This is a genomic window from Fusibacter paucivorans (assembly GCF_018390735.1).
Classification (GTDB): Bacteria; Bacillota; Clostridia; order Peptostreptococcales; family Acidaminobacteraceae; genus Fusibacter; species Fusibacter paucivorans.
The window spans coordinates 1-57,671 of sequence record NZ_JAHBCL010000012.1 but is presented as its reverse complement, the minus strand read 5'-3'; the positions used below and the strand labels follow the sequence as shown (position 1 = coordinate 57,671).

Here is a 57,671-nt window from a genome sequence, read left to right as displayed (position 1 = left end):
ACGGCGATGTCCCTGTGATTAATCAGGATGAACTCTATGTATACATGGTTGATGGACAAGTTCGCGGCACAGTAAGTATGGATGTGACATTGGGGAATTACGCAAAAATAAGTGATATATTCTTGTTAAAGCCGGCAAGAGGACAGAAAATAGGCAAACAAATTATTTTGGATGCTTGTCAAATAGCACAGCGAAAGGGTCTCGTGCCGCTGTTGTTTACTGAGCGCATGGGAGGCTACACGCGGATGTTGCTGGCCGATGAGGATTTTGAACACTTGGGAAGCTTAGATGAGATTGTCATCTATCGATAGACTATTTTGTCAATCGGCGTATTGGCAATGCTTTAAGGCAATAATTGATAAGCGGGAAGAGGATTGGATTCCAATGCATTCGGCACTGAAATCTAATCCTTTCTTTATTTAATCTTAATATTTTTTGGGTAGAATGAAAACATAGAAAGCAAGGAGGTCTATATGTGGACTAGGGTAGAGCTCAAAGATCGAGCTAAGAAATATTTACGAAGCAATTATCTGCATGCATTTTTAGTGAGTTTTGTCATTATGATTGTCGGCGGTGGGCTATCGCAAAAACCAGGCATGTTTAAGGTGAATTTCGATATGGGATCCTCCGAGATGATTTCGGTTGCATCACCGCTTATGGTGCTGGGCGTTGTCTTTGCCATTGGTTTGTTTATCGCTGCTGTTGCCTTTGGCATCTTTGTAGGCGCACCACTTGAAGTTGGCGGGAGAAAATATTTTTTAAAAGCAGCTGAAGGTGAACCAAGTAAACTTGAACACGTGACCAGCATCTTTCACTCAGGTGGATATAAAAATGTTGTCATCACAATGCTCTATAAAAATGTGATCGTTTTACTTTGGTTTTTAGCATTGATTATCCCTGGTATCATCAAATCATATGCTTACCGAATGGTACCGTATATTTTGGCTGAGAATCCACAGATGGATCGTCGGGATGCACTGAGACTCAGTGAAGAAATGACATATACGCATAAGTTCAACATCTTTGTTCTAGACATATCCTTCATTGGGTGGTTTATACTTGGGGGATTATTCTTCGGTATCGGCACATGGTTTGTCAATCCATATGTTGATGCGACGATGGGGCACCTCTATCAAGTGCTTAAACGTGAAATCATTGCTGAAAATTTAGCGTCTGAAGATGAATTTGATGATCCCGACGACATACAGTATGACCAAAATACGTATCGTACTTTTTCAGATAGAGATGAAACAAACGATGAAACTTTTAACGACCGTTACAGGTAACACGTTTATATAATAATGACCGTCGGCATGGCCGGCGGTTATTTTGCGTTCGCTGAAAGCTTTATGTATCTTTAAATCGATCAATCAAGGGAATCATCAAGAAGATACGGCGATATATATTTCTCAAAATTGAATAAGTTTTTATGATGGGGTTGCCTCATGATTTGCGCATAGTATATAGTATAAATTAGGGCTTTATAGCATCATAGCGGCATTCTTACAGTTGACAGCATTTTCTTGATAACGGCTGCTTCAGAGATGCGAAATAATGTTAAATGATGCAATTGCCTTAAATCTTAATAAAGGGGAAACGCATGCTGGAAATTTACATCGCTCGACATGGACAGACAGAATGGAATCGAGAAGGGCGACTTCAAGGATGGCTAAATTCTGCACTGACTGAACAGGGCATTGCAAGTGCTGAGACACTTGGTCGCGAAATCGATCATATTCAATTTGATGCCTATTACAGTTCGCCAAGCGAACGTGCCTATAAAACGCTGGAAATAGCCTTATCACCCATGAAACCTGAAATCGTTAAAGATGAACGAATCATGGAAATGGGGCTTGGCGAATGGCAGGGCAAGCTGATGACAGAGATTAGACGTGATTACGAAATGGCTTTTGACGATTATTTTCATAAACCTGAGCGGTTTTCGCTGTCTGGCGCAGAAAGTTATTATGATGTTAAAGACAGAGTTGATCACTTTATCAAGGAACTTGTTCAAGTACATTTTAATCATTTACGCCCTAAAAAAGTATTGGTGATTACACACGGCGTGACGCTCATGATGATGCGGCTGCTGTTTAATGGCGGTGAGATTAAAGATTTAGCCGCTTATGGTGTAGCCGACAATGCGAAACTGCATGTTTATCAATACGATGGCAGCCGCTTTCGCAGCATGATCGCTGAACGCGAAAATTTTGACGCGCGATAGTGGGTGAAAGGCATTCTGATGAAGTTTAAATAATGAAGTTTGTATTGCATTTAGAACATCACCAGCCGATAAAAACAAAGGAATCCATTATTTTAATTTGATTTGCAAGTAAATTCAAATTTTGGATATACAACCGTGCCTCCGCTTGTTAAAATGGTTAGAGAAATGAAAATGGAGGACATTATGAAGGCATTATCTGAAAAGAACGCGGGTATCGCCGCTTCATTGACTTTGGCCATATCGGCAAAAGCAAAACAATTGCAGGCACAAGGTATTGATGTCGTCAGCTTCGGCGCGGGCGAGCCGGATTTCAATACACCTGAAAATATTCGAAATGCAGCCATAGAACGAATCAATAAAGGCGGCAACGGCTATACACCAGCATCTGGATTATTAGAACTCAAAGAAGCCATTTGTCGAAAACTGGCGCGTGATAACGGTCTTGAATATACTTCAAAAAACATTGTCGTATCAAATGGTGCAAAACACTCGCTAAACAATGTGCTGATGGCGATCTGCAATCCAGGTGATGAAGTACTAATACCAGGGCCTTACTGGGTGAGTTATTATGAACTTGTCAAGCTTGCAGATGGTGAACCGGTGATTGTGGAGACAACTGCTGCAAATGATTTTACGGTAACGATAGAAACGTTAAATGCGGCATTGACGCCTAAGACGAAAGCGATCATGATTAATAGTCCTAATAATCCGACAGGTGCGGTTTACAGTGAAGCGCTTTTAAGACAAATTGGTGATTTTGCCGTTGAAAATGATCTTTATATTATCTCAGATGAAATCTATGAAAAGTTGATTTATGACGAAAAACATGTCAGTGTCGCTTCATTTAGTGAAGCCATCAAAGAGCGAACCATCGTCGTGAACGGTTTAAGTAAAGCTTATGCCATGACTGGATGGCGTATTGGTTATACGGCAAGCAATGAGGCGATTGCAAAGATCATGAGTAATATCCAATCGCATGCGACATCTAATCCGAACACAATTGCGCAGTATGCCGGCATTGAAGCACTTGACGGCAATCAGGATACGATTGAGACCATGCGAAGAGCCTTTGACGAACGCCGTCAGTATATGGTGAAAACAATTGCTGCAATGAAGGGCATTACCTGTGTAAATCCGAAGGGCGCTTTTTATGTGATGATGGATGTATCTTCATTTTATGGCAAAAAGGTTAATAACCTGCACATTGAAGATTCGTTATCATTTGCCGATGCGCTCTTGGAAACAGATCGTGTTGCCGTCATCCCCGGTATTGCATTCGGTGCGGATCAATATGTTCGCTTATCGTATGCGACAAGCATGGACAATATCGTTGAGGGACTTAAACGCATTGAAACCTTTATTGGCAAAATTGAGGCGTAATAGGCGATATAAAGCGATCGTGGTTTAAATCGACAAATATAGCCTGATTATGATAAAATGAAGAGCACAGCAAATTTAGCTGTGCTCTTACTGTGTCTATTGAGAAAGGTTGTCAGTTTTCGGTATAAAAATCATGCAAAGTGCTAGAGGCTGCTTTATGATTAATGATCGGTTTCAAAAAGTTGAACAGATATTTATTGTTGCGATTTTTACGACGTTTATGGGTCAGATTTATCTATCGCCATTTGGAACGGAGTTTAGGCTGACGCTAGCCGTAGTCGTACTTAATGTCCTCATGCTCACATTTCAGGAAATTGAGCCTATCATAACGATTAATCTCGTTGGGATCATGATGTTTGCTGTACGGAGCGGCTTGAATATCATTGGCGAACACGCGACGGTCGCCGAATCAATACAGCTTTATTACCCCATTTTATTTTTTTATATTTTCTACAGTTTTTTCTTTTCTGTATTGGATGTCAGAGGCAAATTAAAACATCCGGCACTTCTTTTTATCAGTATTTGGGTTTGTGACAGCATTCCCAATCTTATTGAAGTTTCAATCCGCCAAGAATGGGCGTATAGTCACTTTGAATCCGTTGTGCTGACGATTATCAGTATTGGTCTTTTTCGTACTGTTTTTACGACAGTTCTAATCTACATCTCCAATCGCTATTATGATCATGTCAAAAGGCGTCAGGAATACCAGCGTTTTCGAGAGCAGTTGATGCAGCGTGCCAACTTAAAAACGGAACTTTTCTTCTTAAGAAAATCAAAAAGTGACATAGAAAATGCCATGCAAAAGAGTTTCAGCATTTATGAAGGTCTTGAAGACGAACCGTTAAAAGAAGCCATTTTGGATGTCACAAAAGATATTCATGAAATCAAAAAGGACTATACGCGGGTGATTGCGGGGATAGAGCGCAGTATTGACGAAATATATGGTTCAGTGATGCCATTGTCAGAAATAGCGCGTATCGCCATTGAAGCCAATGAAAAGCTTGCAGAAGTAAACGGCAAACGTATTCAGTTTATAGAACACGTTGATTTAAAAGGTTCGACACATGATTATTATGTCTTGCTGTCCATTCTCAATAATTTGTTGGTCAACAGCATTGAGGCAATTGAATCGGAAGGTCGAATTCAGCTGTCAATGACGGCGCATGCGGAGACGATCTTAATTGAGGTATGCGATTCCGGTACCGGAATCGCATTGGAAGATCAGGCGCTTATCTTTGAACCCGGATATTCAACGAAATATAATGCTGTAAGTGGCATTATGGCCTCAGGCATTGGTCTCACACATGTTAAATACCTCGTTTCGCAAGTTCTTGGCGGTAAGATTGAAGTGAACTCTTCATTGGGGGATCAGACCTGTTTTGCAATTGCCATCCCCAAGCAGCACCTATTGACAGATGTGATTTCCGATTAATAGATAGGACATCAAGATAAACATAAGTGAGGCGTAAGATGAATTATAATTTTTATATTCTGGACGATGATGTCAGCGTTGTCAAAATATTGAGTAATATTATTATTAATCATAACCTCGGAGATGTCTGTGGCTCCTCAACAGAGGGTGAGAAAGCCATTGAAGCGATTCAGAAATTAAAACCTGATATCGTCTTTATTGACTTGCTCCTTCCCAAGCTCGATGGTATTACCGTCACGAATCAATTAAAGCCATTTATGCAAGAGACGCCATTTATCATGATTAGCGAAGTGTACGCGAAAGAGATGGTGTCAAAAGCATACAATGCAGGTATCGAATTTTATATTAACAAACCAATTAACGTGATTGAAGTTATTAATGTTGTCAAACATGTAGACGAGCGAATGCGAATGAAACAGGTGATTCATTCATTTCAAAATGCTTTTCAGCATATGCAAGCCCTTGACGAAGGAAAAGATGAAGCACCAAATAGCGGCCACAGGGAACGCGCGCGGCATATATTGTACCATCTGGGAATTGCCAGTGAATCGGGGACGATGGATATTCTCAATCTCGTCGAATTTTTAATGGGCGTTGACGATGGTATCAAGCGACGCGTTCTGGATTATAAGCTGTCGAGTTTATACCATTACCTCAGTGATAAATATGAACGGGAAAAAGGCGAAATCGTCAATGTGAAGACCATTGAACAGCGTATTCGACGCACGATTGCCCAAGGGCTTGAAAACATTGGCGAACGTGGACTTCAAGATTACGATGATCTTATCTTTACGCGTTACGGTAGCAGTATGTACGATTTTAAAGAAGTTCGAAGAGAGATGACTTATTTAAAAGGGCTTTCGGAAGATGGCGGCAAAATTAATATTCGAAAATTTTTTACAGGCCTCATTATCGAAATGCAGAATGGATAGCAATATGACTCAAAAGGACAATTGTATCGCAAAACATGCAAAAAATGTAAAAAGATTCGTAGTTTTTTGTAACATCTTGTAGGAATATGTAGGACGACTATTATAACGGTATTAAGTTATAAGGTCGTTTTATTTTTTTTGACAGAAAGTATTATACGGTAAACGGTTTGACCGATGGGGAAAAGCCGGGTAGTCACTTTCTGCCTCATAAGAAGGGGGATTTTATGAAAAACAAAAGTCTGACGTTTAAGATTCTCGTTGCAATGGTATTGGGACTCGTCGTGGGGATTGCGTTAAATCCAATTGCTGAAACACCGATTGTCAAAGATTATATCGTTGGTTTTGGCTTTGTATTACTAGGATCAGTTTTTATCGCGTTGATAAAAATGATGGTTGTGCCGCTTGTGTTTATCTCACTGACGCTTGGTGCCGCACAGATTGGTGATGTTAAAAAACTGGGGCGTATTGGCGGCAAGACATTGGGCTTTTACTTAATGACAACAGCAATTGCCATTACACTTGCCATTGTCATTGCAAGTGTGGTCAAACCGGGCAGCTTTATGCAGCTTACAGCAGATACGTATACTTATGAAGCAGCAGAGAGCCCGGCATTTGTTCAAGTGCTCATCAATATGATTCCAACAAATCCAATTGCAGCGATGGCTGAAGGGAATATGCTTCAGATTATTGTCTTTGCACTGATTTCTGGGACAGCGATCACAGTGCTTGGCGAACGCGTTGCACAAGTAAAGCTTATTTTGGAACAACTTAATGAAATTATTTTAAAAATGGTCATGATAATCATGAAGTTTGCACCGATCGGCGTGTTTGCGCTCGTTGGTAAAACCATGGCAACTTTTGGATTTGACGCTATTGGCTCATTGTTTGTCTATATGCTGTGCGTCCTTGGCGCGCTCGTCGTGCATGCGGTTTTTACTTATCAGGGATTGCTCTTTACGGTAACGCGTTTAAATCCTATTCAATTCTTTAAAAACTTTGCACCGGCAATGGCGGTGGCTTTTTCAACCTCTTCAAGCAATGCAACATTGCCGGTTTCCATTGAAACAGCGGAAGAACGCCTTGGCGTTAATAAGGAACTTGCATCCTTTACAATGCCGCTGGGTGCAACGATGAATATGGATGGTACAGCGATCATGCAGGGCGTTGCCACAGTCTTTATCGCACAGCTCTATGGTATTAATCTCGGCATATCTGATTTTGTAAGCGTTATCTTGACGGCGACGCTCGCTTCGATTGGCACAGCTGGTGTTCCCGGCGTAGGACTCGTTATGCTGTCCATGGTATTGACACAAGTTGGCTTGCCTGTTGAAGCCATTGGCATCATCATGGGAATAGACCGTATTCTCGATATGTGCCGGACGGTTGTGAATATTACAGGGGATGCCGTGTGCACACTCATCGTTGCTAAAACAGAGAATGAGTTTGATGAAACGGTTTATTATCGGGCGAACAACACTGCGAAAGTAGTGGCTGATACAGAATAATTTGATACAAAAACAATACCGATGAAAAGCGAATATTTGTGTTTTGCGTTTATTCGCATCAATTGCGTGAATTTTCTTGCAATTTCTTTAAGAAACTGTAATAATTATTAATTATTATGTTTTGAAGGAGGTAGGAATGAAGAAAATTCTTGTTAGCAAATGTCTTTACGGCGGCGAAATCGTAAGATATGATGCGGCTGATGTTACCTGTGAGCACCCGACGTTCTTAAAGTGGAAGGCTGAGGGAAGACTGATTCCCGTATGCCCTGAAGTGTTTGGCGGATTGCCGACACCGAGACCGGATTCACAGCGCGTTGGCGAAAAAGTGTTGACGGGTGCCGGCACGGATGTTACGGTCGAATACACAAAAGGGGCTTTAGAAGCGCAGCGCCTAGCCATTGTCAATGAAGTAGCTTTTGCCATGATGAAAGCAGACAGCCCTTCATGCGGCAGCAAAATGATTTTTGACGGAACGTTTACAGATACACGCACACCGGGACAGGGGATGGCTGTAGAAATGCTCAAAAACGCCGGTGTCAAAGTCTTTGATGAAGATGATTTTGAAGCAGCTGAGGCCTATCTGGCATCTGTTGAAGCATAAGGCGTTGTTTTAAAGGCTGATACGCACGATTCAGTCTTATAGGAACCTTTTAGACCATGTAAAAACAATAAACCTCACTATGACGGAAGGCTACAACAAGCTTTCTATCGTGGTGAGGTTTCTACTTTTGTATAAGGACTGACAGCAACTGTAATAAATCGGTAGATGTCATGATCTTTAAAAAGTGATATGATAAGTAAAGTCTAAACCATATAAATAAAAACTTGTTTATAAAAACGGTTGTCCTAAACTGACGATTATTGTTTAAAGCAGGCTTAATCTTTAACAACAGTCTAGGGCGCAATCTAGAAGAAAGGAAATAAGATGCAATTAAATGAAGAAGAAATCATCAAGAAATACGCTTTTATACGCAAATTAACCTTTATAACATACATAGCGATTTTTATCGCAGTCCCTACTTTATTGATTATCTTTCTCATAGCAGGTGAAGACAGCTTATTGAGGCTATGTGTGTTTGCGTTCAGTTTTATACTTTTCGGTGCCAGTGCATTTGTTTTATTGGTGATTAGAAGATGCCCGAATTGCCATCACTGGTTTTCCAGAAATGTTTTTGATCCTAAGAATTGCCCGTATTGTCATGTTCGATTGAGATAATGACAGACGTGCCAGAAAGAAATGATTCGGCAGTATGCCCTCATAGAAAAACTGGACACCATGATCGTATATTGAAAGTAATGTTAAAATCGAGATAGTCGTAACCAAAGAGGATGACTGGCAGATCAATCATCAGTTTATAGGCGCATAGGATAATGACAACGGGAATTTATTTTTAAAACAAGGTTTGTCAATCTTAGCGTAATGATGATTTTCAAACCTTTTGTGAACAAAATGACACGACATTTCAATGCATTTTAAAATCTGATATAATGGTACGGAATGAAATTTGGAGGAAAAACATGTCTGATAGAGAAACGCTCAATATTGAAAGTATGGATGATATTTTAACCAGAAATGAAATTGCGATCAATAAAATTAGAGATAGATTGGCCACAGATCCCAATAATGAAGGCAGGCAGCTTCGCGTGTGTACGCAAACTTACGGCTGTCAAATGAATGAACACGATTCAGAAAAGCTAACGGCAATGCTGGCGGAAATGGGCTATATACCGACGGCGCAATATGATGATGCAGATCTTATTATTTTTAATACTTGCTGCGTCAGAGAAAATGCAGAACTCAGAGTTTTTGGCAACTTAGGACATATTAAGAAAATTAAAGAAAAAAAGCCGGATCTCATTCTGGCTGTCTGTGGCTGTATGATGCAGCAGCCGCATATTGTCGACGCCATTAAGCGCCAATATCGCCATGTAGACCTCGTCTTTGGCACGCATAACCTTCACAACTTCCCAGAACTGCTGTTGTCCTTTATGGATACGCACAAGCAAGTTGTTGAAATATGGCAGTCAGAAGGCGATATCATCGAGGGGCTGCCGGCAGACAGAAAATTTGATGTCAAGGCATTTGTCAACATCATGTACGGCTGCAACAATTTCTGTGCTTACTGTATCGTTCCTTACACCAGAGGCCGTGAACGTTCCCGTAAGCCGGAAGACGTTCTGGCAGAAATAAAGATGCTCGCCGACAATGGGGTTAAAGAAATCATGCTGCTCGGGCAAAATGTCAATTCATACGGCAAAACATTTGAAACGCCTTATGACTTTGCCGATTTACTGCGCGATGTCAACGCGATCTCCGGCATCGAACGCATACGTTTTATGACATCGCATCCTAAAGATATTTCAGATAAACTGCTTGAAACAATTGCTTCGTGTGAGCACGTCTGTGAATCGCTTCACCTGCCGGTACAGGCGGGGAGCAATCGTGTTTTAACGGCAATGAATCGCCATTATACACGGGAACAGTACCTTGAGATTATTCGAAAAGCGCGCGTGTTGATGCCTAATATAGGTGTGACAACGGATATCATCGTCGGTTTTCCGGGCGAAACGTATGAAGAATTTTTGGAGACGCTGGATCTTGTTAAAACGGTGGGCTATGATTCTGCGTTTACCTTTATTTATTCCAAACGGACGGGAACCCCTGCAGCAGACATTGAAGATCTTACCACGGATGAAGAAAAGCATCGTCGATTTGACATGCTGTTAAATACGGTACAGGACATTGTTAAAGAGAAGATGAAAACCTATGCGAATCAAACGGTGACGGTGCTAGTAGAAAATTTCTCTAAGCATTCAGAAGCTTTGCTCATGGGTAGAACACCGCAGGGAATTACAGTCACTTTTGAGGGCGATGCATCACATATTGGAAAACTTGTCGATATTAAAATAACCAAGCCAAAACATTTCTCACTCTACGGTGAGATCGTTGCCGAACATTAAAATAAGGACGGTGTCAACAGCATGAATCACGAAATTGATCGCAGCAAATTAACGCCGATGATGAAACAGTACTTCGAAATAAAAGACCAGTATGAATCTTATTTGCTTTTATATCGACTGGGCGATTTTTATGAAATGTTCTTTGACGATGCACTATTGGCTTCACAAGCGCTTGAAATTACACTAACCGGCCGCAATTGCGGTCTTGAGGAACGTGCGCCGTTATGCGGCGTTCCCTATCACTCTGTAGAAGGTTATATTAAAAAACTCGTTGATCAAGGGATTAAAATTGCCATCTGTGAACAGGTGGAAGATCCTGCACTAGCCAAGGGACTCGTCAAGCGGGAAGTCGTCCGCATTATTACGCCTGGAACGGTTATTGACCCTGAAATGCTGGATTCGGCAAAAAACAATTTTGTCGTCGCCGTTTCAAAATCGGAAAGGTCCTATGGCATTGCCTATTGTGACATCACGACAGGGCTCTTTAAGACCACCACACTGACTTCTGTTCAAAAATTGACGGACGAAGTGCTTAAGCTGACGCCAACAGAACTCGTCGTGCCCAATGATGACGCTGTTGACGTGCAATTTACACAGGAAATGACACATCAGGGGATTACGGTAACCCCTTTTGATAAAACGGCGTTTGAGAGCCAAGGCGCTGCTGAGACCTTAAAGCGCGTATTCAAAGTCCATACGGTTGAAGGTATGGGACTGTCTGAATTGCCTGAGAGCATCTGTGCATCCGGCGCACTCGTATCTTATATTGAAGAGACGGCAAAAGTGCCGCTGAATCATTTAACGCGGCTACAGGTATACCAGCAGTCGCGCTTTATGATTCTCGATAAATTTACAAGGCGTAATTTAGAATTGACAGAGACCATGCGGACCAAAGAAAAACGCGGTGCGCTGTTATGGGTGCTCGACAAGACGGGGACTGCCATGGGTGCCAGACGTTTAAAATCATGGCTGGAAGAACCGCTGATTGACGTCGAAGCGATTTGTGCGCGTCACGATATGGTTGCGGCGCTTTTAGACGATATGATGCTGCGAAGCGATTTGCGCGTCTTGCTGAAACAGATTTACGATTTTGAACGGTTGACGTCAAAACTCGTTTACGGCAATATTAACCCCAGAGACCTTATTGCACTAAAACAGTCAGTGGGTGTTTTACCGGAACTTCGTTTGCGCTTGGGCGATGTCGACAGTGAAGGACTCCATCAATTAATGGAAGCGATTGATCCGCTGGCAGATGTTTTTCAAATGATTGACGACGCCATTGTCGAAGAACCGCCGATTACAATAAAAGACGGCGGCGTTTTCAATGCAGATTACGATCAGTCGCTCTTTGAACTCAGAGAAGCGGTTACCAATGGCAAACAGTGGGTACTGGATGTCGAACAGCGCGAACGCGAAGCCACGGGAATCAAAACGCTAAAAGTGGGCTTCAACAAAGTATTTGGATACTATCTTGAAATTTCAAAGGGCAGTGCAAAGATGGCACCGGAGCACTATATTCGCAAGCAAACGCTCGCCAATGCGGAACGTTACATTACCCCTGAATTAAAGACGATTGAAGAGCGTGTTCTAGGTTCAGAAGAGAAGATCGCCAGACTTGAGGCTTCCTTGTTTGCCGATTTAAAAGCGGCACTCTCCGTGCATATAGAACGTATTCAAAAAACAGCAGATGCCGTCGCATCGTTGGATGTACTCATCGCTTTTGCAGAATGCAGTTATCGTTACGGCTACAAACGGCCTAAAATGACAGACAAGCAGACACTAATGATAAAAAATGGCCGCCATCCGGTCATTGAACGCATTTACAATGGCTCTGTTTTTATTCCCAATGATACGCTGTTGGACAATCGCGATCAGCACTTTTACATTATAACGGGCCCCAATATGGCAGGAAAGTCAACTTATCTGAGGCAAGTTGCGCTGATTGCACTCATGGCACAGATCGGTTGTTTTGTTCCGGCGGATAAGGCTGAAATTGGCGTGGTCGATCGAATCTTCACCCGTGTCGGTGCATCGGATGACCTGTCGCAGGGTCAGAGTACGTTTATGGTGGAAATGACAGAGCTTTCTAATATACTTTTGAACACAACACAAAAATCGCTGATTATTCTTGATGAAATCGGACGCGGCACCAGTACGTATGACGGACTGAGCATTGCTTGGAGCGTCGTCGAGTATCTAACCAAGCAGAAGGCGAAAACGCTCTTTGCGACGCATTATCACGAACTCACCGAATTGGAAGGGCGTCTGGACGGCGTTAAAAACTTTAGAATCGCCGTTAAAGAGAGTAAAGATGATATTATATTCCTCAGAAAAATCGAAAAAGGCGGTGCCAATCAGAGCTTTGGGATACAGGTCGCAAAACTGGCAGGAGTACCGGATGCCGTGATTCAACGTGCAAAGGAAATCTTATCCCACCTCGAAGCCAGTGATATAAACAACACCCTATCACAGATGCCCGCAAAACATGAGCTGTCTCAAGAGACGAATGTGATGACAAAAGCTTTAGAGACGGACGGCTATAGTATTTCAGAAACGCTGCACACTTATCTTGAAACATTGAATGCCGATACCATGACGCCAATCGAAGCGATGAATGCGCTCTATGAAATATTAAGGGCCTACAGAGAAAAGTAGCGAGGAGCTATTATGAGCTTAAAACATATTTATAAATTGGATGAGATTACTGCAAGCAAGATAGCCGCAGGTGAAGTGGTTGAAAAACCGGCGATGGTGGTCAAAGAATTAGTTGAAAACGCCATTGATGCCGGCAGTACGCATATTCATGTGATTATTGAAAAAGGCGGCAAGAAGCATATAGGCGTGATTGACAACGGTACAGGCATTGCACGCGAAGATTTAAACCTCGTCTTTGAGCGGCATGCAACCAGCAAAATAAGGACGCTTGAAGACCTTTATCAAACAGCTTCTCTGGGATTTAGAGGTGAAGCACTCGCCAGTATCTGTGCTGTTTCGGAAGTAGCACTTGTCACAAAGACGGCTGAGGATGAAGTGGGGGCAAAAGTGACTGCAAAAGGCGGGAAAGTTTTGGAGATCGCCGAAGTTGGTGCGCTCACCGGGACGTCGATTACGATACAAAATCTGTTCTTCAACACGCCTGCGCGCTTAAAATTTCTAAAATCAGATAAAGCGGAAGCAAAGAATATTTCTGATTTGATGAGCCATTTAGCGCTGTCTCACCCCGAGATTGCCATTGAGTACACACTTGACGGTAAAAGTGTTTTTAAGACGCCCGGAAACGGCAAACTCGCCAATGCCATTTTTGAAGTTTATGATCGTAATTTAATGCAGAACCTATTTGAAGTATCACACGAAGCGCTTGGCATCAAGTTATTCGGCTTTGCTTCGACATTTGCCTATACCAAGGGCAACAGCACCCTGCAAATCGTGTTCGTCAATGGTCGCTATGTCAAGAGCGATTTGATTAAAGAGGCGATCATGCTGGCATATAAACCTTATTTAATGCACAATCGCTTCCCAGTCTGTTTCTTTTTTATTGAGTTGACGCCCAATGCGGTAGATGTCAATATCCATCCGGCAAAGACAGAAATTAAATTTCATCATGAAGGCGATGTCAAGCAGTTGATCTATGCGGCTCTTCGAAAGGCATTTAACCTGCATAATCAAATTCCGGAAGTGACCTTCTCGGAAAAGGACGTATTTAACAGACAAAAGCTGGCGAGCATCAATGAAGACTCAAAAAGTTTTGAACCAATGCCGGAGTCCGTTATTGCAACGCATGTTCAAAAAGAGATTAAGATGGAGCCCGAACGGCATAATGAAGACACGGCTGGTCATAGGAATACAATTGACAGCAGCATACCGTCGGATGTATCTGCCGTTGACAAGATGTTAGTTCAAAAACAAATCGCTGATGAGGGTTTGATTGCTGAAGAAACTCCAGTTTATCAGATGCGTGATGAACCCAAAAAAGAAGATGTGGAAACGAGGTCATCAGAAGGCCGTTTCAAAACAGTATCGCCGTCAAAAAGTGAAAAGGCCAAAATTGATTTTACACAGTATGATCTATCTGCACTGAGTGCGTTCTCTGAAGAAATCCCCGCTTTTCATAAACCAATGGCTGAGGCGAGCATTTACGATGGCCTCGTCTATGTGGGCACTTTTTTAAAGACTTATCTCATTTTTGAAAAAGATGAATCAATGTATATGATTGACCAGCATGCAGCGCATGAAAAAATACTTTATGAACAGTTGATGCAAACATTTTTTGAAGGGGCAACGGCTACCCAAATGGTGCTTGTACCAGAAACCATTGCACTGCATTGGTCGCAGGCGGATGAAATGACTCAAATACTGCAAGCGATGCAAACGCTTGGATTTGACGTTGAAGAATTTGGCCCGGATACATTGGTTATGCGTGGTATTCCGGATTTTCTTGACCTTACAACAGCACGTGAACTAGTCACATCGTTAATAGAGGGCGCTAAGTCGGCACTTGATCATCACATTAGTGAGCAACTGATGTCCAAAGCCTGTAAAAATGCGATAAAAGCACATGACAGCATTGGCTCATACGAGATTGAAGCACTATTAAAAGATTTAAAAGTATTGAAAGAACCATACACCTGCCCTCATGGCAGACCGATTATTATCTCATTTTCGAGACAAGAACTCGAAAAACGATTTAAGCGCATTGTATAAAAAGCGATGCCTGAAGAAAGCATCAAATGAAAAGGATAGTATATGCAAAATAACCCTAAAATCGTCATATTAGCTGGGCCGACGGCCGTTGGCAAGACAGATTTATCCATTGCTTTGGCGAAGGCTATGAATACCGAGATTATTTCGGCTGATTCTGTTCAAATCTATGAAAAGCTCAATATAGGTTCAGCGAAACCCACAAAGGAAGAAATGAATGGCATTGTCCATCATCTCATTGATTTTGTGCCGCCGACAGAGAAGTATAGTGTCAGTGATTATGCGCGTGATGCCAAACGCGAAATTCGCAAACTTCACGAGCAGGGAAAGACACCGCTGATCGTAGGCGGGACAGGCCTTTATATTAACGCGTTGCTGTATGAGATGGATTTTGGTGAGAGTATGGGAGATGCTGACTATAGAAAGCGCATGGAAGTGTATGCCGAGACAGAAGGAGCCGCGGCACTTCACGCAAAGCTGCGGCAAATTGATCCCGAGGCAGCAGATCGCATTCATCAAAATAATGTTAGGCGTGTGGTCAGAGCCCTTGAAATCAATCACATATCAGGTCATAAGGCCAGTGACTTTTCAACGGTTCCCGCGGTGACGAAAGATTATAAAATTTATTTATTTGGCTTGACGCGAGATAGGGAAAAGCTGTATGCTAGAATAAATAAGCGCGTAGACCTTATGCTGGTGCAGGGATTGGTTGAAGAAGTAGCAGATCTCAAAAAAATGGGCTTAGATGATAGTTTTCAATCCATGCAGGGTATAGGATACAAAGAGGTTTTGGGATATTTGAATCATCTTTATGATTACGATACGATGGTTTCGCTATTAAAGCAATCCAGCCGGCGGTATGCAAAGCGTCAAATGACTTGGTTCAGACGCTACGACATGCTGCAGGCAATCGACTTGGAAGCCTATCAAAGACATGATGACATTGTCCGAATAATCCTGCCAAAGATAAATATAGAGAATGAGGAGGAAGTTCAATGAAAAGTGCAATTAATTTACAGGACGTATTTTTAAACCAGTGCCGAAAGGATCAAACGCAGATTACGATTTTTCTAATCAGTGGATACCAGATCAGAGGGCTCGTCAAAGGGTTTGATAATTACACGATTGTCTTAGATAGTGAAGGCAAACAGCAAATGATTTACAAACATGCTATTTCAACCATTATTCCGTCAAAAGCTGTAAATTTTCAAGGATAAAACGCACCCATAGGAGCAGATGACAGTCTGCTCTTTTATTTTGTAAATAAGAAGTTTTGAACTTTAAGACTTATTGCGGATGATTTAGCCGCGATAAATCGAAGGCGAAAAACAAAGTGTATTTTCGTTGTTAATGCACGTAAAAAACTTTATAATGTTTATGATCATTATTGAAGAAAGGTTGGAAAACGATGTTACAAGAGAAAATAATCAATACCATTCGTGTATTGTCTGCAGAGGCGATTGAAGCTGCAAATTCTGGCCATCCCGGGCTGCCGCTCGGCGCTGCGCCAATGGCCTACACACTATGGGCGCATGAGATGAAACACAATCCCCTCAACCCGAAATGGGACAACAGAGACCGATTTGTTCTCTCAGCAGGACATGGCTCTATGCTAATGTATTCACTGCTGCACCTCTTTGATTACGGTTTGCCAATGGATGAACTTAAACAGTTTAGACAACTCAACAGTCTGACGCCGGGCCATCCGGAATACGGTCACACAAAAGGCATTGAGATATCGACTGGGCCACTTGGACAAGGCATTGCCAATGCTGTTGGTTTTGCCATGGCGGAGGCGCATTTGGCTGCCAAATTTAATACACCGGAGCATAAGGTCGTAGACCACTATACCTTTGCACTCTCAGGAGACGGCTGCCTCATGGAGGGAATTTCCTATGAAGCGGCTTCATTGGCGGGCACACTGAAACTTGGCAAACTTATTTTGATGTACGATTCCAATCAAATTACCATTGAAGGCAATACGTCAATTGCATTTACAGAGAGTGTATCCAAACGCTTTGAAGCCATGAACTGGCAGGTGCTCGAAGTCAATGACGGCAACGATATTGATGCTATTCAAGCGGCGCTGAAAGTTGCTAAACTCGAAAAAGACAAACCAACGATTATCATTGTCAAAACCATTATCGGCTATGGCTGTCCTTCGAAACAGGGATCGCATAAAGTACATGGCTCACCACTCGGAGCAGATGGCGTTGCCGAAATGAAGCAGTTTTTAGAGATGCCTGAAGAACCATTCTTCGTCGACGAAGACGTTAAACTCTTTATGAAGAAAAAAGTACAGATTCTTGCTGAAGAAGAGCACGAGTGGCATACGATGTTTAAGGCATATGAAGCGGCTAACCCAGAACTCGCCGCAGAATATAAAGCATGGTTTTCTGGCGAAATACCAATGGATTATCTTGAATCAGAGGCGTTTTGGTCGTATTCAGAAAAAGCGGCTTCAAGAAGTTCATCAGGTAAGATACTCAACAAAATTGCAGAAGTGATGCCTAATTTAATTGGCGGTTCAGCTGATTTAGCGCCTTCTAATAACTCGGATATGAAGGCAAGAGGATCATTCAGTGCTGATGATTACTACGGTTCAAATTTACATTTTGGCGTTCGCGAACATGCGATGACGGCAATTGTTAACGGCATGCAGGCACATGGTGGATTAAAGGCATACGCAGCAACTTTCTTTGTTTTTTCTGATTATATGAAACCTGCAATTCGTCTTGCAGCAATGATGAAATTGCCGGTTACTTATATCTTGACGCATGACAGTATTGGCGTTGGTGAAGATGGCCCGACGCATCAGCCGATTGAGCAATTGGCAATGCTTAGGTCTATTCCAAATATTAATGTCATTCGTCCTGCCGATGCAAGAGAAGTAACAGCTGCGTGGTATACGGCAATGACCAGTAAAGAAACACCGACGGCATTGATCTTATCAAGACAGAATCTCGAAGTGCTCGACGGCTCATCAAGGGAAGCGTTAAAAGGCGCCTATGTTGTTTCAGAAGCTGCGGGTACGGCAAAGGCTATCTTAATTGGAACGGGTTCAGAAGTCGGCGTAGCCATTAAAGCACAGGCGATCTTAAAAGATGCAGGTATTGATGTCCGTGTTGTATCAATGCCTTGCCAAGAATTATTTGATATGCAGTCTGATGATTACAAAGCATCCGTTCTGCCGAAGGATATCCCAACTGTATCCATTGAAGCTGCAACAACTTTTGGATGGGCAAAATACGCAGATCTTACCATAGGACGAGATGATTTTGGTCTTTCGGCACCGGGGAATGTTCTTTTTGATCTCTTTGGCTTTACAGGTGAAAAAGTTGCAGAAAAAGTGAAGGCATTTTTAGCATAAATTGTTTTTTTAAGTGTGTACGCTGATAGAAAAAAACAAAGCTTGTATGAACTTGCTTTTCGTATGGTGAGATAGCATTAAATAGTTAAACGATTTCTAATAATTGGGATTTAATTATCGGCATACAACGCATAAATATGATACATTGCTAAAAAACGTTCTGTTATTTTCTTAAAAAAGGGTTTACAGAACGGCCCATACCGTTTATAATGACATTGAAATAACATCCTCAAGACTGGCGGAAAAAGTGGAGTTTACCACGAGGGATTGAGGAATTGATGCAAGAATAGCCGACCGCCTGGGCGCCAACAGCCTAGGTGTGTCGGTTTTTTATTGACTAAGCATGACGAAGAAGATTTGAAATATGAAGTGTTTTGAGGATGTTTCAACCGCGAAACACAATAGCACAAATCTGATTGGCATATAGTGATGAATGCATCCGGCACACCTAATCAATGATAGAGTGATTAGGAGGAAAAGAAGATGGCTTGGACTGGATTTGTTAAAGGAAATTGGTGTGAAACCATTGATGTACAAAACTTTATTGCGATTAATCGCACACCTTATATAGGCGATCAATCATTTCTCGAGGCGTCAACAGCGCGCACAGATAAATTGATGGCCTATTTCAATACTTTGAAGAAGGAAGAAGCAAAGCGCGGCGGGGTACTCGACATTGATACAGAACGTGTTAGTTCTTTGCTTAGCTACCCCAAAGGGATGATTGAAGGTCATGATGAAATTATTGTTGGCTTACAGACAGATCAGCCACTGAAACGAGGTGTTAACCCTTTTGGCGGCATTAGAATGGCCAGACAGGCATGTGAAGCCTATGGCTATCAGCTGTCTGATACAGTTGAAGAACATTTTAAATATAAGACAACTCATAATGAAGGGGTTTTTAGAGTCTATTCTGATGAAATCAGGGCGATGCGAAAAGCTGGTGTGATCACAGGACTGCCGGATGCCTATGGTCGAGGCCGCGTTATTGGCGATTATAGGCGAATCGCACTTTATGGCATTGATTACCTCATTGAATCCAAACACGAGGATAAAAATCGTATTGCTAACGGGCCGATGCTTCAGCACACGATTCAACTTTCGGAAGAGCTTTACAAGCAGATTGATTTTCTGAAAAAACTTAAGGCGATGGCTGCTGAATATGGCCACGATATCGGCAGACCGGCAATTGATACGGTCGAAGCTGTTCAATGGACTTATTATGGCTATTTGGCAGGGATAAAAGAACAAAATGGTGCGGCAATGTCTCTGGGCCGCGTCAGTACATTTATTGATATTTATGCAGAACGCGATCTAGCAGCAGGACGATATGATGAGAAGGCAATTCAGGAAATTATTGATGATTTCGTCATTAAGCTCAGGATGGCGCGTCAACTGCGTACACCGGATTACAATGAGCTCTTCGCAGGTGATCCGCTATGGGTGACAGAGGCGATTGGCGGTATGGGGCTTGATGGTAAGACACTTGTAACCAAGACGAGTTTTCGATTTTTACACACACTGACCAATTTAGGACCTGCACCAGAACCGAATATGACAGTGCTCTGGTCAAATGACCTGCCGGAGGGATTTAAAAAATACTGTGCGGAACTTTCAATTCTCACCGATGCAATACAATATGAGAATGACGATTTAATGCGTCCGCTCTATGGTGACGATTACGGCATTGCCTGCTGTGTTTCCGCAATGAAAATCGGCAAGGACATGCAATTTTTTGGTGCTCGAAGTAATTTACCAAAAACCTTCTCCATTGCCCTCAATGGCGGTTATGATACAATGACTGCAATGCAGATTGGTCCGGCGATGCAAGTGATGGATGACGAAGTGCTTGATTTTGATAAAGTCTGGGAACGTCTCGACACTTATCTGGAATGGCTTTGCGATAAGTATGTTAATACGATGAACATTATCCATTTTATGCATGACAAGTACGCCTATGAAAAAACACAGATGGCACTCCACGATACAGAAGTACACCGGTACATGGCATTTGGAATTGCTGGGCTTTCAGTTCTGGCGGACTCATTATCATCAATTAAATACGCTTCTGTAAGACCGATAAAAAATGCACAGGGTTATATCACCGATTATGAGGTGACCGGAGATTTCCCTAAATACGGCAATGATCTGGACGAAGTGGATTCAATCGCTGTAGCACTGACAGACAGCTTTATTGAAAAGTTGAAGAAACATGAAACATACCGTCAGGCAGAGCATACGGTTTCAATTCTGACAATTACTTCCAATGTGGTTTATGGAATCAAAACGGATAATACACCTGACGGTAGAAGAAAGGGCATGCCTTTTGCACCAGGTGCCAACCCAATGCATGGCAGAGATAAAAACGGGGCGCTTGCATCCCTTAATTCAGTAGCGAAATTATCATTTGACAGCTGTAGAGACGGCATTTCCTGCACTTTTTCAATAACACCGCATACGCTGGGAACTGCCATTGATACACAGTCGGGTAATCTCGTCAATATTATGGATGGTTATTTTGGACAGCAGGCACACCATTTAAATGTCAATGTGCTCAATCGTGAGAAATTGGTAGATGCCATGGAAAACCCGGATAAGTATCCAAATCTAACGATTCGCGTATCAGGCTATGCCGTTAATTTTAACCAATTGAGCCGAAGACAGCAGGAAGAAGTGATACAAAGAACGTATCATGAACAGCTATAAAATTGGATTTAATTGAAGTATTTATCCTGTATCGTCAGATGCACGATCCATGCAGTAGATTGTAGATTATTAAAGCATATGTATTTTCAGATGGAAGTGGTTTGACTAGACCAATAGGTACAAACCGCATGTGCGGATCAAACTGATTAAAAGAGGTAATGATGTCACTAAGTGTTCACAGTATAGAAACGTTAGGTGCTCTGGATGGGCCGGGTATTCGAACTGTTGTGTTTTTACAGGGCTGTCCGCTGCGCTGTGGTTATTGTCATAATCCGGATACATGGTCTTATGAGGCTGGTAAAATGATGACGGAAGATGAACTCTTCCGTCGTATTTTAAGAATGAAACCCTATTTTAAAGACAGCGGCGGTGTTACGTTTTCAGGCGGCGAGCCGTTGAGACAGGCGACGGCTTTGGTGTCGCTGATGCATCGCCTCAAAGGAGAAGGAATCCATATGGTCATTGATACTTCAGGTGCCGTTTGGTCACAGGCTGTCGATGAAGCCGTTCACTTGGCAGATTTAATACTGTTGGATATCAAACATACGAATGCCGAAGCTTTTTACCAGCTTACAGGCGGACAATTAGAACAAGTTTTGGCATTTTTAGATGTTTTGAAACGCGATGCAATTCATTATTGGATTAGGCAAGTGATTATTCCTGGGATTACAGACAGTAAGGTACAAATTGAACAATTGGCAAAATTAACGGCATCTAGCAGTAGAGAGCGCATTGAACTGCTGCCATTTCATAAGATGGGGATGGCGAAATGGGAAAAGCTCAGTATGCCATGCCCTTTAGCAGATGTGGCGCCAATGTCGGCAGCTGTGATTGAGCAATTGCAGACGCATTTGTCTAGCATCTGAACACTGTTAAAAATCGTATTGAGAAAAAGAATAAGGCTGTTTTAAAAAGGGACTTTTTGGATATCTATATCAATAGGCGTAACGATAAAGTCGTCATTTGATAAAGAGGTGAGTCAATATGAAAAGTATTCATGTGAACGAAATCGTGTGCACGCTATGCGCAACTCACTGTAAGATTTCTATCGAACTCGACGGTCCGGGCGGTAAGATTAAAAACGTGTATGGCAGTCGTTGCAGCAGAGGGTATGATTACATAAGCCAGTGTCGTTCAGATCAACCGTGTATGATACCGACGAGTGTTCGTGTCAACAGCCACACGTGTGAAAGATTACCGGTCAATTCTGATGCACCGCTTCCGAAAAACAAAATTTCGGATGCAATGATGGTGATTAGAAATGTCGAGGTAACACCACCTGTGAAATCAGGTGAAATTATTATTGAGAATATTCTCAATACGGGTGTAAACATCATTTCAACAAAGTCATTATTAGGATAAGCTTCACTTAAGCACTTGTTTGAATAACGCTGAAAGGTATTAAAAGCGATATTTAAGCAGGTGCTTTTAACATTTTTATTAAGATCGTATTACGAAGTGAAAACGAGCTGATTCAATGGCTTGTGTCATATCATTATTAGGGTATAATAGAATCAAGTCGTATCAGTATGAGGTGATAAATGCAACAGTACAAAAATAAAAAAACAATGATGACATACATAAAAATGATGGTGTTTTCTGCCATCATTATCGCGATGGGATTTGCAACAGGATGTCAAACTCAGCCTGTTCAAGAGACACCGGATTTAAGTGACACGGGTTCAGCGCAGCTTATGGATGTCGATTTTTATGCAATGTTTGATTACACAGCACAGGAAACACTGCACTACGAGGGTGCGGGCGAATACTATCGAACAGATACGGTTGAACGCATTGATGACATCAAGTCGCCTGAAACCTATCGTCTTTATCTCGTGGAAAGCAATCAAGAGGATATGTCAGACGGCGAAAGCGGCGATCTGTCATCACTTTATCAGTTAAAAGTATCTGCGGACAGCGTTTCATATTATTACAAGGAAGGCATAGAAACCGTTTTATTGAAAAAGCCGTTGGCCGTAGGCAATACATGGGATACAGAACGTCTTGATTCACAATATGGGTTTATGGATATTACGGCGACGATAATGGCAATTGAAGAAAACGGCGATATTGAAGTCCGTTATGAGGCAAAAACAGAGGATCGATCTGTCAATCTTTTTTCTAAAGTTCAAACTTTTCGTTTTGGTGCGACTGATGGTGTCGTTGAAGTGATTCTCGGTGACAATGATACAGTCGTTACACAGCGGCTCGTTAAGACAGCTTCGGCTCCTGACAGCAATTATATTTCGCACTATGTTAACCCGTCAGAGACACTGAAAGCTTTTTATCGCGGTGATGAAATGGCGTTTTATGTAGAAGACGGCACGAAAAAAGCTTGGCTGTGGCAATCAGAACATGATGATTCATCCCTTTACAGTGCTTATGAGGAATACATCGCCATGCTCGATTCAAATGATATTCGAAGTGTTTCACGTGCGAAAGTAATGCTCAATCTATTCGCTGAGCATGCAGAAAATGATTTTGAATTAGTCGAGCGCTTTACCGATTTTTATGAATGGATGATGGGCAATTTTGGTGTGGATCTCATCATTGGCGAATCGGATGATCCAATCACGTCTATTTTTGAATATTATCATTATGATGATGAGACCGGTGATCTCGTCTTAACGGCACCTTCAGATCAAAACAGTGCTGAAGCGGCAGCTGTTTCCCGTTTATTGTCAAGCAATGGACTTGGTATTTATATTGCTGAAGGCTATCCGTATTTTGAGACAATGGCGACATATCTCGATCGGAATATGCCGATGACATCTGATGAAATTAAGACATTTATAGCGTTTAAAAAGCAACAGTATAGCATATTCCCAGTCTACTCTGAAGGCTATCTTATTCAGCAGCCTGAAGTTATTGCCGATGCAATGTATCTCTTTGAAACGGCCGCTGCATCGTATCCAAATGAGCCGGCATTTGATGATGCCGCTTACTATGCCGATTACTTTTTCGAGACCCTTGCAGTGCCATTGTCCTTCGAAATGGATGGCACGAAGTATTATGCTGGAGGCTATATTCAACCGGACTTTTATAATACTTACCATCAATATATCGAAAAATATCCTAAATCAAAGTATACAGCAATATTCAAAAAGATAGTTGTATACCTTGATTCGGCAAACGGCAAATACACTGAGGCGCTCAACCAGTATTTAAATGATCTGGGCTATGCTGCAGATGCTGAGATGATTCATGAAGCGACTCAACAACAGGCTGATTTTAAAGCCATTGAGCGCAAGGCGACCGCTGCTAAACCTGTTCGAACGAATCGTGTTGAAGTATCTGACGGCATTTCACTCATTGAGGCAATTGCCCCCGATACCGAAGTCGTTTTAAAAGCAGGGCTTTATCAGATTCCATATGACAACTTTGAAAATCCGTATGTTTCATGTGAAGATGGCACCTTAATCATTAAGGATTTGTCGGGACTGACAATTATTGCAGAGGGCGGCATACAGGCAGATCTTGTGACAGATGCCTATATGGAAGTGATTAAACTGCAATCTGTTTCTGATATCTATTTCGATAATCTGCGGGTGGGGCATATTTATGCCTATTGCGTTGGCGACGTGATTGCCGTAAAGGATGGACACGATTTGCACTTTGACAATATGATCTTATATGGCTGCGGTTATCGCGGCATCAACCTTGAAAATACTGAAGATGTTCATGTAACCAATAGTCTTATCAGCGATTGTCAAGCGAGTGCCATCAAGCTAGATCATGCATCAAATATCACCATTGCCAATACAGGTCTTTTGCGAAATGGTGAGCAGGTTCTTCAATTTGCTGCTACACAGGATGTCCACTTTGAAAATGTTACAATAAGGGATAACAGTTATATGATGTATGAAGGACAAAACGGATTATTCAAGATTGATGACACGTCGAATATCATTTTCGACAATGTCGCAATCTTCAAAATGGTAGATCAGCCAATGATAGAGGGAATAGGACAGATTGTTGACAGCGACGGCAATATCATTGCAGAAAAATAATGTGTGGAGGCACTTATGAAAAAAAAGTGGATCATTATTCTCATCGTCGCTGCCTTTGTGATGATTTCCGATGCCAAAGGTTTGTTCGACAATTATGAAAACCAGCTGTATGACAGCTATTTTCAAGGTGAGAATGAAACAGATGACCGCATTGTCATCGTTGCTATTGATGATACATCAATCAATATGCTGGGACAATGGCCGTTTGACCGATCATATCACGGTGAACTCATTGACATCATATCGCAGGGCAATCCCGCAGCGATTGGCATCGACCTCTTGTTTGATTCCTATTCGAATGCAGCATCAGATGAGATTTTAACGACATCCATTGAAGCTGCCGGCAACGTCGTTATGGCTGAACAAGTCAAGTATACACCAAAGATCAATGGTTACAAACAGGGAAGTGATACGCTTGTCAGGCAGTTTCCAGAGCTGTTGACAGGCGCTGTCGAAGGGCATATTAATACGTATCCGGACGGAGACCGTGTCATTCGAAAGACGACGCTCTTTGCACCCCAGTTTGTCATTGATGATGCCAGTTACAACTATTTGCCAAGTTTTGCCTATCAGCTCTTTAAGACTTATACAGAAAATGCAGATATTTCAGATGCAGAGCGAAGTACCTTCGAAGACAGCTTGACGAAGTATGCCGAGGAAGGCAAATCCTATTTTATTGATTACAAGGGGATGCCAAGGCAATATGATAATATTCCCTATGCACTTGTTTATAATGAAATGATACCGCCAAGTTATTTTGAGGACAAAATTGTTTTAATTGGGCCATACGCCAACGGCCTCCTAGACGAGTACATCACGCCCGTCGTTCAGGAACAGCCAATGTTCGGGGTTGAAATTCACGCGAATATTCTGCAAAATCTCTTTGATGACAGCTTAAAGACACAAGCGCCGGAAGTGTTTAACCTCGTGACAATTCTCGTATTGGCAATACTGACATTTTTTATTTCAGAACGTTTTTCGCCGCTTAAAGGGCTTAGCATTCTCATACTTATCGCCGTGGGTTACTTGTTCATCGGTAAAAAAGTCTACGAGCAGGGGTATGTGCTTGAACTCTTTTATCCGCTCTTAACAATGGGTATTCTGTATGTAACGGCTTTGGCCTACCACTATTTGGAGCAATTGAACGAGAAACGACGCATTCGATCGCTCTTTGGACGCTATGTTGCACCTCAGGTTGTCAATAAGATTTTAGAGGATTCTGACAGCATCAACCTCGGTGGTGAAAGACGGTTTATTTCAGTGCTTTTCGTTGATATTAGAGGATTTACACCGCTTTCAGAACGATGTGAGCCGGAAGAGATCGTTGAAATTCTCAACAGCTATCTGGATCTATGCGAACAGTCCATTTTTACGAATAAAGGCACGCTGGATAAATTCATTGGTGATGCGACTATGGCAATCTACAACGCGCCGCTGGAGCTTGAAGATCACGCTTTTTATGCGGTCAAAACTGCTTGGGATATGAAACAAGGGGCTGCACTTTTAAAAGAAGGGCTGCTGGAGCGCTTTGGCAAAACAGTCGATTTTGGCATCGGTGTCAATACCGGCTATGCGGTTGTCGGCAATATTGGATCAAAACGCCGAATGGATTATACTGCCATCGGAGATACTGTCAATACATCTGCGCGTCTTGAATCAAATGCTAAGCCAGGGCAAATACTAATTAGTCAGACGACCTATGATCTCGTTAAAGAGCGTGTTGATGTCAAACCGCTTGGTGAGATCAAGGTGAAGGGTAAGGAGACAATGATACCAATCTACGAAGTGGAGGGGATACGTTCAGATGACACCAAATCAAATTAAAGTAAAATTTTTAGGCGTAAGAGGTTCATACAATTTATCCAATGCAACCATTAATAAGTATGGCGGCAATACGAGCTGCGTACAAATCGAAACAGCAAACGATGTTGTTTTCATTGATGCTGGGACTGGTATTACAAAGGTTGACGATATCTTTGAGTCGAAGCGGATTCATCTATTGCTGACGCATTATCACTGGGATCATATTATTGGACTGCCTTTCTTTTCGACACTTTATACCCATCCTCATCAGTTGTATGTTAAAGGATTTAAGCCGGAAAATTATTCGCTCACTGATGCGATGAAGTTATTGTTTAATCCACCCTTTTGCCCAATTGGCTGGCAGTCTGTTGCCAATCGTATGGTGATTGAAGAAGTTCCTATGCAGGGTGCTTTTATGATTGGCGATATTGAGGTGAAGCATGTACCGATCATGCATCCCGGCGGCGCTGTCGGTTACCGTTTCGATTTTAAAGGTGTTAGTATTTGTCTTTTGACTGATATTGAGCTCAGTCCCGAATTTCAGACTTACGAAAGTGATTTTGAACACATAAAAGCATTTGTTGAAGACGTTGACGTCATGGTAATGGATGCCGCGATGACCGATGATGAGTACTACGGCAATGAAGGCAGTCGAAAAGTCGGCTGGGGACACTCAACGATTAACGAATGCATTAAGCTGGCAAAAGCAGCCAATGTTAAGGCAACTTATATCACACATTATTTGCCGTACCGCAAAGATCGCACGAACGATGCGTTGATAACGCTGATCTCTAAGGATCATGAGGGCATTTTCTTTGCAGCAGAGGATTCTGAGCTCATCTTTGAGGCGCATTGAAAGGATAACACTATGGTCAACACGAAGATAAATGACTACTATGAAAAGCTTATTAAAGTGGGCATGGCATTAACAGCAGAGAAAGACTACAATCGTCTGCTGGAACTCATTTTGACCGAGATGCGTAAAATTGCCAATGCAGATGGTGGAACCCTGTATATTTTAACGGAAGGCCAATTATGTCATAAAATTATGCAGAATGTTTCAATGAATGTCTTTTTGGGAGGCGGCGGTGAAAGTATTGGCTTTGCTCCTATTGTTATGGATGAAGCCAATATTTCAGCCTATGCGGCAATTCATCAGACTGCTGTCAACATCCCCGATGTCTATCATACCAATCTCTTTGATTTTTCCGGACCTAAAAATTTTGATAAAGAAACAGGTTATGTTACAAAGTCGATGATGGCCGTGCCGCTGATTAATCGCTCAGATGAAGTGATTGGTGTTGTTCAGCTAATCAATGCCATTGAAGAGGGAGAACTCGTTCCGTTTAATAAAGAAATCGAGAAAATATGCCTTGCACTTTCTTCGCAAGCGGGGGTCGCTCTTGAAAACATGCAGTATGTTGAGAATATTCGCGGTCTATTCGATTCTTTTGTCAAAGTGCTGGTGACTGCCGTCGAGGAAAGAACGCCATATAATGCCAATCACTCTCGTAATGTGGCCGTCTTTGTAGAACGATTTGCCAAAGCGATTAATACTTGGCAGGAAGGGCCTTATGCAGGTACTTTTTTTGATGAAGAGCACATTAAAAGACTCGTTATGGCAGCATGGGTGCATGATATTGGCAAGGTAACGGTCCCGGAAAACGTCATGAACAAACCGACGAGGCTGGCATCGGAATTTGACATTGTTTCAAAGCAAATCGAGCTCATTGAAGCGAAAATTAATGAACGCTATTATCAGGCGCTGATTGAACCGGACACTGTACAGGCGACAGCACGAGAACTTTGGGAAATGGATTTGGCATTTATCAAACACGCGCGGGAAATTGTCCAAAAGGTCAATGAACCGAGTACTTTTGTCGATGAGACACTTTTGCGCGATATTGATGAGATTTATATGCGCCACTTTATTGGCGTTGAAGAATCGCTCTTAACGGATAAAGCATATGAATTTCTCAGAATTCAGCGCGGAACGCTAACGCATGAAGAGCGTACCATTATGGAAAACCATGTTGTGACGACTGAAAAAATGCTTTCAAAAATGACATTTCCAAAAGATCTTAAAGAAGTGCCGTGCTGGGCAGTTAATCACCACGAATTCCTTGATGGCTCAGGCTATTCCAGAGGACTGAAAGGCGATGAAATTTCGACAGAAGTCAGAATGCTGACCATTATTGATATTTACGATGCACTGACGGCAACAGACAGACCTTACAAAAAGGGGATGCCGCCAGAACGTGCCTTTATGATTTTGGGCAACATGGTAAAAGAAGGCAAGCTCGATGGTGAGCTGTTGAAAATTTTCGAACATACGGATGCATGGCAGTTTAAGAATTAAAAGGTTATTCTGACAAATGAACGGATTATCTGTGAGCATTTTAACTAAAATTTAAGCATTTCAAAATGTGTTGATAATGCATGTTCGATACAATGGATTTAGTGAAAGTAAAAAGCGGCGGTTTGGGTCGCATGGATTCTAAAAAAAGATGATAAGGGGAAAACATATGAGAGCACATGAAGTCGATTATAAATTATTTGGTGACGATCTTCAATTTGTTGAGATCGAGCTTGATCCAAAAGAGAGTGTTATTGCAGAAGCGGGCGCGATGATGTACATGGATGCGCCGATTACGATGGACGCGATTTTTGGTGATGGCGTTGAGCGCAGTGACGGTCTAATGGGAAAACTCATGGGTGCGGGCAAACGCATAATTACAGGAGAAAGTCTTTTTATGACGCAGTTTACGAATGAGGGCAGCGGCAAACAGCGCGTCGCTTTTGCAGCGCCGTACCCTGGTAAAATTATTCCCATTGATTTAATGGACTATAATGGTCGATTGGTATGTCAGAAAGATGCTTTCCTATGTTCAGCAAAGGGAATTTCTATGGATATTGCTTTTCAAAAACGCATTGGCGTGGGTTTCTTTGGTGGTGAAGGCTTTATTATGGAAAAGCTTGAAGGTGATGGATTGGCTTTCTTAAATGCCGGTGGAACCATTATCCAGCGTGAACTTGCACCAGGCGAAGTGATAAAAATAGACACAGGCTGTCTTGTGGCGCTTACGGATCGCGTCGATTACAATATTGAAATGGTGAAGGGAATTAAAAGCGCCGTATTTGGCGGTGAAGGTTTATTCCTTGCAACACTTCGAGGTCCAGGTCACGTTTGGCTCCAATCACTGCCTTTTAGCAGAATGGCAGATCGAATTCTCTCTAATGCGAGAGCGCATGGCGGCAAAAGCACAGGTGAAGGCAGCGCGCTGGATTTATTGGGAGGCCTTGGCAACTTGCTTGATGGTAAATAATGAATCTTTTGATTAAAATAAAAACCGGCGACACAATAGGTGTGCGCCGGTTTTAAAACGTGTGTATATCAGATTCGTTCATTATTATGATGTAAAGATTCAGCGATCTGCAAAGCTACGGCTTATCGACGGTCTCCTTTTGTTTGGGTTCAAAGAATGAAAGGATTACAGATAGAATGAGCAGTGCAATCGAAAAATATATTTCTGCGTGGTGCTTCTCGACAGGGCAGACATTGGGCGGCAAATTAGCGGTCCCCATCCTAATCATAATAAATGTATAGAGAGACATTGCAATGGCGACGAGAAAGATCGCGTCGGATATTTTCTTAATTCGAGATTGTTTGGTATAATACATAAGTAAGCGTTTCATAGAGTGTCCTTTCAAATAGAAACCATTTAACGAATGGTATAATACATGTTAGGTGTCTTTAAAACAGTCTATCATTTACATCACGCAGAGACAACTGTATGATCGCGAAATAATCATCAAAGGAGTAGACATGCAGATAGAAATTGAAATGATCAAGTGGCTGCAAAGCTTTGCAACACCTCAACTAGATAGAGTATTTGAATGGGTTACTATGCTGGGAGAAGATACAATTTACATTTTTATTCTGACACTGCTGTATTGGTGTATTGACAAGCAGCTTGCCAGAAGGCTTTTACTTGGACTTTCCTTATCCGTTTGGGTAAACGGCCTGATTAAGACCGTATTGAATATTCCGAGGCCTATTGGTGTTGAAGGGATTCGAAGTTTACGGATTGAAACGGCAAATGGTGCTGCTTTTCCCAGTGGGCACACGCAGACGATTGCAACTTTTATGTGGCTCATTGGACATGAAGCCAAGCGTCGATGGGTATATGTCTTAGGTATTCTGTTAACACTTGCCGTTGGCATATCGAGACTTTACTTAGGTGTGCACTGGCCTAAGGATATCCTTGGCGGTATAATACTGGCAATTATAATTGGACAGATTGCTATTGTCATTAATCGAAATATCGAACAAATGGGACATTATATGCCGCTTTTTATCACGTTGATACTGGCATTGGCCTCACTGTTTTTGTATCGGGATATTGCTTATTTAAAAACGGTTGCGATGCTCTCAGGTTTTGTCATTGGTTATGCGCTTGAAGAGAATTTTGTGAATTTTGATGTGCGCGGAAGCGGGGATCAGCAATTGTTCAAATATATGATTGGCATCGCAGGCATTATTGGCATACAGGTTGGTTTGAAGCTGATTCTGCCATACACGGCACCATTTATTTTTGCGCGTTATTTTTTAATGATGGTATGGGGACTCTATTTGGCGCCGCAACTTTTTGTTGTGCTTAGACTGTCACGCCATCGCATCTTTTAGGAGGTTTGATGGAACATCAGAAAGCGATTGTCTATGCGCGTGAGAATGGGCTGTTTGAGCAACTGGAAAAAATATATGCGCAAGTTCCGCAATGCAGTGGCTGTATTGGCTGTAAGGCCTGCTGCTCCGAATCCGTTGATACAACATATATTGAATTCCTCTATGTCCTCAATCGTTATTATCCAATGTATGAGGACTTAGCTTCTCTGCCGGATGGTATTCGGGGACGCTTGTTGAAATTCACACTTTTTGAATTGGCTATTCCACAGAAATGCCCTTTTTTAAATGAAGAAGGGCGTTGTGAGATCTATGAGGCGAGACCGTTGGCATGCCGTGTTTACGGAACGCTGTCACGTTCTGATTATGAAGCAAATTACGAAGCAGTTGTCCGTCAGAACCTCGAGATGGGCAAAGTGCTTCAAAAGGAAAACGGGATTATGCCGCATCGGGCATTGATGCTGCGTAAAATTCCCTATTGTGAACATGTTGCCGTCTCAGCACATGTGACGCCGGCGATGCAAACATCATGGCAAAATGAGCGCATTAATCTTGATGGAAAGTTGTACTTTGAGCATTTAATGTCAATGAAACGGCTTAATGGTAATCTAGTAGGGCACTTTTTTACGGAGGATCGTATTTTAGATAAATTGCCGGAGACACTGATACCATCACTTCGGATCAGTATACTTGAAGCGCTTCAAAAGTAGAGGTGCTATTTAGATCAGTACGATCTATTTGAAAGATTCCAAATAATTATTTATATTTGGGATTTTTTTATTTTTTGTCACCGAAAATAATAAGTATTTCCGTATAACATGGTGTCAAAACAATTGAAGCGATTGCATCATTCAAATTTTAATCCTTTTGCCATAGTGGGCACATCCTTCGTGAGATGGGAATTTACCAAATTGTCGTGAAGGAGCAACTTGAGGATATGATGCAATTGCCTTGATTAATCAAAGTAAAATATGATCAAGGGAGGCAACGATGAAAAAAATATTAAAAACAACATTGGTAATGGGCATTATAGTATCGCTCGCTGCACCGACTTTTGCCGGGAACGGGAATGCCAATGGCAATGGCAACAGTGCAGCCAAAGTGAATGGTAGTACGTGGAAGACGCAGCTTCAGAATGAAATAAAAGTAAATGAAAAACTGGAACTCAAAATTCATGAAAATACTATTTTGGATGACGATGAAGACCAAGATGATGACGATGTGATTTACAGTGGGTTACCTTATGGTTTGTTTAAAAAGGAAGTCCTGCCTTATGGTCTTTCCAAACGAGAAATATTACCTTTTGGATTGGCAAAACAAGTTGACGGCTATTGGGACAATGGATTGTATCAACTAGATGCAGAAGCACTGATTGATAAAACGGAAACGCTTATTGAAACGGCTAATGATACTTATGATGCTTTTGAAGACAGTGATTATACAGAAGAACTCAATGCGCTTTCTGATGCAATTAATGATGCAGAGGATGCAATTGATTTACTGGAAGATGCCATTGATCAGGTTGCCCAGGGTGAAAGTGTGTCTCTGACAGCTTTGACAGATGCCTTTAGAACACTTCAGCAAGCCGTGTCGGTATTTAGTGATTTGGAAGTGGTAGATGAGGATGCCGTTGCCGCTTTAACGGAACAAATTAAATCAATTGAAGACGTTTTAAATGGTTCGGTTTATGGTGAAGTTCAGGGAATATACCCAACAGATGCAGATGAGGATCTCTTAGCTTATATTGAAGAAATTGAGGCAGCAATGGATGAAGGACTGACTTATTCGGAGTACTTGATTTACAGTCGAAACCTCACAAAGCTCTATGATGCCTTTCTTGATAGTAGATATGCTGTCGAAGATGAAATTGCCGGGTACAATGAGATCGTTTCAGATTATCAAGATGAGGTTGCAGCATGGTTGACAGCCGGAGAAATCAACGACACTGATATTGCAGTTATCAGCACAGCGTTTTACGATTATTATAAAACAGTAATGCTGACGCCAACACTTGACGTGGAGGCGCTTGTAGCAGCTGCTTCACTTGATCAGCGTCTCGAACGTATCGAAACAGCACGTGACGCGCTATTGACTGAATAATGCCGCTGCATTGCAGACACTGTGCAAATGACGTATAATGGCTTCAGTATGGAGGATTCTTTTCATGAATAATCACTCGATTATTGAGGCAAAGCACAATATAACAGTTCGCAATCAAGTTATTTCAGATAAAACCCCCTTTGTCATTTACATGGTTTCACAAACGATGGGACGTTATGTCGAAACAGAAAACGATATTGAATTTCTCGTTGGACTTGAAGCGTTGAATGAAGCCATTGATAAGTACGATGTACAAAAAGGCGCATTTGAAAGTTTTGCAGGTGTCGTCATTAAGAATCGCGTACTGGATACACTGCGGCAATCGTCAAAACATCAAAAGACGATGACTTTTCAAGAAGATTTTGAAGTGACAGCGGTTGAAGATCAACTGGATTTAAAAATAGAATTAAATGAATTTCGGGCACTGCTAAAACAATACCGATTGGATTTCGACAGCATGGCGGTCAAATCACCAGCGCATCGAGATACGCGTGTTAGAGCACTAAAATGTGCCGGTCGGCTCTCAAAAATGACGGCCATTGTAGCCGCGATCCAATCAACCCTTAAATTACCAATTGCGATGCTTGTTAAACAGAAACTTGAAACAAGACGTTTTTTATATGCTCATCAACGGTACATTCTATTTGCCAGCTTGGCATTTATTTATCATTTTTCTCAAATAACATCGTGGATCGACGAGGTGATAGGAGGTGAGCGCGATGAAATACTATAAAGGACGTGTGATGGCGATAGAAACAGATGTTGCATACGTTTTTTCCAATGATGGCAGAATCGTGCGAATCCAAAAACTTGGTGATATGCATCTGGGTCAGCCCGTCATGTTCACAGACAATGATATTGTTTATCGCAAAGCGCGTTTACCAAAATTGTGGCGTGCTTACGCAGCGGTACCGGCGCTGCTGTTATGTTTAATGGCAGGCATGTTTCAGTTTAATGCGGTACAAGTGTACGCAGCACTCGCAGTAGATATTAATCCAAGCATGACACTGCTGCTTAACCGCGAGGCTAAAATCCTTCGAATAGAAGCACACAATGAGGATGCAGAAGATTTATTGGCAACCGTAGAGCCATTAAAGGGTAAGACGGCAGTCGATGCAGTTGGGACCATTATTAAGGCCTCCGATGCGCTCTATTTAACCCCGGCAAATGATGATGTTTTTTTAGCTGCAACGGTTTTGAAAAATGGTTTTTCAGCGGAGCCGGATCGACTCCTTGATGAAATTGTCGCCGATGCCGAACAAACGGTATTTGAAGAAGATGTCTCGATTTATACAGCAACACTGAATGCTGATGTATACCATGTATCAAAGGATGAAAATATTTCGATGACATCCTATGTCTTAACACATGATAATGCGGCGATACCTGCTCAAGATTCCTCAGAATCGGAAATGCAAGTGCAAACGCCACAGGCAAGCGATACGGCCTTAGAGCATGCCAACGAGCATGCAAGTATGTTTATACAGACTAAAATTCCACGAAAGTCAAATGGGAAGAAAGTCAAGGATGTTGATGATGATTTACAGGAACCCCTTGATATGAATAATGTCCGTGATGAATCGTCAAAACCAGACAACGGCAAGGATCGTGATAACAACGGCAATAGTCAAAGCAATGTAGACAATCATGGAAAAGGCAACGGTCAAGACAACGCAGATGATCCAGCGAACGCTAACGGTCAAGGCAACGCCAATAATCCAGCGAACGCTAACGGTCAAGACAACGCAGATGATCCAGCGAACGCTAACGGTCAAGGCAACGCCAATAATCCAGCGAATGCTAACAGTCAAGGCAACGCCGATAGTCCAGCGAACGCTAATGGTCAAGGCAACGCCAATAATCCAGCGAATGCTAACGGTCAAGGCAACGCCAATAATCCAGCGAATGCTAACGGTCAAGGCAACGCCGATAGTCCAGCGAACGCTAACGGTCAAGGCAACACCGATAGTCCAGGAAACGGCAGTGACAATCAACAGAAAAATGGACAGAATAACACTGATGATCTAAAGCGTGAGTCTACAGAAGAGGATGCTGATTCGACAAAACACTCGAAAGGACAAGGCGAAGTAAATGGACGTCAAGAGAACGACGGTGAACGCAACGAAAAGCGTCCCGATAAAAACGCTGATAAAGGCAACACGCATAACAATTGATTGATAGAATCAGTTAAGCCGTAGTTGAGGTGATTTTACTATTTAAATGACAATCCTTTTACTGCAATCGATTTGTTTTTTGTAAGATGGTAAATTAACCTATTATGTAAAGAATCAACGTAAGGCGATCATGCTATTTTTTTAGTTGAGTGATTTTTCTCATCATTAGATTAATATAAAAAGCGCTTATTAACTGTTTAACAGCTAATAAGCGCTTTATTGCGTTAAGCGCGAGTGGCGAGATTAAATATATGAGATCGTACTCAGCGCCGTTTGTCCTACTTTTTTGACATTGTCTCAGAAACGTCAGCGCAAGCGACCATTGCCTTGATGACACCATGCCTAAAACCGGATTCTTCAAGTTTGGCAACTGCCTCAATCGTCGTGCCGCCAGGGGAAGTGACCATGTCCTTAAGTGCACCGGGATGCATTTTTGTTTCCAAAAGCATTTGTGCAGATCCAAGCATTGTTTGAGCAGCCATCAAGTAGGCTTTGTCTCTAGGTAAACCAAGTTTAACGCCTGCATCTCCCATTGCTTCAAGCATCATAAACATGTAGGCAGGTGAGGAGCCTTGAACGGCAATACAGGCGTGTACCAGCGATTCATTGAGAACCTCGACGAGGCCAACGGATTCAAAGAGTTTCTTAACAGTTTGACAGGAGGGTTCGTCTTCTGAGACGTCAGTAAAAATAACACTCATGCCGGCACCAACCTGTGCGGGAGTATTCGGCATGACGCGATAAAGTTTTACCGGATCATCAAAGTACTGTTTGAGTGTTTGGGTGCTGACACCTGCTGCGACGGAAATGACAATATGGTTGTCAGTAAACAAAGTGCGCAATGGGGTAATGACAGCATCAATCATATAGGGTTTAACGGCAATAATAACAATTTCAGACTGCTGAACGATGAGTGCATTATCAAGTGTTGCCGCAATGCCAAATCGCGATTGAAGTTCTCGAATAGTTTTTTCACTTCTCGCACTGGCAATAATGTGCTCTGTCTTATACAAGCCGCTGTTGATAAATCCCCCGATAATAGCTTTTGCAATGTTGCCGCCGCCTAAAAAGCCAACTTTATATTTCATAAATCTATTAGAGCTCCCTTCCGTAATTAATCATAAAAATATTGTAACATTTTATCACCCTAATTTCAGTATTTAATTGCAGAATAAAGTAGTGTATAATGGTGTGGAATTAAAATGAATATTGAGAGGTTCTACATGACTTTAAAACAAATTTTGAAACTTACAGAGAAAGCGGCGATAATGGAAGAGCTCATATCGCTTTATCCTGAATGCCTGCCATATAAAGCTGAACTTGAACGAGTGATTAACTATATTAATGAGACGCCGGCTTTCACATTTGAAGCGTTTGAAATACACATTGCCTTGATGGATCCGTCGGTAATGACGGATTTTGAAGACGATATTGATGAGGATGCATACCTTGTCGTATCCGGCTATGCGAGAGAAGAAGACATGGATTTCACGCTTGGATTTACCAAATGGGAAGAGTGGTCGAATGCAGAAATATTAATTGAAGAAGATATTCTCATATCAAATGAAACGCTGGCAGCTGTCTGCTTATATGAAATGACCGTTTATGGATATGATCAAGAAACAATTGCCAGAGAATTTATTGCGATTGAAAGTGGTTTATCTGCTGAAATGTTTCACTGAATAAACCGAATACAGATATTTAAAGATATTATGCAATTGCAACCTTTAAATAATTTGTAAAAAATAGTTTCTGAATGGAGCGGTTTTATGATAGATCGGGTGAAACAAATATTTTGGGAACCATATCGCGGATTGCCTCTACAAGTCTATGCTATTTTTTTTGCACGGCTTATTAATGCTGTGGGCCTTTTTGTTCACCCACTGCTCACATTGATTTTTACACGCAAAATTGGACTTTCCGAAGCAGAGGCGGGGATTTATGTTTCCATTAGTGGTATTATTATTGCCGTTTCAAGCCTGATCGGCGGCAAGGTTAGTGATCGTTACGGTCGAAAAGTGATTATTTGTATTAGTGACGGGTTGGCAGCCGTTGCTATTGCGGCATGTTCGCTGTTTCCTGTGAGCATGTTAACCGTTTATCTGATCATGGTGGCCAATTTCTTTATCGGTTTTTCAGATCCCTCACACAATGCGTTAATTGCAGATGTAACGGAACCAGAAGATAGAGCGAGGGCTTATTCATTAACCTATTTGGGATTCAACGTCGGTTTTGTCATAGGGCCAGCGCTCGGTAGTCTACTCTTTGAAAACCATTTAAAATGGCTCTTTTTAGGAGATGGTCTTACGCTGCTCATAGCAGTTGGGCTCATTGTATTGTTTGTAAAAGAAATTCACCACGAAGCACCTTCTGAGGCGGCTATTGAAGGTTCGATTATCAAGGTCTTAAAGGCAGTTCCCATTTTGCTCGTCTTCTCGCTGATCTTAATGTTCTATAACATTGTCTATTCTCAATGGGGATTTCTGCTTCCGATTACAGCGGCTGACAGATTTTCAAATGGTGTTTGGCTGTATGGCATTCTCGCTAGTTTCAATGGTCTTGTCGTCATTTTAATGACGCCAATAATTACAGCGAGACTTTCGAAAATTACCAACACAGGTAGAATTTTCATTGGCGGGATATTCTACACAGTAGGATTTGCGAGTTTTGCTTATCCAATCGGCATTTTCGGTATGGCGGTCGGTGTCGTTATTCTAACCTTGGGTGAGATTATGGTTACCATCAGTTATATGCCGTACATTATTGCGCGAACGCCTTCGTCTCATCGCGGTAGGATGAGTGCTGTTCTGCCGATCATTATCGGTGCCGGGTATACGATTGGACCGTTGGCATCAGGAACTTTAGTGGAGCACTTTGGCGTTGATGCAACGTGGCAGATTATCGGCGGCATAATGCTGTTCAGCACGTTGTGCATGTATTTTTTTGCACGTTATGACCGCAGACAAATGATGTCACTATAAGTTTGAATAATTTAAAACGCAACATAAAAAATGAGATGATTTCCAAGCAAACAAAACCATTGGGACACAATGTCCCATTCGGTGGAAGCTGATGACTGGAGAACATCTCTTTTTTATTGGTCAATGGCTAATGATTCAACATTCAAAAACCTGTTTTAATTCAGTTATGGATTCAGGTGAAGTTATTTTAATGCGTTTTTCAAGTGTCATTAAATGTGCTTCAATTAATGCTGTATTAATTATTGGAGGTGCGTAAACCGTAAAAATGGCATCACGTGTTTTGGCTGTGATTTTACTTCTAGAATCAGGGCCGCGCAGAATACTTGAGAAGACGCCTTGCGCATCATACAAAATGAGATCGTTTTTGGTAGCAGTGACCTCTTTTCCTGAAATCGACTGATAATGCTCATTTCCGAATGCGATACTGAGCGATAGCGGGGGCGTTAAGCAGCTCAAATCGTGACCGGCAGTGAGCAGCATTGTTTCAATTTCGGTAAAAAACATCGATTGAAGCAATGCGGTTTTAGCATTTCTGGGTGGTTTGCCGCTGATGATAGATTCAAGCTGCGGCAATAGATGATAGCTTTGTTTAAACTGCTTGTAATAGGTGACGTAGGCATTTATGGGTGCAATAGCTTTTAAAGCGGGTCGATTAAGACCGTCATATTTTGCTCTGATGGTCTGGTAAAATGTTTCGTTGTCTGTTTCGTTCTGAGACGCTGAAACATCTATGTTTTTGATAACCAGAATACCAATCTTAGTCCCTGGATATTGTACGGGGACTTTTTGATCGAATTTTAACATCGTTAGACCTCCTCTTTCATTGAAAACCGTCCTTTTGACTTTTTCATAGCATTTGTTATTATTATAAAGTGAACACTGGAGTGAATAAAGTGCCAGTTTGATATGGTTTTTACAGTACCAGTTTGGAGGCTTTGTATGTGGGGAATTACAGTGAATCGAGATGATGAAATGACGCTTTCGCGTCAGATCTTTACAGCATTTAGAGATCAAATATTAGCGGGGGAGCTTGAACAAGGTGAAATACTGCCATCGACGAGAGCACTTTCAATTGACTTAGGTGTTTCGAGAAATACGGTTTCGGAAGCTTATGAAATGCTTTGGACTGAGGGGTTTATTGTTACACAACAGGGAGCGCAATCACGTGTCGCCGATGGACTTGTCATAACACGAAATGTTCCAGAAGCAGTTCAGAAGCCCATAGCGATGAAACAAGTACCAATTGAATGGCATTTTAAAACGGGACAGCCAGATCTTTCGCTTTTCCCAAAGACTCAATGGCGTAAAATGATTCGTGAAGCTGTCGATGATTTTTCAACGCCGGATTTAACGTATAGCGGTCCCAAAGGTTACGAACCTTTATGTGAAGCCATTTCGAAATGGCTGATGAGAAGTCGGAATATGCATGTGCCCATAGAGGATATTTTTATTACTGCCGGTGCAACGCAAGCTTTCTTTCTACTTGTAGAAATATTAAAGCGAGAAGGCTGTGCATTTGCACTTGAAAATCCTTCACACCCGGCGATGCGAACTGCTGTAACCGATTCTGGTTCTATGATTCAATGGATGACGGTAACGCAAAGCGGCATTGAGACAACTGCTTTAAAAAAAGTGCCCATTGCCGCTGTTTATACGACACCGTCGCATCAGTTTCCGCTTGGCGGCATATTACAAGCTTCAACACGTGCGGAGCTTATTCGTTTAGCGGCAGAATGCGATTTTTATATTATTGAAGATGATTACGATAGCGAATACCGTTATTTTGGCGCCCCCATTAGTCCGATTTATGCAATGGATGCATCACGTGTGATTTATGTCGGGACATTTAGCAAAACATTGTTTCCGGCACTTCGAATAGGTTTCGCAGTGATTCCGAAATCGCTCCAGACGAAATGGCGGCATTTTAGGAATTACTTAGATGTGCAGAATCCAATTTTGGAGCAGATGGCATTAGCAAAGTTTTTGAATACGCGAAAAATGGATAAGCATATTCAACATATGCGTCGTATTTATGCGGCAAAACGGCAGATCCTTTTAGAGGCAATTGAAGAACAGTTTGATTGTCAGGTATTGCCGTGGGGAGATGCTTCTGGTTTGCATTTAGCACTTCAATTTCCAGGTCATGCTTTTAATGATCATTTTATTGAAAGGTGTCGAATGCGGGGATTATTTGTTCAGACAGTTCAGCAGTATTGCACAAGTGAGTTGCAGCATCAGGATAAACTGCTGCTGGGATATGGTCATTTAAGGGAGACGACAATAAAAGAAGGCATTGCTGTTTTAAAAGAAATGATACAGCAAATGCCTTCATAATGTCAATTAACGGTTACTATTTGATGCTGCTGTGCTTCATTTGATTCCGCTTTTGCAGGCATGCCGTTATAGATGTCCAACATCATTTGGCGGGTGGCGTCTGCATCATAATAGTAATAACTGAGACCGTCTGATCCTGTTCCGATGGACTTTGCCGGCAAGGTATGCATGTGAATCTTTGCATCATTGATGCCTAGCATGCCAATGGTGTAAAGCATACCATCAGGGATGGATAAATCAGTCTCGACTTCTTTGATCGCACCAGAGACGATATAAGGTAATTTGGGACCAATTGCCTTTTTAGCAGCGGCGGCGATAAAGGCTTGTTGTCGCCCAATTCGCTGAATATCACCCTCTCGAATTTTACCATCGTTTGATTTCCTGAATCGGAGATAGCCGATAGCGTTGTCACCGGTAATGACTTGTGGCCCTGCTTTAAAATCAATGTGGAGAGGAGGGGTTGCATAAAGATCATCATATTGCATGTCAAAAGGAACGTCGATTTCAACGCCGCCGAGCAAATCGACGATTGATTTGACGGCATCGTAATTGACGGTGACAGTATGATTGATCTCGATTCCGAGGATATTGGAAATTGCATGGGATACGCCATCAACGCCCCCAACATCTTTAAAACCGTATACGGCATTGAGCTTTTTTTGTCCAAGCTTCGTCTTGCCATCTGTTGGATAATACGTATCACGTGGAATGGCAATAACATCGACTGCGTTGTCGCGAGTCGACATGGAGACGAGGAGCATCGTATCTGTTCGCGTGCCTTCAATTCCCAAAACCAATATGTTAATGCGATCGTTATAAAAGACTGCAATTGCAGTTATAATGGCGATCAAAATGAGTATCGCCAGGATTATTTTTCGTTTCATAAGAACCTTCAAAGTCATACAAGATATGGCATGATAGCCATCCGAATGATAGTATAGACCTTTTTCGTGATAAATCAAGTTTATTGTTATGACATTTTGATGACAGTTTAAAAACTGTATTTCAGCACATGTGTGAAATTACATAAACTTTACATTGGCATAACTTCAAATTGATGACACTATATGAACGCTTACGCTATAATTTAGATACATCCTAGATGTGAAAACTTTATCGGTTTTCAAATTACCTCTATGGTAAACATCCTACAAATGAAAATCTCAGAAAAAGGAATTCTAGACGCCCAACTAGGATTCCTTTTTCGATTCTGTCTTCCTATAAGTCTTTCCGATAAGAAATGACTGCCTTCAACGGTTGCCTTTTGCATAGGGGCTGATTATAATAGAGAAAATGTGATATTTGAGAAAATGAGTATTTTTACATTTCGATATGGAGCAGCATAGGTCATGAAGGTTGCAATTGCTAGTTTAGCAGCAGTTGCTTGAATAGAATGCCTTAACTGTTATGACCATAATTGTTATAAACGGAGAGGTGGCTATGATAAGAAACGTTAAGAAAATAAATAGACGATTAATGATCATCTTCATCTTGCTATCTGTATTGATCGGCAGTCTACTCACCATTTTATATTTGCCGCGATTAAGGTCACGGGTTGTGATGACAGCATCCAAAGCTTATGAAAATCGAACAGCAGATCAGGCAATTGCACTGTCAATTCCTGTGCATGATAGTGATACTTCTTTGGCTTGGTATCCACAAATGCTCACTTATAATGACAGAGGCGGTTATAATCGAATGAACAATGTAAATACTGAATTGACAATCTATTATACATTTGGTGATTTCAGTGGTTATGGTTCTAAAGCACATGCTGCCTTTTATGATGTTGAGAGTCCCTATTATGCTTCTTTTTTTGGCGGGTACGTCATTGGCAATGCCGGTGGCGATTGGTCGCAGAAACCGATACTGCTGGCTTCTGTGCCGCACTATGACTATACGCAGCTAATTTTGTCTGCATTGGGATGCCCTGATAAAAGGTTGAAATTTGAATATGAAGTATTAGAAACAGAAGAGGGTGTCTATACAGCAGGAAGTGATCGGTGGACACGCTATGATTTACGTATAGAAACAACTGGCGTGACACACCCACAGAGAGACTTTCTAATGCATGATTTGCAATTCGGCCCTTCGCCATTACCTGCGGCATATTCGCCAGAATTGATCGCGGGTTCTTTTGAGCCCATCGTGCTTTATGCCGTTTTATATGCAAAATATTATGCGGCGCAGGATACAGAAATAATGCTATATGTATTGACAGCTGACAAGCAGCTGCTGGAGCAGACAGATGAGCGCTTGCTGTCAAAGACAACACTTCACTTTACAGATTGATGCGATACTGACTGAGCGTATCGTAAAGACTGGAAACGCCGCTGGACCAGTTTGGATCTTCCGCATAGATGACATTGAGCCATTCAAATGCATCTGCACCTGTCGGCATGGTTGTCAGCCTGTCCTGTATGAGTTTAATGGCGATAACAGTGGTGTCGTTGAGTGAGGTGTTATAATGCTGCCAACTTCTGAATACATTGTATGGATTGTTGACGATTCGATGCTTGGCACTTGAAGTTTCTGGAATGAATCCTTGCTCTTGACCAATAATGGCAAGCAGCAGCAACGGGTCGAGATCATTGACTTTGGCCAGAATGATGATCTCATTTAAAAAGGATTCATTGACGAGGTAACTATTGCGCTCAGGGCTTAGATAATTTCTCAGTGACAGGTAGTCTATAGGTCGATAGCTGTAAGGTGCATTTTCAGGCAAATAGGGATTGTGAATCGTTTTATAGTTGATTGCAATGACTTGCTTTGATTGCATTTTGACGGCCTTAATAATTTCCAGATGGGGTGCCAATGGTGTTATGAGTTGAGCTGTATGAGGCGTTCCAATAGTGGACGACGGACTTTGATGTTGGGATGGTGAATTGATTTGCAGTTCCTGCCCAGCATTAAGTGCGGTTACACGTGTGATCATAAGGATGCTGACAGCGAGTACCAGTACTTTTGCAAATGGCACTGTACGAAAACGAAGCCGTATGAGCGATGTGATGTGAAACCGTATATTTTTTTCATCATTTTCATCAATCTTATCATCTATTGAAGATTTAACGGAAGGTACAGCAATAATTTGTGAAGGCGTTAAGCTTTCAAGATATGCGGTGATATCCTCATCTGTAATCGATAAATCCGTATTGGCTTTGAGCCATACTTTTGAACGTTCAAGGCGTGTTTCAACAGTTGGTTCCATATCGCAGATAGCTTCCAGCACATCTAATTGATAGATGTCGCGTTGGGAATTGACAATGCACTTTTTAAGAAGATCACGTCGAATATGCTGTTTTTCGGTTTCAGTCATGCCCTTTAAATGCTGATTCAATGCATGATGCACCTGCTCGGCTAATAATTGCGCACGAAATGAAGAATTGCTGCCGGCATGTGTTTCAGCTAGATTGTGTTTTATTGTGATGATTTCTTGATAAGATAAAATCATCCAATTTTTTAAAGATACAAAGAGATCAGTCATGAGAGGTCCTTTTACGTAATTCTAACCTTTTACTATTATAATATAAATAGTTTATAGATGTCGCAAGACAATTGAAAGGAGTAATAATGAAAAAAAATATAAGCCGGCTTCTGATTTTTTTATGCGTGATGATATTGGCGACAGGCTGCACTCAGGTAAAGAGTCAAATTAAAGATATTAAAGCTGAGACATTTGGCATTGAGCGTACTTTTGATGTCTATGATGATTTTGGCAATAAAACGCTCAGCGTTACTGGTGATAGTACGGATATGCAGCCTTCGGAAGTTGACAATGTTATTCTTATAACGATTGATGGTTACACGTGGCAGCATGTCGGCTCAACAATGGTTGTTTCAGAAGAAGGGCTGACCAATGCTTTAGCCAATAGTGAGGCTTCAACAAATGACGCTGATTGGGATACTGCGGTAGAAGCGGATAATGAAACGCAGACAATTGACACGTCGAGAAATGCGTCGGGATCATTGACGACTGTTGATCGCTTTTTTAATAATGTGACGTCAAACCTCGTTGGCTTAAAGCGTGTGATTTTTGTTAAAAATCAAATGGGTGTACTCGTCGGTGTTTACGAAGGCGATAAAGTGCTTGTAGAGGATAGCAGTTTGCCAGATTCTACGAAAATACTCATTGACGATAAACGCCTTACACTTTATCGATGTGATTTTGAAATTTTTGAAGCGGAGATGCTTAGCGAATAATTTTCTTAATACAATTTAACAAACCCCAAGCTTATGCTTGGGGTTTGTTTTATACTTTTTCAAGGTAATTGACAAGTGCGTGATTGACAAGCTCAAGAATAGCATCTTTCTTATAGGGTTTTTCGACAAACACATGGCATTTAGAATGCGTAAACGCTTTATCTTCAAATTTCTTATGTGCAGAGATGATTGCGATAAATGCATCGCTGTATTTGGCTGTATTGCGAATTTCATCTGCAAGTTCTAATCCGCTTTCATAACCAAGGGAGATATCCAGCATAAAAAAGTGAATGTCGTCTTCGGCATAAATCTTTTTTGCAGTAGCGATATCTGATGCGCAATAAATATTGCCGCGTTCATCACCAAGCCCTTCAATTACCATTTTCTTGAGATTATCTAGTTGATACTTGTTGTCTTCGACGATTAAAATGTTCATAATGTCACCTCAGGAATATTATACCCTATCAAAAAGTTCATAATCAATAGAACAAACCAATATTTGTAAAAAATATTTTGATTTCAAAAAAAAGCATGCTGTAGAAAACGGAAATAAAAAAAATATAAAAAAGGGGTTTACAAACTAATTGAGAAGTGTTATCATTTGTATATAGTAACTGATAATAATTATCAATTACAAATCCTTAATCCTTATATTTCATTACTGTTAATTTTGAACCCTTTAATTGTGGTACGCCACAAGAATGTAACTTTGTTTTAATACCTCACACGAACGGATGCGTCGCCGGCATCCGTTCCTCCTTTTTTTGATTGACAAAGCCCTTGGCTGCGTGTATACTATGGATGAATTCCTACTTTATTTGTAGGATATAGATGCATAAAGAGCGCCAGGTAGGGACATTTAAGATGGATAAAATATATTTAGACAATGCGGGGACGACGAGAGTGCGAGATAATGTGCTCAAGACGATGTCCTCATTTTTTTCGACTAATTTTGACGCGCGTACAACTGAAAAGATACTGTCAGAGGCAAGGCAACGGATCATTGAACTGTTGGGTGCAAGTCAATATGATGTTTTTTTTACATCATGCGGAAGTGAAGCAAACAATATTGCGTTAAATGTAATGGCTGATCTTATACGCAAATCAGCAGGGCGTAGACGTATTTTTTATACGGCGATTGAACACGCTTCCATATACAGGACTGTTGAATCCAATGCTTTTGAAGATTTCGAACGCATTCGGCTGGCCGTTGATCGTATTGGCATGCCGCTTCACCATAATGAGATTGACGGCCAAGGTGGTGCTGCAACAATGATGTATGTCAATAACGAAATTGGCAGTATCCTGCCGGTTTACAAGTGGATAGATACCTTTAAATCTGCTAATATTTTGACACACGTAGATGCTGTTCAGGCACTTGGTCATATAAAATTAACGTTAGATATTTTAGGTGCAGATTTTGTAACACTTTCTGCCCATAAAATTCATGGACCAAAGGGACTCGGCATTCTGCTCGTAAAGCACGAGCTAGCGCCGTTCGTTGAGCAAATATTGCGTTGTTATACTATTAATATGCCGTATGTTATGGGCTTTGTAACAGCATTGGAAGCGCGTTATAAAGCAATGACCGAACACCTTGAACATGCCGCGATGTTAAAGACTTATATCATCACACGATTAAAACAAATACATCAGGAAATCAAGATTATTGGCTTTGAAGCGGTTGATTCAGAAAAGAGTGTTTCAGCAATTATCAATGTCCAACTGCCGTATCTTGAAGGGGATAGTATCGTTATCGGCTGTGATATGGCAGGAATTGCTGTTTCAAGCGGTTCAGCATGCAGTTCAGGCACTATGCAGGCCTCTCATGTGATAAAGGCTTTGGGATTTTCGGAAGCGGAAGCCAAGCGATGTTTTCGAATTTCAACGAGTGACTTTACAACAGTCGAGGAAGTTGATAGGATGTTAGAGGTGCTTTGCACAATGCTGGAACCATTTGAGGAAAGGGAAAGAAATGATCAACAATAAACGAGTGGTCGTTGGAATGAGCGGCGGCGTCGACAGTACAGTTGCCGCCTATGAACTAAAACGCATGGGATATGAAGTGATTGGTGTCAATATGCGATTATGGCAGGATCCTTATTTAGAAGATGCCCATTTAATGCACGAAGGCGGGTGTTGCAGTTTATCGGCAGTTGAAGATGCTAGGAGAGTATGTGCCCAAATTGGCATACCGTTTTATGCGCTTGATTTTAAGGCAGTCTTTAAAGAAACAGTTGTCGATTATTTTATTGATTCTTATGAAAAAGGTGAAACGCCCAATCCGTGTATCGCCTGTAATAAATTTGTTAAGTTTGATGCATTGCTTGAAAAGGCGAAACAGCTCGGTGCCTATTATGTCGCAACGGGACATTATGCTAAAATTGATTTTAACGAGGCGAGCCAAAGATATGAAATTCATCAGTCAGACGCCGTTGAAAAAGACCAGACATATGCGCTTTATAATTTGACGCAAGCGCAGTTGGCACATATTCTCATGCCGCTTGGGTCTTTCAAATCAAAAGATGAAGTACGTGCGATAGCAGCACAGTTTGACATTCAGATTGCTGGCAAATCTGACTCTCAGGAAATCTGTTTTATCCCTGATGATGACTATGTCGGTTTTTTATCCAGAAACGGCAATTCAGAAATGCGCGAAGGCGATTTTGTGTCAACAAGTGGTGACGTACTTGGCAAGCATCAAGGGATTGCACGCTACACAGTGGGTCAGCGGAAGGGACTTGGCGTTACATTTGGAAAACCCATGTATGTCGTTGGCATTGACGTCGTCAATAATCGCGTGATCCTCGGCGACAATGAGGCTGTATTTTCTGAAACGGTTTACGCAGATACAGTCAATTTTATTCCTTTTGAAGATTTTAAAGACGGCTATGCGTGCCAAGCGAAGATCCGTTATAGTGCACAAGCAGCATCCTGTAAGCTTTATCATCATAAGCAGGGGATTAAAGTCGTTTTTGAAATGCCCCAAAGAGCCGTTACGCCGGGGCAGGCAATCGTCTTCTATGATGATACGCTCCTCATTGGCGGCGGTACGATTCGCAAACATAAAAAATAATAGTTTTAAAGTTGCTTTGAGGCGTTGAATGGATGCCTCAAAGCTTGTTTTTGGTGTATAATGATCACATAGACATCGTAAGAAACATACTTAGTAGGAGATTACATGGAACGTTGGAAATCGAATTTGTATACCCTTTGGGTATCGCAAGTTGTCTCATTGATGAGTTTTGGCTTTGGCTTGCCGTTTATTCCCTTTTATATTCAGACATTAGGGGTAACGGATCCCGTCGCTTTAAAGTTTTTCTCGGGTGTGCTCAGCGCTGCTCCGGCGATAACAATGGCGGTGATGGCGCCTATCTGGGGGATGCTCTCCGATCGCTATGGCCGAAAAATCATGATTCAACGTGCAACCTTTGCCGCTACATTTCTGCTGATATTAATGGGCTGTGTGCAGAATGTGTGGCAACTCGTTTTTTTAAGACTGCTGCAAGGCGTATTTACCGGTACGATTGTTGCATCGTCTGCCTTTGTGGCTTCGAATACGCCTGATGAGAATATGTCGTTTGCCCTTGGCTTTTTATCGTCGTCAACCTTTGTCGGCTATTCGTTTGGACCGTTGATTGGCGGTGTTGTCGCCGAATTTTATGGTTATCGCGTGAGCTTTTTTGTCGGTGCCGTATTGATGTTCTTTGGTTTCTTGATTGTCACGTTAAAGTTAGTAGAAGACAAAAACTCATTTGGACAGATCAGTGCGACGAAATCAGATGGCAAGAAAGGGAAAATGACAGCTATCTTAACACAAACGATCGTTTTGCTGCTCATTATGCTATTTTTGCAGCGTATTGTTCGGACTGTTTTTTCGCCGTTTCTACCACTGTACATTCAGGAACAGCTAAACAGCTTAGAGGGAGCTTCTTCGACGACGGGGATTTTAAACGGCGTTATTGGATTGGTAACGGCGCTTTCGGCAATTGTTATCAGCAGACTTGGTGATTTATATGATAAGATTAAAATCATTCAGATACTGATGATTTTGGCACTTGTAGATGTTGTGGTACTCAATTCACTATCAGGATGGTGGGGGTTCGTGATCCCTTATACACTGATGTTCTTTATCATTGGCGGTATTGAGCCGCTGATGACGAGTATGAGTGCACAACAGGTGACCTCAGATAAGCGTGGCTTGCTCTTTGGCATACAAGGGTTGATTGGCAGCCTTGGCTGGCTGGTATCGCCGACACTTGGGACGTGGATTTCAATTGAATTTGGCATTTTTCGGGTTTTGATTGTTATTTTAGCCGCCGTAGTGCTCAACACGATTTTTAGTTTTTACATTGGCTATCGCCAAAGGCAGAGAACCTAATCACATTTTCGGGGGGAAATGATGAACGAAGCTTTAAGAGAAATTGGGACCATTAAACAGTTTGTAAAAGATGAAGTGATCTTTTCGGAAGGAGAAATGGGAAACGCGCTATATATCTTGCTTTCCGGTAAAGTAAGCGTTTCCAAGCAGAGTGATTTTGACGGTGAGAGCATTGTGCTCGCAGAGCTCGATTCAGGTGCGGTATTTGGTGAAATGGCTGTTATCCGGGATCATTTCAGGTCGGCGACATTGACTGCGGTTGAACCGGTTATCACCCTTTGCATCGCAAGAGAAAACTTCAGCAAGTTTATTATGCTTGAATCAAGGTATGCGCATACGATGTTAAAAACGCTTGCAATGCGTATTCAAAGCGTTCGTCAAAAATGTGAGGAAAGGAGTCTTTGCCAGCATGATCAATGAAATGGAACTGAAACCTGAATCCACACTGTACAGTATCGGCGATGTCATTGAAGGCCTATTCCTCGTTAAATCAGGGGCCGTTGGGCTCAGTCGAAGTACTTCTGGCCCTGATGTTTTTGTTGAAGTGATTAGACCCGGGGCTTTTGTAGAACCTGAACGAGCACTGGCGGGCGAACACGCTGTTTATACGGCAAAAATATTGGAACCTTCTGTCATTTGTTATATTCATTTAAACTATCTTGATCAGTATATCAGCACGCATCCGCTTAAAGCGATGGAACTCTTAACGTATATGAGTGATATGCTGGAAAATTATAATGACAAGTTAACCATGGGTGAATGCCATTATTCGAAAAAAGCGGTTGAAATTATTAAAGATGAATCGGATTTTCGAATTAATGCCAAAAGGCATTATCATAAACAGCTCCCTGCCGTACATCAGGAATATCTGTTTTCCAAAGAAGTGGTGTGTCCGGTTTGTGAGTACACCTTCAAAGTTAATCAGGTAAAGGCATCCAAAATGGAATTCGATCACATGGACGACGACTTTCGAAAACACTTTTATGATATTGATGAACTTTGGTATCAGATTTGGCGCTGTCCATACTGCCACTATACGCACTTTTCCAATGAATTTCATAAGATTAACAACCTTGTGCGCGCTGAGCTCAAAGTGACGCTGCCAAGATATGAAACGCCTCAGCACGAGGTGCTGATTAAAGAAAACTATCAGCAGATTTTCGATGATATCTACCAGATGAATTTGCTGATTCAGCAGATTACGAAATCCAGTTTTGTCAAAGCGAGATTGTGGCAGACATACGCTTGGCTTCTGGATGATGTCGGCGATCAAGCTACCGCACTTGAGGCGCGTAAAGTATTGAAAGTCTACTATGAAGATGCATGGTATAATGGTACGATGGCACTTAGTCAAGATGATGAAATAAAACTCGCCATCAAGCTCGCAAGGCTGTGTGCAGAATTTGACGATATTAGAGGTGCTAAGAATTATTTATTAAAAGTCGTTCAAATGAAACCGCGAAACAAAGTGCTTCTTAAAAAAGCACAGGATATGATTTACGATTATAAAAAGTTGTAATGAAAGGGATCACCTTATGAACCGTTTTTCATCAGCAATGATCAACCATTATAAAGAACAGGGAAGCGAACATAATATGGCAATCGTAATTGACGGCATTATCGGTGCAGGTAAGAGTAGTATTGGGCATTATTTAAGCGAAGCATTGGGTATGCCGCTTTATCAGGAACTAAAATCAGATGGTGATGATTCATTGGCTCAGCGTATGCTGGATCGGTTCTATGAGGCGCCGGAGCGCTGGAGTGCCATTATTCAAATTATGTTTTTAAATGATCGTTTTAAAGATATTATGCGGATCGAAGCAGAGGGTAGCCGTGCGATTCTCGACCGTTCAATATATGGTGATGAATTATTTGCGCGCACCATTTATGACAGAGGACAGATGACAGCAGATGAATTTGCCATTTATCAAGCGGTACTTAAACAAATGCTTACCTTTATTCGCGTACCGGATTTACTGATTTATATCGATGTCAGTGTTGATACGGCGCTTCATCGTATTGCAAAGCGCAATCGTTCTACTGAGGGTGATCTAATTCCAAGAGATTATATGGAAGATTTGAGAGCGCATTATGAACACTGGTTTGAACAGTATAATCTCAGCCCAAAGATTAGGGTAGATCTCAATGAGAGTGCTTTTGATGAAAGCGGTCAAATCAAAGAAGCTTTTAGCAAGCAAATACTACAGGCGGTAGCGGATGCCGGCTATCAAAGGAATCGCTAATGAATCGGGGCCGATTATACAAGGTATGTCGTAATAAAGATGCTTGATAAAGCGGTTATGCAATTAAATAGATGCATTAAATAAAAACATGTTAACGCTGAAGTGCAAGACATGTTTTTTTGTGCGCATTTTGAGGATGTAGAGCACTGTAAAGCTGTTTTAAATTAAACAGTAAACCACGAGTAGCGAACCATGGGATGTCATCGTATGAGAATGAAGGTGATTATGATGCAAAAAAGCTGAGAATGAGATGCTTTTAGGATTTGGAAATAATTGTATTTATGTTATAATAATGTATAAAAGTTTTAATAGTATAAATAATCAAACAGGTCATGGTATCAGCAATGGCGTTGGCTTTATGAAAACGGACTGAAAATGTGAACCATTCATTAAAATGAACACACTTTTAAAGTCAACAGGCAGCGTAAAATATGCGGCATACAAGAAACAGCGTACGATTGAAAACGATAAATTTGAGGGGAGTATACATAGAATGAAAAATCTAAAAATCAAAGTGACAACAGGTATAATGGCGGGGGTATTATGTCTTTCCGGTTTTGCATTTGCGGCGAATAACGGCGGCGGGGATAGCAACAGTAGTCTTAATGGTAATGGCAATGGCTTTTCTGACATGACCACCCACTGGTCAAACAGCTATGTCTCGTCACTGACAGATCGTGGTATCATCTCAGGTTATGGCGACGGCACGTTTAAACCTGATAATACACTGAAACGCATTGAGTTTATCGTGCTAACACTTAAAGCGATTGAAAGCGAAGGGACGATTACGCTAGATGCGACCGCGCCAGCTGATGCTTACTGGGGTATGCCTTACATTGAAAAAGCCATCGAAATGAAACTGCTTGAAAATTATACAACGGCAGCAGCGGACTACGAAACGGCTATTACCCGGGAAGAAATGGCATCGATTATCGTCAAAGCTTATGATGCCATTGGCGGCGAAACGGTCATCACAGATGGCGTTGTCACGAAAGCACAAAAGCAAATTGGCGATCTCGTCAATGTCTCAGCTTCTTATAAAACAGAAGTGACCACGGCCTATGCCTTTAATTTCATTTCAGGTTACGGTGACGGCTCCTTTAGACCGCTTGGCAGTGCCACAAGGGGCGAAGCCAGTGTTGTGATCTCAAAACTTTTAGATGACAGTCTGCGCGCACCGATTGAAGAAGATAAACCACTTGAAGGCGATTCATCATGGCTTGAGTGGGTGCAGTCACAATCGCCTGAATACCAAGAAGAACATCTATCACCAGAATATGCCATCAGCACCTTTGAAGATGGCGTCCTCACAATTGTAGATGGCGGCGGCGGTTATGGTGATCTCGTGGTGAAAGATACTTATACGCCGGATCTCACAGCCCGACTAAACAATCTTTTAAACTACATGGCGAGATTGGAAAGATTTTCAGGTCTTTATACAACGAGAAGTCCAGTAAATGAGTTGAAAGGTCATCGTGAATTTATCCTTGTAACACTGGGGAATAAACTTGATTACTATAATCGTTTTCCATATTTTCAGTTTAGAATTCATCATGATCACTATTTTGACCCTTTAACCTATGATGGTTCTGAAACCCAAAAAGGCGCCACAGTAAAGCTAACTATCAATGCCCTCTATGATGATGATACGGAAAGAACAGAAACATACTGGAAGCAGGGATATGATAACCGTTATATGACACCTTTGAAAGAATCTATTAAAGCTTTTTTTGGTGAGGCGTATGGTGCTGAAATTGCGGATTACGTGCAACAAACACATATGAATTACTATGTCAATTTTGGGCGTAACAATTATCCTGATTACGACGCGGTGAAAACTATTGGCAATGTCGATATTGTTGTGCCGCTTATTTCGAAAGACCTAGGTGGGTTGCACATCTTTTTTACGATTCATTAGATTCACTAAGGAGTCATTAAATGAAAAAATATCTATCCATGATTTTAATTGTTGCCTTGCTTATAAGCAGTGTCCCCATTAGTGCCGCCGATGTCGCATCGCCGTTATTTACTTATGCGGCAAATTATAGCGGCTATACGTCCTTTGAGGATTTTATAGTGGCGCAATCATTGCCACTTAAAGTTGATAATTTCAGCACAGGCAAAACGCTATACATCAATAAATCTGTCTACGATAAATACGGCCTTATTGTCTACGGCAATGAAAAGATAATTAATTATGATATGCTTCCTGCTGGCTATCCCCATGAAAATAGTTCGGCAGAAGAAATCTATAATGATCAAAAGACGGGTACAACAGGCTATCGCTATCTCGGTTATAGTCAAGGTGGTCAAGTTGTCACCAACGCCTACTATCCACCAGATGCGCCACTGTCAGATAAGAATAAGTGGATTGAACAATACTCCGATATTGCAAATGCACAAGATACATGGAGTGATGTAACAGACGGAAGCTTGCGTGAATACATGACCGCACACTGGATCGGCGGCAATGGTATCAATACTGATCCAAATGACATCAATACGCAGTACACCGTTGAAACGATCAACAATACGCGGTCAATGGGGGCACTGAATACGTATCCCATTGATGGCTACAGCGATAGTTACATGAAAACGCTGCTGCTTACAGCTGGCGGTTGGTATACGAACTTTTCAGTGCGAACGGAGCGCGGTAAATATTATCAAACATGGATTGGCGATGGCATGGCGTCGAATGCACGCGTCGACCAGTGGTTAACGCTGAATCTTCAAAACAATGACATTGCCGTTACAATGGCATCCGATCAGCAATTTGTTGAAGTGAATACTTCGTATACGGCAGTCATTGTACCGGACAATCAGTTTATGAAAAAAGAGCATGTCAAACAGTTTGAAGCTAGTATCAGCAAAGATGGCAGCGTGATTGACAGCTCAGAAGCAGAATTTTCTGTACTGAGAAAGACGGTTAACAGAACGGTGCGCATTAACAGAAGCGAACTGGCGGTGGGCACACAAGAAGTTGAAATCAGCGGCAGTTACGTACTGGATACCGTTTTTAAAAGTGACCCAAAAAAGTCAGGAAACCTCACGCGAAAAGTCATCGTCACCGTTGAAGAACCTGCTGTCCCCACGGCGAGCTGTCTTGTAACGGCAAATCCGCGGTATAAAACATCAAGCGGCAGTGATGTCGATGTCAGCATTACCGCTGACATCTCACTTTATAAAGTCACCACTGCAAATGTAGCGAATATTGCCGTGTGGCTTGACGGTGAGTGCCAATATGCAAGTGTTATTAATCCAACCGTGACATTTCATCGAACCATTGATGGTGCACCTTTTGTCGACAATCCTGATAAAAGAATTAAACAGCCTTGGAATGTTACCGTCAGCGTTACCCTAAAAGACGGCCGCGTCCTAGAGGCAAGCGGGGATGATATGACCGTTGTGGTGGGCGAGCCGAAGCCGCCGGAAGTCAAAGTCAATGCCCCCAAAACGGCAAAGGTCGGTGATACAAAAGGGATTACAGTACGCGGGAGCAGCGTCACGGGCGCACTGGATTATCTTATCTTAAATGATGGGAGCGCTGACATTGTCGTTGAACATCCAACCGATGGCTATTTAAATACGCAGTATGAATTTACAAGGGAAGGTGAACAGACCTTTACAGGGGTTGCCATTGATACCCTTGGCTACAGTGGCTATGGCGAAGATACAACCATGGTACTGCCGCCTACAGTTGATGCCGTTATACATACCGAAGGGCAGCTCAAACCATACCGTAAGATCACCGTGTCGAGCATGCAGTCGGACAGTCCTGATAAATTCCCCATTGTAGACAGTCAAACAGATTGGTGGGTTTCAAGCGGCACCATTAATGCGGCATCGGGTGTCTATTCACCTGCTGATCCTGACGGCAGCCGAAAGTTTGATTTTGGTGTACCGACAGCGGGAACGATTAACATGTCCGTAACACTGAAAAACCCCCTTGGCTATTCAGGGCAGGCAAGTAAAACCATTACCATTGCACCGGATGAACCGCCAGTCGCCGTGATGGAGCTTGTGAACAAAGTTTATCGGAATCCGAATGATGCGAATAATGCGACCATATCGGTTATCAATAGAAGCTATTCGCCTGACGGCGACAAAATAGGACTGCTGAGCGTTATGTACTGGTATGACTCAGACAATGACGGTAATTATTACGAACACCCTGTGCACCTCGTTTATCAAGGTGCCAATATGCCACAAGTAGACTTTAAGGTTTCAAGTGTCGGCAAGTATATGATTAGAACGAGAGTTGATGAGACATATACTGCAATGTCCGGGATGACACCTGTTTACCTTTATGATACGACGTATGACGGTTATTTTGATGAAAAGCATGTTGTAGAAGTTGATAATATTGCACCAAGTGTAAATGCTCAAGTAACAAATGATAACGAACCAGTAACAATAAACTATTTCAACATTAATGGCTATACGACAGATGCGTATATACAGTCGCAATTTGCATCACAGCTTACCCCTATTTTAAACAGCAATGGTTATGCGACGCTTGCCTTAGAAACCCATGATGTCGCAAGTGTGGAAAAAACAAGAACGACGACTGCTATAGGTGCACCAGTAGAATCAACGATTAACTATTACTCGGTAGGCAAGTATATCCCTGAGATAAATATGATTGAAGGGGCACGCGTGCTCTATTATCTCAATGCTAATCGAACGGGTATTGCAAGGACTTTTCGATATGTTAACTACGAAAGAGTCAAAGAAAAGAATACCGGGGATCGCGAATGGAAACAAAATGTCGGTCGAGAGCATTACTATTATAACCTGAGCGACAAACAGATTATGGTTTACGCTTATGTAAATGACAATGATGTCGGCTATGAAATAAATGGCGGTTTTATCAACTTTCCATATGGCACAGGAGTCTACGTCTTTGATTACTATTTAAATATTGCAAATTACTATAGTTCGTTTGAAATGATTCCAGAAGATGTAATGAATAAATTCATTTTTTCAGATTATATGACAGATTCCATGCTCTATCCGGAAGATGATTATTACAGTTATGCGTCTTCCGGTGTACGAACAAACAAACGGTTTGGGTACACAACACCAACAGATTTCACCAGTTCAACGAGCGATGTGTGGCCAATTAATAAAGCTTATAAAATTCTTAATAGTTACACAACACGTGAACGTATAAGTGGTTATAATGATACCATTTACAATAATTTCTGGAATTATGAATGGTATAACAGCCTTGTCGATTATATTAATACAATCAAAGCAAATAGTTTTGAGACATTGGGAAAGAAAGTGGCAGTGCTTGCATTTAAAGAACCAGAACAATTACTTGGCAATGACGATTACATTAATGCTCTTGCAAGTCTATTGAGCACCAATGATGTTTTAGTCCACGTGATTTGACTTTGCCTTGCTCTTTGTCTTTGTCAATGCCACGGTGAAATAGCTCCCTTGTTTTGCCGTAGTCATTTGTTACAATACATATAGCATATATGTATTGAGGTGATAGAAAAAGCATCACTAGACGACTGACCTTCCAGCAAGATTGTTCATCGTCAT

At 41.8% G+C, this 57,671-nt stretch carries 46 protein-coding genes and 1 riboswitch (1 of these 47 running past the window's edge); of the genes, 40 read left to right on the top strand and 6 right to left on the bottom strand.

Annotated elements, in window-relative coordinates; all coding sequences use genetic code 11:
• The 22 genes from KHM83_RS08245 to KHM83_RS08140 all read left to right on the top strand — a co-directional run.
• Nucleotides 1-311 carry the final stretch of a GNAT family N-acetyltransferase gene (locus tag KHM83_RS08245; RefSeq protein ID WP_213236526.1) on the top strand. Its footprint begins 502 nt before the window's first position, so 311 of the gene's 813 nt are visible here — the last part of the coding sequence; its start codon lies beyond the left edge, outside the window; the stop codon is at nt 309-311.
• 162 nt (nt 312-473) lie between these two features.
• Entirely contained in the window at nt 474-1,286 is an 813-nt protein-coding gene (locus KHM83_RS08240; protein ID WP_213236525.1) for a DUF975 family protein, read from the top strand.
• A 314-nt stretch (nt 1,287-1,600) separates the two neighbouring features.
• Nucleotides 1,601-2,224, top strand: a complete 624-nt coding sequence (locus KHM83_RS08235) for a histidine phosphatase family protein (protein ID WP_213236524.1) — start codon at nt 1,601-1,603, stop codon at nt 2,222-2,224.
• 183 nt (nt 2,225-2,407) lie between these two features.
• Nucleotides 2,408-3,604 (top strand): pyridoxal phosphate-dependent aminotransferase, encoded by a 1,197-nt coding sequence (locus tag KHM83_RS08230; RefSeq protein WP_213236523.1) that lies wholly within the window; start codon nt 2,408-2,410, stop codon nt 3,602-3,604.
• A gap of 157 nt (nt 3,605-3,761) precedes the next feature.
• Nucleotides 3,762-5,036: an ATP-binding protein gene (locus KHM83_RS08225; RefSeq protein ID WP_213236522.1), complete on the top strand. Its 1,275-nt coding sequence runs from the start codon at nt 3,762-3,764 to the stop codon at nt 5,034-5,036.
• A 38-nt stretch (nt 5,037-5,074) separates the two neighbouring features.
• Entirely contained in the window at nt 5,075-5,968 is an 894-nt protein-coding gene (locus KHM83_RS08220; RefSeq protein ID WP_213236521.1) for a response regulator, read from the top strand.
• Between the two features lie 224 nt (nt 5,969-6,192).
• Nucleotides 6,193-7,473, top strand: coding sequence for a dicarboxylate/amino acid:cation symporter (locus tag KHM83_RS08215; protein ID WP_213236520.1), 1,281 nt, complete (start codon nt 6,193-6,195; stop codon nt 7,471-7,473).
• 136 nt (nt 7,474-7,609) lie between these two features.
• The gene (locus tag KHM83_RS08210) at nt 7,610-8,074 is read left to right on the top strand and encodes a 2-thiouracil desulfurase family protein (RefSeq protein ID WP_213236519.1); all 465 of its coding nucleotides are present in this window, start codon (nt 7,610-7,612) and stop codon (nt 8,072-8,074) included.
• Between the two features lie 917 nt (nt 8,075-8,991).
• Entirely contained in the window at nt 8,992-10,434 is a 1,443-nt protein-coding gene (miaB, locus tag KHM83_RS08205; protein ID WP_213236518.1) for a tRNA (N6-isopentenyl adenosine(37)-C2)-methylthiotransferase MiaB, read from the top strand.
• A 21-nt stretch (nt 10,435-10,455) separates the two neighbouring features.
• Nucleotides 10,456-13,089, top strand: coding sequence for a DNA mismatch repair protein MutS (mutS, locus tag KHM83_RS08200; RefSeq protein ID WP_213236517.1), 2,634 nt, complete (start codon nt 10,456-10,458; stop codon nt 13,087-13,089).
• A 12-nt stretch (nt 13,090-13,101) separates the two neighbouring features.
• Nucleotides 13,102-15,135, top strand: coding sequence for a DNA mismatch repair endonuclease MutL (gene mutL / locus KHM83_RS08195; protein WP_213236516.1), 2,034 nt, complete (start codon nt 13,102-13,104; stop codon nt 15,133-15,135).
• A 42-nt stretch (nt 15,136-15,177) separates the two neighbouring features.
• The gene (gene miaA, locus KHM83_RS08190) at nt 15,178-16,131 is read left to right on the top strand and encodes a tRNA (adenosine(37)-N6)-dimethylallyltransferase MiaA (protein WP_213236515.1); all 954 of its coding nucleotides are present in this window, start codon (nt 15,178-15,180) and stop codon (nt 16,129-16,131) included.
• Nucleotides 16,128-16,349, top strand: a complete 222-nt coding sequence (gene hfq / locus KHM83_RS08185) for an RNA chaperone Hfq (RefSeq protein ID WP_213236514.1) — start codon at nt 16,128-16,130, stop codon at nt 16,347-16,349. Before miaA ends, hfq begins: the two co-directional genes overlap by 4 nt.
• A gap of 191 nt (nt 16,350-16,540) precedes the next feature.
• The gene (tkt, locus tag KHM83_RS08180; RefSeq protein ID WP_213236513.1) at nt 16,541-18,502 is read left to right on the top strand and encodes a transketolase; all 1,962 of its coding nucleotides are present in this window, start codon (nt 16,541-16,543) and stop codon (nt 18,500-18,502) included.
• 221 nt (nt 18,503-18,723) lie between these two features.
• Nucleotides 18,724-18,813, top strand: a riboswitch (ZMP/ZTP riboswitch).
• A 172-nt stretch (nt 18,814-18,985) separates the two neighbouring features.
• A complete protein-coding gene (gene pflB / locus KHM83_RS08175) occupies nt 18,986-21,208 on the top strand; it encodes a formate C-acetyltransferase (protein WP_213236512.1) in 2,223 nt (740 codons plus the stop codon).
• A gap of 161 nt (nt 21,209-21,369) precedes the next feature.
• Nucleotides 21,370-22,074 (top strand): pyruvate formate-lyase-activating protein, encoded by a 705-nt coding sequence (gene pflA, locus KHM83_RS08170; RefSeq protein WP_213236511.1) that lies wholly within the window; start codon nt 21,370-21,372, stop codon nt 22,072-22,074.
• A gap of 118 nt (nt 22,075-22,192) precedes the next feature.
• Complete coding sequence (locus KHM83_RS08165) at nt 22,193-22,570, top strand: DUF1667 domain-containing protein (RefSeq protein WP_213236510.1); 378 nt, start codon at nt 22,193-22,195, stop codon at nt 22,568-22,570.
• A gap of 179 nt (nt 22,571-22,749) precedes the next feature.
• The gene (locus KHM83_RS08160; RefSeq protein WP_213236509.1) at nt 22,750-25,218 is read left to right on the top strand and encodes a right-handed parallel beta-helix repeat-containing protein; all 2,469 of its coding nucleotides are present in this window, start codon (nt 22,750-22,752) and stop codon (nt 25,216-25,218) included.
• A 15-nt stretch (nt 25,219-25,233) separates the two neighbouring features.
• A complete protein-coding gene (locus KHM83_RS08155; protein ID WP_213236508.1) occupies nt 25,234-27,042 on the top strand; it encodes a CHASE2 domain-containing protein in 1,809 nt (602 codons plus the stop codon).
• On the top strand, nt 27,023-27,877 hold the full coding sequence (locus tag KHM83_RS08150) for an MBL fold metallo-hydrolase (RefSeq protein ID WP_213236507.1): 855 nt from the start codon (nt 27,023-27,025) through the stop codon (nt 27,875-27,877). The genes KHM83_RS08155 and KHM83_RS08150 overlap by 20 nt, the downstream gene beginning before the upstream one ends.
• Nucleotides 27,878-27,889: 12 nt before the next feature.
• Nucleotides 27,890-29,380: an HD family phosphohydrolase gene (locus KHM83_RS08145; protein WP_213236506.1), complete on the top strand. Its 1,491-nt coding sequence runs from the start codon at nt 27,890-27,892 to the stop codon at nt 29,378-29,380.
• A 166-nt stretch (nt 29,381-29,546) separates the two neighbouring features.
• Nucleotides 29,547-30,347 (top strand): TIGR00266 family protein, encoded by an 801-nt coding sequence (locus KHM83_RS08140; RefSeq protein ID WP_213236505.1) that lies wholly within the window; start codon nt 29,547-29,549, stop codon nt 30,345-30,347.
• Between the two features lie 115 nt (nt 30,348-30,462).
• Here KHM83_RS08140 and KHM83_RS08135 read toward each other — a convergent pair whose 3' ends face one another.
• The gene (locus KHM83_RS08135; RefSeq protein WP_213236504.1) at nt 30,463-30,717 is read right to left on the bottom strand and encodes a hypothetical protein; all 255 of its coding nucleotides are present in this window, start codon (nt 30,715-30,717) and stop codon (nt 30,463-30,465) included.
• Between the two features lie 130 nt (nt 30,718-30,847).
• Here KHM83_RS08135 and KHM83_RS08130 point away from each other — a divergent pair, with 130 nt between their 5' ends.
• The 5 genes from KHM83_RS08130 to KHM83_RS08110 all read left to right on the top strand — a co-directional run bounded on the left by KHM83_RS08130 (nt 30,848) and on the right by KHM83_RS08110 (nt 35,979).
• On the top strand, nt 30,848-31,708 hold the full coding sequence (locus KHM83_RS08130; protein ID WP_213236503.1) for a phosphatase PAP2 family protein: 861 nt from the start codon (nt 30,848-30,850) through the stop codon (nt 31,706-31,708).
• 8 nt (nt 31,709-31,716) lie between these two features.
• On the top strand, nt 31,717-32,415 hold the full coding sequence (locus tag KHM83_RS08125) for a YkgJ family cysteine cluster protein (RefSeq protein ID WP_213236502.1): 699 nt from the start codon (nt 31,717-31,719) through the stop codon (nt 32,413-32,415).
• Nucleotides 32,416-32,695: 280 nt separating this feature from the next.
• Nucleotides 32,696-33,805 carry a hypothetical protein gene (locus KHM83_RS08120; protein ID WP_213236501.1) on the top strand — a complete coding sequence of 370 codons (1,110 nt, stop codon included), beginning with the start codon at nt 32,696-32,698 and terminating at the stop codon, nt 33,803-33,805.
• Nucleotides 33,806-33,869: 64 nt separating this feature from the next.
• The gene (locus tag KHM83_RS08115) at nt 33,870-34,538 is read left to right on the top strand and encodes a sigma factor (RefSeq protein WP_213236500.1); all 669 of its coding nucleotides are present in this window, start codon (nt 33,870-33,872) and stop codon (nt 34,536-34,538) included.
• A complete protein-coding gene (locus KHM83_RS08110; RefSeq protein WP_213236499.1) occupies nt 34,525-35,979 on the top strand; it encodes an anti-sigma factor domain-containing protein in 1,455 nt (484 codons plus the stop codon). The genes KHM83_RS08115 and KHM83_RS08110 overlap by 14 nt, the downstream gene beginning before the upstream one ends.
• A 278-nt stretch (nt 35,980-36,257) precedes the next feature.
• On the opposite strand, the gene proC is transcribed toward KHM83_RS08110, so the two are convergent.
• The gene (gene proC / locus KHM83_RS08105; protein WP_213236498.1) at nt 36,258-37,067 is read right to left on the bottom strand and encodes a pyrroline-5-carboxylate reductase; all 810 of its coding nucleotides are present in this window, start codon (nt 37,065-37,067) and stop codon (nt 36,258-36,260) included.
• A 135-nt stretch (nt 37,068-37,202) separates the two neighbouring features.
• Between proC and KHM83_RS08100 the strand changes: the two genes are divergently transcribed.
• Both KHM83_RS08100 and KHM83_RS08095 read left to right on the top strand, forming a co-directional pair.
• The gene (locus tag KHM83_RS08100) at nt 37,203-37,661 is read left to right on the top strand and encodes a DUF6557 family protein (protein ID WP_213236497.1); all 459 of its coding nucleotides are present in this window, start codon (nt 37,203-37,205) and stop codon (nt 37,659-37,661) included.
• Between the two features lie 87 nt (nt 37,662-37,748).
• Nucleotides 37,749-38,960 carry an MFS transporter gene (locus KHM83_RS08095; RefSeq protein ID WP_213236496.1) on the top strand — a complete coding sequence of 404 codons (1,212 nt, stop codon included), beginning with the start codon at nt 37,749-37,751 and terminating at the stop codon, nt 38,958-38,960.
• Nucleotides 38,961-39,095: 135 nt separating this feature from the next.
• Here the strand turns inward: KHM83_RS08095 and KHM83_RS08090 are convergent, their stop codons facing one another.
• Nucleotides 39,096-39,764: a hypothetical protein gene (locus KHM83_RS08090; RefSeq protein WP_213236495.1), complete on the bottom strand. Its 669-nt coding sequence runs from the start codon at nt 39,762-39,764 to the stop codon at nt 39,096-39,098.
• A gap of 135 nt (nt 39,765-39,899) precedes the next feature.
• Between KHM83_RS08090 and pdxR the strand changes: the two genes are divergently transcribed.
• On the top strand, nt 39,900-41,294 hold the full coding sequence (gene pdxR, locus KHM83_RS08085) for a MocR-like pyridoxine biosynthesis transcription factor PdxR (RefSeq protein WP_213236494.1): 1,395 nt from the start codon (nt 39,900-39,902) through the stop codon (nt 41,292-41,294).
• A 2-nt stretch (nt 41,295-41,296) separates the two neighbouring features.
• On the opposite strand, the gene KHM83_RS08080 is transcribed toward pdxR, so the two are convergent.
• Complete coding sequence (locus KHM83_RS08080; protein WP_213236493.1) at nt 41,297-42,178, bottom strand: LCP family protein; 882 nt, start codon at nt 42,176-42,178, stop codon at nt 41,297-41,299.
• A 556-nt stretch (nt 42,179-42,734) separates the two neighbouring features.
• On the opposite strand from KHM83_RS08080, the gene KHM83_RS08075 reads away from it, so the two are divergent.
• Nucleotides 42,735-43,586, top strand: a complete 852-nt coding sequence (locus tag KHM83_RS08075) for a hypothetical protein (RefSeq protein WP_213236492.1) — start codon at nt 42,735-42,737, stop codon at nt 43,584-43,586.
• Here the strand turns inward: KHM83_RS08075 and KHM83_RS08070 are convergent.
• On the bottom strand, nt 43,576-44,778 hold the full coding sequence (locus KHM83_RS08070) for a hypothetical protein (protein WP_213236491.1): 1,203 nt from the start codon (nt 44,776-44,778) through the stop codon (nt 43,576-43,578). The two genes, KHM83_RS08075 and KHM83_RS08070, sit on opposite strands and share 11 nt — an antisense overlap.
• An 86-nt stretch (nt 44,779-44,864) precedes the next feature.
• Between KHM83_RS08070 and KHM83_RS08065 the strand changes: the two genes are divergently transcribed.
• A complete protein-coding gene (locus KHM83_RS08065) occupies nt 44,865-45,494 on the top strand; it encodes a DUF5052 family protein (RefSeq protein WP_213236490.1) in 630 nt (209 codons plus the stop codon).
• A 49-nt stretch (nt 45,495-45,543) separates the two neighbouring features.
• Here KHM83_RS08065 and KHM83_RS08060 read toward each other — a convergent pair whose 3' ends face one another.
• Nucleotides 45,544-45,930: a response regulator gene (locus tag KHM83_RS08060; protein ID WP_213236489.1), complete on the bottom strand. Its 387-nt coding sequence runs from the start codon at nt 45,928-45,930 to the stop codon at nt 45,544-45,546.
• A 428-nt stretch (nt 45,931-46,358) separates the two neighbouring features.
• Between KHM83_RS08060 and KHM83_RS08055 the strand changes: the two genes are divergently transcribed.
• From KHM83_RS08055 to KHM83_RS08020, 8 genes are all read left to right on the top strand, one after another.
• Entirely contained in the window at nt 46,359-47,483 is a 1,125-nt protein-coding gene (locus KHM83_RS08055) for a cysteine desulfurase family protein (RefSeq protein WP_213236488.1), read from the top strand.
• Nucleotides 47,470-48,570, top strand: a complete 1,101-nt coding sequence (gene mnmA / locus KHM83_RS08050) for a tRNA 2-thiouridine(34) synthase MnmA (protein WP_246542962.1) — start codon at nt 47,470-47,472, stop codon at nt 48,568-48,570. The genes KHM83_RS08055 and mnmA overlap by 14 nt, the downstream gene beginning before the upstream one ends.
• Nucleotides 48,571-48,675: 105 nt before the next feature.
• A complete protein-coding gene (locus KHM83_RS08045) occupies nt 48,676-49,875 on the top strand; it encodes an MFS transporter (protein WP_213236487.1) in 1,200 nt (399 codons plus the stop codon).
• Nucleotides 49,876-49,896: 21 nt separating this feature from the next.
• A complete protein-coding gene (locus tag KHM83_RS08040) occupies nt 49,897-50,295 on the top strand; it encodes a Crp/Fnr family transcriptional regulator (protein WP_213236486.1) in 399 nt (132 codons plus the stop codon).
• Nucleotides 50,285-51,394, top strand: coding sequence for a DUF2225 domain-containing protein (locus tag KHM83_RS08035; RefSeq protein WP_213236485.1), 1,110 nt, complete (start codon nt 50,285-50,287; stop codon nt 51,392-51,394). Before KHM83_RS08040 ends, KHM83_RS08035 begins: the two co-directional genes overlap by 11 nt.
• 16 nt (nt 51,395-51,410) lie before the next feature.
• Nucleotides 51,411-52,118, top strand: coding sequence for a deoxynucleoside kinase (locus KHM83_RS08030; RefSeq protein ID WP_213236484.1), 708 nt, complete (start codon nt 51,411-51,413; stop codon nt 52,116-52,118).
• Between the two features lie 493 nt (nt 52,119-52,611).
• Nucleotides 52,612-54,036: an S-layer homology domain-containing protein gene (locus KHM83_RS08025; RefSeq protein WP_213236483.1), complete on the top strand. Its 1,425-nt coding sequence runs from the start codon at nt 52,612-52,614 to the stop codon at nt 54,034-54,036.
• A 20-nt stretch (nt 54,037-54,056) separates the two neighbouring features.
• Nucleotides 54,057-57,515 carry an Athe_2463 domain-containing protein gene (locus tag KHM83_RS08020; protein ID WP_213236482.1) on the top strand — a complete coding sequence of 1,153 codons (3,459 nt, stop codon included), beginning with the start codon at nt 54,057-54,059 and terminating at the stop codon, nt 57,513-57,515.
• Nucleotides 57,516-57,671: the final 156 nt, after the last annotated feature.

Excerpts from the sequence above, each read along its gene's own strand:
- KHM83_RS08240 (WP_213236525.1), top strand. The coding sequence starts at position 474 with ATGTGGACTAGGGTAGAGCTCAAAGATCGAGCTAAGAAATATTTACGA.
- KHM83_RS08235 (WP_213236524.1), top strand. The coding sequence starts at position 1,601 with ATGCTGGAAATTTACATCGCTCGACATGGACAGACAGAATGGAATCGA.
- KHM83_RS08230 (WP_213236523.1), top strand. The coding sequence starts at position 2,408 with ATGAAGGCATTATCTGAAAAGAACGCGGGTATCGCCGCTTCATTGACT.
- KHM83_RS08225 (WP_213236522.1), top strand. The coding sequence starts at position 3,762 with ATGATTAATGATCGGTTTCAAAAAGTTGAACAGATATTTATTGTTGCG.
- KHM83_RS08220 (WP_213236521.1), top strand. The coding sequence starts at position 5,075 with ATGAATTATAATTTTTATATTCTGGACGATGATGTCAGCGTTGTCAAA.
- KHM83_RS08215 (WP_213236520.1), top strand. The coding sequence starts at position 6,193 with ATGAAAAACAAAAGTCTGACGTTTAAGATTCTCGTTGCAATGGTATTG.
- KHM83_RS08210 (WP_213236519.1), top strand. The coding sequence starts at position 7,610 with ATGAAGAAAATTCTTGTTAGCAAATGTCTTTACGGCGGCGAAATCGTA.
- miaB (WP_213236518.1), top strand. The coding sequence starts at position 8,992 with ATGTCTGATAGAGAAACGCTCAATATTGAAAGTATGGATGATATTTTA.
- mutS (WP_213236517.1), top strand. The coding sequence starts at position 10,456 with ATGAATCACGAAATTGATCGCAGCAAATTAACGCCGATGATGAAACAG.
- mutL (WP_213236516.1), top strand. The coding sequence starts at position 13,102 with ATGAGCTTAAAACATATTTATAAATTGGATGAGATTACTGCAAGCAAG.
- miaA (WP_213236515.1), top strand. The coding sequence starts at position 15,178 with ATGCAAAATAACCCTAAAATCGTCATATTAGCTGGGCCGACGGCCGTT.
- hfq (WP_213236514.1), top strand. The coding sequence starts at position 16,128 with ATGAAAAGTGCAATTAATTTACAGGACGTATTTTTAAACCAGTGCCGA.
- tkt (WP_213236513.1), top strand. The coding sequence starts at position 16,541 with ATGTTACAAGAGAAAATAATCAATACCATTCGTGTATTGTCTGCAGAG.
- pflB (WP_213236512.1), top strand. The coding sequence starts at position 18,986 with ATGGCTTGGACTGGATTTGTTAAAGGAAATTGGTGTGAAACCATTGAT.
- pflA (WP_213236511.1), top strand. The coding sequence starts at position 21,370 with ATGTCACTAAGTGTTCACAGTATAGAAACGTTAGGTGCTCTGGATGGG.
- KHM83_RS08165 (WP_213236510.1), top strand. The coding sequence starts at position 22,193 with ATGAAAAGTATTCATGTGAACGAAATCGTGTGCACGCTATGCGCAACT.
- KHM83_RS08160 (WP_213236509.1), top strand. The coding sequence starts at position 22,750 with ATGCAACAGTACAAAAATAAAAAAACAATGATGACATACATAAAAATG.
- KHM83_RS08155 (WP_213236508.1), top strand. The coding sequence starts at position 25,234 with ATGAAAAAAAAGTGGATCATTATTCTCATCGTCGCTGCCTTTGTGATG.
- KHM83_RS08150 (WP_213236507.1), top strand. The coding sequence starts at position 27,023 with ATGACACCAAATCAAATTAAAGTAAAATTTTTAGGCGTAAGAGGTTCA.
- KHM83_RS08145 (WP_213236506.1), top strand. The coding sequence starts at position 27,890 with ATGGTCAACACGAAGATAAATGACTACTATGAAAAGCTTATTAAAGTG.
- KHM83_RS08140 (WP_213236505.1), top strand. The coding sequence starts at position 29,547 with ATGAGAGCACATGAAGTCGATTATAAATTATTTGGTGACGATCTTCAA.
- KHM83_RS08135 (WP_213236504.1), bottom strand. The coding sequence starts at position 30,717 with ATGAAACGCTTACTTATGTATTATACCAAACAATCTCGAATTAAGAAA.
- KHM83_RS08130 (WP_213236503.1), top strand. The coding sequence starts at position 30,848 with ATGCAGATAGAAATTGAAATGATCAAGTGGCTGCAAAGCTTTGCAACA.
- KHM83_RS08125 (WP_213236502.1), top strand. The coding sequence starts at position 31,717 with ATGGAACATCAGAAAGCGATTGTCTATGCGCGTGAGAATGGGCTGTTT.
- KHM83_RS08120 (WP_213236501.1), top strand. The coding sequence starts at position 32,696 with ATGAAAAAAATATTAAAAACAACATTGGTAATGGGCATTATAGTATCG.
- KHM83_RS08115 (WP_213236500.1), top strand. The coding sequence starts at position 33,870 with ATGAATAATCACTCGATTATTGAGGCAAAGCACAATATAACAGTTCGC.
- KHM83_RS08110 (WP_213236499.1), top strand. The coding sequence starts at position 34,525 with ATGAAATACTATAAAGGACGTGTGATGGCGATAGAAACAGATGTTGCA.
- proC (WP_213236498.1), bottom strand. The coding sequence starts at position 37,067 with ATGAAATATAAAGTTGGCTTTTTAGGCGGCGGCAACATTGCAAAAGCT.
- KHM83_RS08100 (WP_213236497.1), top strand. The coding sequence starts at position 37,203 with ATGACTTTAAAACAAATTTTGAAACTTACAGAGAAAGCGGCGATAATG.
- KHM83_RS08095 (WP_213236496.1), top strand. The coding sequence starts at position 37,749 with ATGATAGATCGGGTGAAACAAATATTTTGGGAACCATATCGCGGATTG.
- KHM83_RS08090 (WP_213236495.1), bottom strand. The coding sequence starts at position 39,764 with ATGTTAAAATTCGATCAAAAAGTCCCCGTACAATATCCAGGGACTAAG.
- pdxR (WP_213236494.1), top strand. The coding sequence starts at position 39,900 with ATGTGGGGAATTACAGTGAATCGAGATGATGAAATGACGCTTTCGCGT.
- KHM83_RS08080 (WP_213236493.1), bottom strand. The coding sequence starts at position 42,178 with ATGAAACGAAAAATAATCCTGGCGATACTCATTTTGATCGCCATTATA.
- KHM83_RS08075 (WP_213236492.1), top strand. The coding sequence starts at position 42,735 with ATGATAAGAAACGTTAAGAAAATAAATAGACGATTAATGATCATCTTC.
- KHM83_RS08070 (WP_213236491.1), bottom strand. The coding sequence starts at position 44,778 with ATGACTGATCTCTTTGTATCTTTAAAAAATTGGATGATTTTATCTTAT.
- KHM83_RS08065 (WP_213236490.1), top strand. The coding sequence starts at position 44,865 with ATGAAAAAAAATATAAGCCGGCTTCTGATTTTTTTATGCGTGATGATA.
- KHM83_RS08060 (WP_213236489.1), bottom strand. The coding sequence starts at position 45,930 with ATGAACATTTTAATCGTCGAAGACAACAAGTATCAACTAGATAATCTC.
- KHM83_RS08055 (WP_213236488.1), top strand. The coding sequence starts at position 46,359 with ATGGATAAAATATATTTAGACAATGCGGGGACGACGAGAGTGCGAGAT.
- mnmA (WP_246542962.1), top strand. The coding sequence starts at position 47,470 with ATGATCAACAATAAACGAGTGGTCGTTGGAATGAGCGGCGGCGTCGAC.
- KHM83_RS08045 (WP_213236487.1), top strand. The coding sequence starts at position 48,676 with ATGGAACGTTGGAAATCGAATTTGTATACCCTTTGGGTATCGCAAGTT.
- KHM83_RS08040 (WP_213236486.1), top strand. The coding sequence starts at position 49,897 with ATGAACGAAGCTTTAAGAGAAATTGGGACCATTAAACAGTTTGTAAAA.
- KHM83_RS08035 (WP_213236485.1), top strand. The coding sequence starts at position 50,285 with ATGATCAATGAAATGGAACTGAAACCTGAATCCACACTGTACAGTATC.
- KHM83_RS08030 (WP_213236484.1), top strand. The coding sequence starts at position 51,411 with ATGAACCGTTTTTCATCAGCAATGATCAACCATTATAAAGAACAGGGA.
- KHM83_RS08025 (WP_213236483.1), top strand. The coding sequence starts at position 52,612 with ATGAAAAATCTAAAAATCAAAGTGACAACAGGTATAATGGCGGGGGTA.
- KHM83_RS08020 (WP_213236482.1), top strand. The coding sequence starts at position 54,057 with ATGAAAAAATATCTATCCATGATTTTAATTGTTGCCTTGCTTATAAGC.